Raw genomic sequence first — 57,671 nt, forward strand, 5'->3', positions numbered from 1 at the left:
GGCTTTAGGGGCAGTCGCAAGAAACATGGGGAACGCCTAAAAGCTGAGTTCGAGGCTGCCTGGGAATCCCCAGCAGATGAGCCGGAAACTACAGGGACATATATCACCTTCGCTTCGTTTCCCGGCCTCAACTTGATGTTCGACAGTTTAGAGTTGCGTCGCCCCGGCGCTCAGCCAGAGCTTGTTGCGGTTCAGACTGAGATGACGCCCGCTGGTGAGGTGGTAGTAAACGCGACGGTCTTTATCCCGGATGGGCAGAAGGAGTTCTTCCTCAAGAAACTTGAGAAGTACGTCAAGACTGCTGAAGTAGCGGAAAGGAAGCCGGAGCACGCGGCACTCATCGAAGGAATCGCATCTATTCGCCGCGCAACGATCCGAGAGTTATGGACGGACCCTGCCGACGAGTACCCAACCGACCCCAATCAGTCTCGATGGTGGGAACTATGGCTCAGAGCTGTTGACGGTAGAGAGTACGAGCGGCTGACAGGGTACGCCCGGCAGCACAGCCTCCCGGTGAGTGCTCACTACCTCGGATTCGGTGACCGAACGGTCGTACTCATACGAGCCACCATCGAGCAACTCGCCATGACCTTCCGGAGTCTCGATGACATCGCCGAATTGCGTCGCCCTCACGAAGTAGCATCTTTCCTTCCAAGTCTATCCGCATTCGAACAGAGTGAGTGGGTCAGTGAACTGCAGTCCCGAGTTGAGCACGCCGGAGCTCACGCGCCTGTGGTGTGCATTCTTGATCGGGGCGTTCAGGCCGGTCATCCGCTATTGGAGGATTCGCTTTCGGACGATGACCGGCACGCGGTTGAACCGAGCTGGAACAAAAATGTGGTGATCCATGAGCATGGCACCGAGATGGCAGGCCTCGCGCTCTACCGAGATTTGCAGGCTGCCATTAGCACGCAGCACAGCGTTCGTCTGAAGCACCGGCTCGAATCCGTCAAGTTGCTTCCTGACACAGGTAGTAATGATCCTGATGTGTACGGGGCGGTGACCGCACGCGCGGTGGATCAGCCAGAGATTTCCGCGCCGGATCGCGCTCGGGTGTTCATGTTGGCCATCACCGCGCCAGCAGCGGTACCGAATCCGGGGTACGCCGTCACTAACCATCCAATGAAGGAGCGAGGGCGCCCGACCGCATGGTCGGCCACGATCGATGCTCTGGCTTACGGTCGTGCTATCGACGATATCGCTCCCAGGTTCACCTATCTGAACCGAGATCAAGAACCGACCCCTCGACTGTTCGTGGTGTCAGCTGGAAACATCCGTGATGTGCGGCCCGAAGACAATCACCTCGACCGCAGCGACGCCGAGGGCGTCGAAGACCCCGCGCAAGCGTGGAATGCGCTCGTCGTTGGAGCTTACGCCGAACACGACGCAATGGACCATGCCCCAGATGTCTTCGCAGGGTACGTGCCAATCGCCGTCCGTGGTGAGCTCTCGCCGACCAGCCGGACTTCGGTGTCCTTTGACCAGAAACGATGGCCATTCAAACCCGATGTCGTCGCACCTGGAGGAAACCTCGCTCGTACCCCAGACTGCACCGATGTGGATACTCCGGAGAACCTCGCGATCCTCACCACTCGCCTGCAATATCCAGGTAAAGGCTCCTTCACGACCACCCGAGACACCTCCGCGGCAACGGCCCACGTTGCGGCTGTCGCGGCCGACATTCGTGCGGCTTACCCTCACTTGAGACCGGAAACAATCCGTGCCTTGATCGTTCACTCCGCAGAGTGGACCGACGTGATGAAGGCACACATCGACGCCGCCACCACGAAGGGGGCTGCGGTCAATCTGCTGCGCCGCTATGGCATGGGAGTGCCCAGTCTGGAACGTGCCACGCGTAGCGCCAGCAACGCATTGACGCTGGTGGATCAAGCTGTGATCCACCCTTACGAGCGTAAAGGTAACTCCAGCAGCGGCAAATCCCGCGAAATGAACTTGCACCGCCTGCCGTGGCCTACGGAGACGTTGTCTGAACTCGGAGAGACCGAGGTTCAACTGCGCGTCACGCTTTCTTACTTCGTGGAGCCGAACCCATCAAGTCGCGGGTGGACCGGGCGATACGTCTATCCCTCTCACGGTCTGCGTTTTGCTATGAAGCGGCCCGAAGACAACCTTGACGCGTTCCGCCAACGTGTCAACAAGCAGGCCCGTGAGGAAGGGGAGAAACCGATGAGTCTTAATACCGAGAATGGCTGGTTGTTCGGAAGTGACCAGCAGAAGTCGTCTGGCTCACTCCACACCGATATCTGGAAGGGGGCAGCCGCTGATCTAGCCGCCAAGGGGGTTGTTGCTGTATACCCAGTCGCGGGGTGGTGGAAGAACCGACCAAAGATGGATCAGAGCGACAAGGGCGTGAATTATTCACTCGTTGTCAGCATTGAGGCTCCTGAGATCGAAGTTGACTTATGGACACCGGTGTACCAGCAGGTAGCCACAGTAATCGAGGTCTAGTCAATGTGCGTTGGCACAGTGGGGCCCTGTTAACCTAGAGATCACGTCGGGCTTCACAGTCCAAGGGTGGACTACGACCTTGATGTAGCGAGTGTGCGCTCGTCCCCAGGATTGAGTGATTTTGTTTCCGAATTCCGGCTGAACCGGACTACGTCATCCACATAGGAAATGACTTCTGCAAACTGGCAGCACGAGATAGAACACCCTCCAGCAAACCTGAGGTTTGACACTCTGAAGAGGTCCACAAGAAGGAAAGCGGCCCCGCGTCTGGTGAAACCTGCGCGGGGCCGCTTCGCGTACACATCCCCCGCTGAGCTCCTGGGATTGTGCTCGGGAGATGTCAAGCTCGGGTAGTGCTCGCGCCTGCGTTCGTTGAGCGCTTGCGCTTGCGCTCGCTGAACGCTTGCGACGATCCCGCTTAGCGCTTCCACTATGTACACGGCTGAGCGGCGTGCATACTGGGGCTATGACCGCCGAACTGATTCGACGCCGCCTCCTCGCCCTCGCCGATGAGGGCAACGCAAGATTCGCCGCATCCCTGATCCCCGGACTGGAACCGACTCGGATCCTCGGATGTCGCAACCCCGCGCTGCGCGCCCTCGCGAAAGAACTTCGCAAGACCGAGCCCGAAGCCGTCGAAGCTTTTCTTGCCGAGCTTCCACACGAGCTCCATGACGAGGACATGCTTCACGCCTTCCTCCTCGGACTGGAGACAAAACCGGATCTCGCCTTTGCGAAAACACGGCGCTTCCTCCCGCACGTTAAGAACTGGGCGGTGTGTGACGCTCTATCTCCGAAAGGATTCACCAAAGACCTCGGAAGGCTCGAAGCCGAAGCCAAACGCTGGCTCGCATCCGAACACACTTATACGCGCCGCTTCGGAATCTGCATGCACATGACGCATTTCCTCGGGGAGGCGTTTCGTCCCGAGTTCCTCGCGCTCATCGGCTCACTCGACTCTGAGGAGTACTACGTCCACATGGCGCAGGGCTGGTATTTTGCGACCGCTCTGGCCAAACAACCTGAGGCGACTCTGCCCTGGCTGGTGGAGGATCGCCTGCCCACTCTCGTTCGCCGTAAGGCCATCCAAAAGTCGATTGAGTCCTTCCGTGTGCCTGATGAGACGAAGACAGTGCTGCGTCGGGTGCGCGAGAGCCTTCCGCGCCGCGGGGCAGGGAGCTGAACCTGGCGGTGAGTGTGAAGCCGCTCGTCGAGTTCTCCGCCGTGGGAGAGGGGGCCGGAGCTTTGCGGGGAGCGTGAGGCCAGTCCTGAGCTCGGCGCAATAGGGGAGGGGCCTGAACTCGCGGTGAGCGTGAGGTCACTCCGGGGAGGAGCGGGAAGCAAGTGAAGCTGAGCGGCAAAGGGCTTTGAGCCGCTGAGGCATCGGCTTTGTGTATTGAGTGACCCCGAGTGTGTTTTCGGCGTAGTTGGGTGAGGGCGAGGGGTGTCGAGATCGTGTTTGGGGTTGTGGGGGTTGGGGTTTTGGAGTGTGTGGGGACCCTGATTGTGATTTCGGTGTAGTTGGGTGAGGGTGTGGGGTGTCGAGTTCGTGTGTGGGGTTGTGGGGGTTGGGGTTTTGGAGTGTGTGGGGACCCTGATTGTGTTTTCGGCGTAGTTGGGTGAGGGCGTAGAGCACCGAGATCGTGTGTGGGGTTGTGGGGGTTGGGGTTTTGGAGTGTGTGGGGACCCTGATTGTGATTTCGGTGTAGTTGGGTGAGGGTGTGGGGTGTCGAGTTCGTGTGTGGGGTTGTGGGGCGCGGGCTGGCATTATCGAAGACCCCCGTGAGCCCCCTCTGTTCGCAACTTGAAGCCTCGCCCGATAGTCTTAACCTGCCCCAATAGCTCAGTCGGTCAGAGCAGCGGACTCATAATCCGTCGGTCGTCGGTTCAAGCCCGACTTGGGGCACGAATCCGCGCGACTTGGGGCACTGATCCGCTCAGTACAACTAGGCTTCCCTACCGCTCACTATGTTTCTCGAGGGTGCGGCTTCCCTGAGGCAAGGCTCTGCCATCCTGTGACAATCACGAGGCGACGCCGCAAGATGCCGCTTCCCAGAGGCAATGCCAGCTCCCACGGGCAATCGCCTCGCAATCTCCCATGGCCTACTGCCTCGCCATCTCCGGAGGCTATCGCTTCAGTTCCAGGCTTGGAGTTCGTCTTGCCGCAGCGGGCGCTCGCCATCTCCAGGGGCTATCGCTTCAGATTCACGGGCTATCGCTTCACTCTCGACGGCGTCACCCCCAAAACCGCCAAGAGGCGAATGAAATCCGGGCAGCATACCGTCGCCTCCGCGTGAATCCGCACACAAAGGCCCAGGCGTGTTGAACCACCGAGCCAATGAGCCTAGCATGGCTATTTGCGCCTTATTGTGCCCGAGGTGAACCGTACCCACCCGCTGGAAAGGCGCTGAGCGGGTCCGGACGGTGTCAGATAATGGGCGAAGGCGTGCGCGCGCACAGGAAAAGCAGGGAAGGATCCCCTTTGGCTGCCAGTAGCACTGCCAACCAGCCCAGGAACCGCATCTCATTCGCGAAGCTCCGCGAACCCCTCCAGGCCCCGAACCTCCTCGGCCTGCAGGTTGAGAGCTTCGATTGGCTGCTGGGTAATGACGCGTGGAAAGCGCGCGTCGAAGCCGCGAAAGCGGAAGGCCGCACCGACGTCCCCGACGTTTCCGGTCTTGAAGAGATCTTCGAAGAGATCTCGCCGATTGAGGACCTGGCTCAGACCATGTCCCTTTCGTTCCGCGATCACCGCCTCGAACGACCGAACTACTCGGTCGAAGAAGCGAAGACCAAGGATTACACCTACTCGGCCCCGATGTACGTGACCGCCGAGTTCATGAACTACGAGACCGGTGAGATTAAGGGCCAGACCGTGTTCATGGGCGACTTCCCGCTCATGACCCCGCGCGGCACTTTCATCATCAATGGCACGGAGCGTGTTGTCGTCTCGCAGCTCGTGCGTTCCCCCGGTGTCTATTTCGAGCGCGTTTCAGACCGCTCCTCCGACCGGGACATCTTCGGCGCGAAGATCATCCCCTCGCGCGGCGCCTGGCTTGAATTCGAGATCGACAAGCGTGATGCCGTGGGCGTGCGCATCGACCGCAAGCGCAAGCAGCCCGTCACCCACTTCCTCAAGGCGATCGGCCTGACGGAGGCGGAGATCCGCGAGAAGTTCGCCGACTACCCGGTTCTGCTCGAAACCCTCGAGAAGGACACGGTCCACACGCAGGAGGAAGCTCTCCTCGACGTGTACCGCAAGCTCCGCCCCGGCGAGCCCGCGAACGTCGATTCCGCGCAGACCCTGCTCAACAACTTCTACTTCGACGACAAGCGCTACGACCTCGCGAAGGTCGGTCGTTACAAGATCAATAAGAAGCTCGCGGTTGACGCGGATCCGAAGGCCTCGACCCTGTCAATCGAGGATGTTGTCGCCACCGTGAAGTATCTGCTCGCCCTCCACAAGGGTGAGAAGACCTTCGCCGGTTTCCGCAATGGAGAGCCCATTGAGGTTCGCGTCGAGTCTGACGACATCGACCACTTCGGTAACCGTCGCATCCGCGCGGTGGGCGAACTCATCCAGGCGCAGGTTCGTAACGGCCTGGCCCGTATGGAGCGCACCGTCCGTGAGCGCATGACGACCCAGGAGCGCGATTCGATCACGCCTCAGACGCTGATCAACATCCGTCCCGTCGTCGCCGCGATCAAGGAGTTCTTCGGAACCTCCCAGCTGTCGCAGTTCATGGATCAGAACAACCCTCTCGCGGGCCTGACCCACAAGCGCCGCCTTTCGGCTCTCGGCCCCGGTGGCCTCTCGCGCGACCGCGCCGGCATGGAAGTCCGTGACGTTCACCCCTCGCACTACGGCCGTATGTGCCCGATCGAATCCCCTGAAGGCCCGAACATTGGTCTGATCGGTTCGCTCGCGACTTTCGCGCGCATCAATCCTTTCGGTTTCATTGAGACCCCTTACCGTGTCGTGCGCAATGGTAAGGTCACCGACGAGGTCGAGTACCTGACCGCCGATGACGAGAACGGCCACTTCATCGCTCAGGCCTCTTCGGCTCTCAACGAGGACGGAACCTTCACCGAAGAGCACGTCCTGTGCCGTGTCGCCGGTGAGGACCCGACCCTCATCGCCCGCGATCGCGTGGACTACATGGACGTCTCCGCACGTCAGATGGTGTCTGTCGCAGCCGCGTTCATCCCCTTCCTCGAGCACGATGACGCGAACCGCGCGCTCATGGGTGCGAACATGCAGCGCCAGGCCGTGCCGCTCCTGACGACGGAAGCTCCGCTGGTCGGTACCGGCATGGAGCGTCGCGCCGCGAAGGACTCGGGCGAAATGGTCATCGCCACGAACCCCGGTGTCGTTACCGAGGTGTCCGCCGACCTGATCATCGTCTCAAAGGACGAGGGCGGCACCGACACCTACCGTCTGGAGAAGTTCGAACGCTCGAACCCGGGCAACTGCACGAACCAGCGCGTCATCGTTGATGAGGGAGACCGCGTCGAGGCCGGGATGGTCCTCGCCGACGGCCCCGCAACCGATAACGGCGAGGTCGCCCTCGGTAAGAACCTCCTCGTGGCGTACATGTCCTGGGAGGGCCTCAACTACGAGGATGCGATCATCTTGTCGCGTCGCGTCGTCGAAGAGGATGTCCTCACTTCGATCCACATCGAAGAGCACGAGGTCGACGCCCGAGAGACGAAGCTCGGCGAAGAAGAGATCACCCGCGACATCCCGAACGTGTCCGAGGAGACCCTCGCCGACCTCGACGAGCGCGGCATCATCCGTATCGGCGCCGAAGTCACCGCGGGCGACATCCTCGTCGGCAAGGTCACCCCTAAGGGCGAGACCGAACTGACCTCCGAGGAACGCCTCCTGCGTGCCATCTTCGGTGAGAAGGCCCGCGAGGTCCGCGACACCTCCCTGCGCGTCCCGCACGGCCAGGAAGGCATCGTCATCGGTGTGCGCGAGTTCAACGATGAAGAGGACGACCTCAACCCCGGTGTCCGCCAGACCGTCCGCGTCTACGTCGCGCAGCGTCGCAAGATCACGATCGGCGACAAGATGGCGGGCCGCCACGGCAACAAGGGTGTCGTGTCGAAGATCCTGCCGGTCGAGGACATGCCCTTCCTTGAGGACGGCACCCCGGTTGACATTATCCTCAACCCCCTGGGTGTTCCGGGCCGTATGAACGTCGGCCAGGTGCTCGAGTACCATCTCGGCTGGCTCGCCCACCAGGGCTGGGATGCTTCGAAGGCTGTTGAGGCCGGCGAGTCCTGGACCCGTGACCTGCCCGCTGAGGGCATCACCACGCAGCCGCAGACCCTGGTTGCGACCCCCGTGTTCGACGGCCTGGAAGCCGATGAGCTCGCTGGCCTGCTGCGCAACGTCAACCCGAACCGTGACGGCGAGCGTCTGACGAATGAGCAGGGCAAGGCTCGTCTCTTCGATGGTCGCTCCGGTGAGCCCTTCCCGTATCCGATCGCGGTCGGCTACACCTACATGCTCAAGCTCCACCACCTCGTCGACGATAAGATCCACGCTCGTTCGACGGGCCCTTACTCGATGATTACGCAGCAGCCGCTGGGCGGTAAAGCCCAGTTCGGCGGCCAGCGATTCGGCGAGATGGAGGTGTGGGCGCTCGAAGCCTATGGTGCCGCCTACGCCCTCCAGGAGCTCCTCACCATCAAGTCGGACGATACGACCGGCCGTGTGAAGGTGTACGAAGCGATCGTCAAGGGCGAGGACATTCCCGAGCCCGGCATCCCCGAGTCCTTCCGAGTGCTCATCCAGGAGATGCGCTCGCTGTGCCTGAACGTCGAGGCCCTCGACGCGGCCGGCAACGCCATCGACCTGCGTGACCAGGAAGAGGACTTCAACGCGCGCGAAGATCTGGGCATCACTCTTGAGGCTCGTCCGAACGCCGCTTCGACCATCGACGCGATCTGATAGGAAGTATGACTTTGCTGGATGCCAAGACCTTCGACAGTCTGAAGATCACCCTGGCCACGAGCGAGGACATCGCGACGTGGTCCTACGGTGAGGTGAAGAAGCCGGAGACCATCAACTACCGCACGCTCAAGCCCGAGCGCGACGGCCTGTTCGGTGAGCAGATCTTCGGTCCCACGCGCGATTGGGAGTGCGCGTGCGGAAAATACAAGCGTGTCCGTTACAAGGGCATCGTGTGTGAAAAGTGCGGAGTTGAGGTCACCCGCTCCAAGGTGCGCCGCGAACGCATGGGGCACATCGACCTGGCCGCGCCCGTTACGCACATCTGGTATTTCAAGGGCGTGCCCTCGCGCCTCGGCTACGTCCTCGACCTCGCTCCGAAGGACCTGGAAAAGGTCATCTACTTCGCCGCGTACATGGTCACGGAGATTGACGAGAAGGGCCGCGATGAGGATCTTGCTGATCTTCGTCAAGAGCTCGAAGTCCAAAAGAAGCAGATGGAGAACCAACGCGACTCCGCGATCAACGATTATGCGGAGAAAGCGGAGGCCGACCTGGCTGCCCTCGAAGCCGATGGTGCTTCCGCGGCTGAGCGTGAGAAGCTGCGCAAGAATGTCGACAAGGAGATGGCTCGCATCCGCAAGCGCTTCGACGGCGACATTGAGGGCCTCGAGGTCGTGTGGGAGAACTTCAAGAACCTGAAAGTCGGTGCCCTCATCGGCGACGAGCGTCTCTACCGTGCGATGCTCGCCCGCTACGGCACCTACTTCAAGGGCGACATGGGCGCTGCTGCGATCCAGAAGCGCCTGGAGACCTTCGACCTGCAGGCTGAGCTTGACAAGCTGCGCCAGACGATCGCTTCGGATTCGGGCCCGAGGAAGGCCCGCGCCATTAAGCGCTTGAAGGTCATCAACGCCTTCATTGTCACGGGTAATTCTCCGGCCTCGATGGTGCTGACGAAGATCCCCGTGATCCCGCCGGATCTGCGTCCCATGGTTCAGCTGGACGGTGGGCGCTTCGCGACCTCGGATCTCAACGACTTGTACCGTCGCGTGATCAACAGGAACACCCGCCTCAAGCGCCTGCTTGAGCTGGGTGCGCCCGAGATCATTGTGAACAACGAGAAGCGTATGCTCCAGGAGTCGGTGGACGCCCTCTTCGACAATGGTCGACGAGGCCGCCCGGTCGCGGGCCCCGGTAACCGTCCCCTCAAGTCCATTTCGGACATGCTCAAGGGCAAGCAGGGACGTTTCCGTCAAAACCTCCTCGGTAAGCGCGTCGACTATTCGGGCCGCTCCGTTATCGTCGTCGGCCCTCAGCTCAAGCTCCACCAGTGCGGCCTGCCCAAGCAGATGGCGCTCGAGCTGTTCAAGCCCTTCGTTATGAAGCGCCTCGTCGAGAAGAACTATGCGCAGAACGTGAAGGCCGCGAAGCGCAAGGTCGAGCGTCAGCGCCCCGAGGTGTGGGACGTCCTCGATGATGTCATCCGTGAGCACCCGGTTCTTCTTAACCGTGCGCCCACGCTTCACCGTCTCGGCATCCAGGCCTTCGAGCCGCAGCTCATTGAGGGCAAGGCGATTCAGCTCCACCCGCTCGCCTGCGGCGCGTTCAACGCCGACTTCGATGGCGACCAGATGGCTGTTCACCTGCCGCTGGGCGCTGAGGCGCAGGCTGAGGCTCGCATCCTCATGCTTTCGACGAACAACATTCTCAAGCCCTCCGATGGTCGCCCCGTGGCGATGCCGTCGCAGGACATGATCATTGGCCTCTTCCACCTCACATCGGATCCTGATCCGGCGGTCGAGGTCGAAAAGGATGCCGAGGGCAAGGAAATCCTGCCCGCGTTCTCTTCCGCCGCCGAAGCCCAGATGGCTTTCGACAATGGCAACCTGGATCTGAACGCGAAGGCTCTGATCCGTTTCGAGGGAATCGTGCCTCCGCTCGACTGGCAGGCCCCCGAGGGGTGGGAGCCGGGCGACGATGTTCTCCTGGAGACGACCCTGGGCCGCGCGATCTTCAACGAGCAGCTCCCCGTCGACTACCCCTACGTCAACGGCGTGGTCGGCAAGAAGCACCTCGGCCAGATCGTCAACAACTTGACCCAGCGTTACCCGAACGTCCTCGTCGCCGAGTGCCTTGATGCCCTCAAGTCCTCCGGTTTCCACTGGTCGACCTGGTCGGGCATCACGATCGCCTTCTCCGACATTCAGGCTTCGCCGCGCAAGGAGTCGATCCTCGCTGATTACGAGGCTCGTGCGGCTGCGATCCAGGATCAGTACGAGACGGGCATCATCACCGAGGACAACCGCTACGAAGAACTCGTGAAGCTGTGGCTCGAGTGCACGGAGAAGGTCGCTGAGGATATGCGCACCAACTTCGACGAGCGCAACACCGTGTACCGCATGGTGAACTCGGGTGCTCGTGGCAACTGGTCGCAGGTCCAGCAGATCGCCGGTATGCGCGGCCTCGTGTCCGACCCGAAGCAGAAGCTCATTGAGCGTCCGATCAAGGCGAACTACCGCGAGGGCCTGACCGTTCTCGAGTACTTCATCGCGACTCACGGCGCCCGTAAGGGCCTGGCGGATACGGCTTTGCGTACCGCCGAGTCCGGCTACCTGACGCGTCGACTCGTTGACGTCTCGCAGGATGTCATTGTTCGCGAGGCCGATTGCGCTACTCGCCAGGGCGTGAAGATCACGATCGCGCGCAAGAACGAGGCCGGTGAGTGGGAGGCGCTCGAGACCGTTGACACGACCGCTTACGCGCGGAACCTCGCTCGCGACGCCGTGAACGAGGCGGGCGAGGTCATCATGACCGCGGGTTCGGACCTGGGTGATGATGAGCTGGCGATGCTGGTGAAGGCCGGCGTTGAGCAGGTCGTGTGCCGTTCGGTCCTGACTTGTGAGTCTGCGGTCGGCACCTGCGCCGCCTGCTACGGACGCTCCCTTGCGACCGGTAAGCAGGTCGATATTGGCGAGGCCGTCGGCATCATTGCCGCCCAGTCGATCGGCGAGCCCGGCACTCAGCTCACGATGCGTACCTTCCACACGGGTGGTGCAGCTTCGGCTTCCGATATCACGCAGGGTCTTCCCCGCGTCCAGGAGCTCTTCGAGGCGCGCACCCCGAAGGCCGAGGCGAAGATGGCCGAGGCTGCGGGGCGTGTGCACATTGACGACGAGGACGCCTCCGTGCGCAGGATCGTCGTGACTCGTGATGACGCCAAGGAAGACGATGTGATTGAAGTGTCGCGCCGTCAAAAGCTCTTGGTTGTCGAGGACGAGCACGTCGAAGCGGGGCAGCAGCTCACCGAGGGTCAGCTCGACCCGAAGGAAGTTGTGCGCATCATGGGCCGCACCGTGGCCCAGAAACAGCTCGTTGACGAGGTCCAGAAGGTCTACCGAGACCAGGGTGTGGGTATTCACTCCAAGCACATCGAGGTGATCGTGCGGCAGATGCTTCGCCGCGTGACGATCCTCGAACCGGGGGATACGACCTTCATGCCTGGTGAGCTTGTCGACCGCATGGCGTATCTTGCTCAGAACCGTAAGGTTGCCGCCGAAGGTGGTCAGCCGGCCTCGGGTCGTCAGATGCTCATGGGCATCACGAAGGCGTCGCTTGCGACGGATTCGTGGCTTTCGGCTGCGTCCTTCCAGGAGACGACGAAGGTCTTGACTGAGGCTGCGATGAATGGCAAGTCTGATGCTTTGGTGGGTCTGAAGGAGAACGTCATCCTCGGTAAGCTCATCCCGGCTGGTACCGGCTTGTCGCGCTACAACCGTGTGAGTGTTGAGCCGACTGCGGAGGCTCTGGCCAATTCCAATTACTCGGAGATGGATTTCCAGGATGGCACCGTTTCGGATGATTTCCTCAACGCTCTTGGTTCGATCGACTTCGGTATGACTTTCCAGGAGTGATTGACTCTGAGGGGGCTCGTGGTTCGGGGGAGTTTGGCGCTTTATTTGGGCGATTCGCTTCTTAAAGCGATTCCCTTCCGTGGGGCTTTTCGCTCCCGTGGGGCGTTTTGCTCCTGTGGGGCGTTCTACTCCTGTGGGGTCTGTTGCTCCCCAGAGCTGTTGAAACGGCTACGAGCCTGTTGAACGTGGGTGGGCCCGGTGATTCTTCAATCACCGGGCCCACCCCTTGCGTTCTCTTTGACAGGGGGCATTCTTTTTTGGGAGGGAGCTCTTCTCTCGAGTGGGGCACTTTCTCAACTGGGGGGACTTCTCTGAGCGGGCTGCTATTCCGAGGGGGTGCTCTTCTTCAATGGGGGACTCTTCTAAGCACAATGCTCTTCTTGAGGAGGGGGCTTTTCCGAGCGGGGTGTTCTTCTTGAGGAGGGGCCTTTTCGAGCGGGGTGTTCTTCTTGAGCGGGGGACCTTTTCGAGCGGGGTGTTCTTCTTGAGCGGGGGACCTTTCCGAGTAGGCACTTCTCTTGAGAAGGGCGCTCGCTGAAGCAGGCAGTTGTGTTGGATGCGTATCTTTGCCGAGGCGCCCTGCAGTGTGGATAAGTTCTTTAATGGGGCACTCACTGGAGCAGACAGTCTTGTTGGGCAGTCGTTTAGGGGACGCTCATCGTACGAGCCGTGGTTTTGAGCATGCCTGAAACAGCATGGCTGAAACAATGAATCTGCTCTTCTTGATCCTTAGCGTCGAATGCCCGCTCGTGTGAGATCGTGGTGGTGTGCTCGTGCGAGGCCGCGCTCATCCAAAGCCCTATTCGATTGAGACTGTGTTCGTCCGAGATTGTGTTCATCCAAGACCGTGTTGGTCGGAGGCTGTGGTCGCGCGAAAGGGTGGTCGTGTGCTCGTTGAAGTTGTGGTCCGCGATTCCATTGCCCCGTATTCCCCAGCCACGCAGTATTTTCTGTAGCCGAACGCAGTGGCGCATCGCGTCGTCGTGCGAACACGAGAATGAAGGGGAAAGCCCCCGGAAGCTCTCCAAGCAAGCAACAGTGGCTACTCCTCACTTCGGATTCACCTCCCCTCATGCTGATACGCGGAGCGGTGATGCGAATCATGCCCTCTGTTGTAGCTCCGACGGTGCCTTTAACTCGCCCACCCGATGGTGGTTCTAGCCCCTCGTTATGTGTTCGGCACCCTCGGCACGAGGTCGGGGCGAGCGAGATTGTGTGTGGGGTTGTGTGAGGCCCGTGTGCGGGGGATAGGTGGTGCGTGTGGCGACCCTGCTTATGTTTTCGGCACCCTTGGGAGAAGCCGGAGTATTCGAAACTATGTGCAGGGTTGTATCGGGGGTGCGCGTGGTGCTTGTGGCGACCCTGCTTATGTTTTCGCCGCCTTCTTCACGAGGTTGGGGTGCTCGAGAGTATGTGCAGGGTTGTATGAGGCCTGTGTGCGGGGCTGGTGTTTACCCTCGTTATGTTTTCGGTGGCCTTGGGAGGAGGTTGGGGTGCTCGAGAGTATGTGCAGGGTTGTATGAGGCCTGTGTGCGGGGCCGATGTTTACCCTCGTTATGTGTTCGGCACCCCAGGCACGATGCCGGGGCATTCGAGATTGCGCGTGGGGTTGTGTGACGTCCGTCTGCGGGGGATGGGTGTCGCGTGTGGTCCCCCTCGTTATGTTTTCGGCACCCTTGGGAGAGGCCGGAGTGTTCGAAACTATGTGCAGGGTTGTATCGGGGGTGCGCGTGGCGCGTGTGGCGACCCTGCTTATGTTTTCGCCGCCTTCTTCACGATGCCGGGGCATTCGAGATTGCGCGTGGGGTTGTGTGACGCCCGTCTGCGGGGGATGGGTGTCGCGTGTAGTGACCCTCCTTATGTTTTCGGCACCCTTGGGACGAGGTCGGAGTGTTCGAGATTATGTGCAGGGTTATGTGAGGCCTGCGTGCGAGCTGTGGATGTCGCGTGTGGTGTCCCCTCGTTATGTTTTCGGCACCCTTGGGACGAAGACGGGGCGAGTGAGATTGCGCGTGGGGTTAAGTGAGGCCTGTGTGCGGGGTGCGCGTGGCGCGTGTGGCGACCCTTGTGATGTTTTCGGTGCCTTCGGGGCGAGGTCGGAACGAACGAGATTGTGTGCGGGGTTGTGCGCGGGCCGTGTGTGGGGGATAGGTGGTGCGTGTGGTGCCCCTCGTTATGTTTTCGGCGCCTTTGGGGCGAGGTCGGGGCGAGCGAGATTATGTGTGGGGTTGTGTGAGGCCTGTGTGCGGGGTGTGGGTGGCGCGTGTGGCGACCCTGCTTATGTTTTCGCCGCCTTCTTCACGAGGTTGGGGTGCTCGAGAGTATGTGCAGGGTTGTATGAGGCCTGTGTGCGGGGCCGATGTTTACCCTCGTTATGTGTTCGGCACCCCGGGCACGATGCCGGGGCATTCGAGATTGCGCGTGGGGTTGTGTGACGCCCGTCTGCGGGGTGTGGGTGGCGCGTGTAGTGACCCTCCTTATGTTTTCGGCACCCCAGGCACGATGCCGGGGCATTCGAGATTGCGCGTGGGGTTGTGTGAGGCCTGCGTGCGAGGTGTAGGCGCGCGTGTGGGGACCCTCGTTGTGCTTCTGCATGACTTGAGAGCTTGTCACAGTGCTTATGCCAGTGGGCTGGTGAGTCAGAGGGTTGGGGAGAGACGGCCCCGTACCTCAACTTTCAGGCGCCAAATTGCCACTTCCCTGCGCACCCCTGGTCAGCTGTGCCTTTGGAGTAGTGTTTGGGTCCTCTTTGCCTACTATTTACCTACTCCGCCCCTATGAAACGCCACCTCGAACAGGGTACTTCGCGGAGTACTTCAGCTTTCCTCTGAAGTGGCAGGCTGCTTCTTCTATCTGTTGAATGATTGATTCTGGTTTAAACAAGTCTGCCCAGCTGAAACGGATGACGTACCATCCACGAACTTCGAGTTGCTTCTGCCTTTGAATCTGCTCTCGGAGGACATTGAGCTGTTCTTCGGAATCTTTGCCGTACTTCAAACGTCCATCGAACTCGAGGGCGATCTTCAAGTGCGGTATTGCAAGATCAATGAAGTAGTGGACAAACGAGTCCTCGACCTCGAATTGGGGGACGATTCCTGCAAGGCCACGCGATTGCAGAATCCACAGAAGGCGGGCCTCCCCGATTGATTCACAGCCCGCGCTTGCATGGCGGATGATCCATTCTGCTCGGCGAAGGTTGCGAGTGCCCGAAGGTAGCGTGAATAGCTTCCTCAGGAGGTGACGACGAATTGAAGCCTCCTGCTGCTCCCATCCGCTCAGACGCCGAGTGGAAGAGGGCGTGAGCATCCTTAACGCTTGGCAGGTGAAGACGAAGGCTTCTTCGCCCGGGTCGATGAGCGTCCACTGAATGACGAGGCCGATCACTTCTTCAGCTGAGGGCGACAGTGCTTGTGGTGAGGCTCGGTCAGGTGACAGAGCAGAGGATGAGGGGCTCGGCGTGAGAACTCTGGACGAGAACTCCGTATCCTGCGCAGACAAGGTGGCTTCGTGCAGATGCACGTGGCAGCGCGCCTCCCCGAGGATGGGGACGCCGTCAAGGGTGACTGCGGGGAGCGCTGAATCCGTTGTGCTTTTGCATTCGACTTGAGGAATATGGATATGGATACTCGGGTTGGTGTCAAAGATGTCATATCCGCAAAGCAAGGCGGCGCTTCTTGCGACTGGTTGGGCATGCTGCCTTCGATGCAGCACAGCGAGTGTCCGGGCGATTGAAATGGCTCGCCGTTGCTCCCACGGTGTTTTCAGGTCGTGGAGGAAAGTCGAAGGGAGATGGACTCCCCGATGAATCTTCACGGTGTCGCGCTCACCGAGTGGCATGCGCCGTTTTCTGGTCGTGATAATGAGCGCCTTGTGAACCTGGTTGACGAATTCCGTGTTCATTCCACATCCTCGCTTGGTAGTCCCCCTCTTGGTGTGGGAACACGCATGTCCGTGCCCTGGTCGAAGCGGTTGCCCGGAGTCCCCCTCTTGGTGTGGGAACACGATCGACCGGAGTTAAAGGAGGCAAAATCACCTCCTCCCTTGGTAATCGAGTCTCCTTGTGCAGGGCCCGTCAGTGAAGATGCGGCTCTTCGCTGTGGATAAGTCTGTTGAAAAGTGGGCGCTTTCGCTTGAGTTTTACTCATTTGAGGCTGTATTGCACATCGTTCCTTGTCGTTTCACCCTGCGGCCGTAGTCGTTGCTTCGCAGTCGCCGCGCCTGAGAGGCATGCGGTCGACAAGACTAGGAGTTGACTCCACAGTGAGCATTCGACGTGCGTGAGAATACTTGGACCCTTGAACTCGCAGATGAGGGGCTCTTTCCGAGTGGCATTGCTTCGAAGGGGTGCGGAAGGATCACGGTACGTCGCCGCTTCAGTCGAAAGTATGGCTTCGCCTGACATAACGCCTGAGACGGTATTTCGTCATCACACTGGATTCCGTCGATAACGTGGCTTCGCCCGGCGTGACACCTGAGGGCATTGTTGGTGCGGCGGTCCTCAATGCCGACTCAGGCCGAGCTTGAATCGGCTCGTAACTGGGAGGCCTCTGCCACCTTCCGCCTGCCATCGTTGAACTCGCGTATTCCTTGTTTGCGTTTTCGTCGGGTTGAGGACGAGGTCGGAGTGTTCGAGATTGTGTGCGGGGTTGTGTGAGGTCCGTGTGTGGGGGATAGGTGGCGCGTGTGGTGGCCCTCCTTATGTATTCGCCACCCTCGGCACGAGGTCGGGGCGAGCGAGATTATGTGCAGGGTTATGTGAGGCCTGCGTGCGGGGGATAGGTGGCGCCTGTGGCGACCCTCGTTATGTTTTCGGCACGTTCGGCGCGAGGTCGGAATGTTCGAGATTATGTGCAGGGTTATGTGAGGCCTCCGTGCCGGGGATAGGTGACGCTTGTGGTGACCCTCCTTAGGTACTCGCCACCCTCGGCACGAGGTCGGGGCGAGCGAGATTGCGTGCGGGGTTATGTGAGGTCCGTGTGTGGGGGATAGGTGGCGCGTGTGGTGACCCTCCTTATGTTTTCGGCGCCCTTGGGACGAGGTCGGGGCGTCCGAGATTATGTGCAGGGTTATGTGAGGCCTGTGTGCGGGGTGTGTGGTGCTCGTGGTGCCCCTCGTTATGTTTTCGGTGCCTTCGGGGCGAGGCCGGGGCGAGCGAGATTGTGTGCAGGGTTGTGTGAGGCCTGCGTGCGGGGTGTGGGTGGTGCTTGTGGCGACCCTCCTTATGTATTTGCCACCCTGGGCACAAGGCCGGGGCGAGCGAGATTGTGTGCAGGGTTGTGTGAGGCCTGTGTGCGGGGGATAGGTGGCGCCTGTGGTGGCCCTCCTTATGTATTCGCCACCCTCGGCATGAGGTCGGGGCGAGCGAGATTATGTGCAGGGTTGTGTGAGGCCTGTGTGCGGGGCCGGTGTTCACCCTCCTTATGCGTTCGGCACCCTCGGCATGAGGCCGGGGCGAGCGAGATTGTGTGTGGGGTTGTGGGAGGCCTGTGTGCGGGGTGTGGGTGGTGCTCGTGGTGCCCCTTGTGATGTTTTCTGTGCCCTCGGCATGAGGCAGGAGTGTTCGAGATTATGTGCAGGGTTATGTGAGGAGCGTGTGTGGGGGATAGGTGGCGCGTGTGGTGCCCCTCGTTATGTTTTCGGTGCCTTTGGGGCGAGGTCGGGGCGAGCGAGATTATGTGCAGGGTTGTGTGAGGCCTGTGTGCGGGGGATAGGTGGCGCCTGTGGCGACCCTCCTTATGTTTTCGGCACCCTCGGCACGAGGTCGGAGTGTTCGAGATTGCGTGCAGGGTTGTGTGAGGCCTCCGTGCCGGGGATGGGTGGCGCGTGTGGTGCCCCTCCTTATGTTTTCGGCACCCTCGGCACAAGGCCGGAGTGTCCGAGATTATGTGCAGGGTTATGTGAGGAGCGTGTGTGGGGGATAGGTGGCGCGTGTGGTGCCCCTCGTTATGTTTTCGGCGCCTTTGGGGCGAGGCCGGGGCGAGCGAGATTATGTGCAGGGTTGTGTGAGGCCTGTGTGCGGGGTTATGTGAGGCCTGCGTGCGGGGTGTGGGTGGTGCTTGTGGCGACCCTCCTTATGTACTCGCCACCCTCGGCATAATGTCGGAGTGCCCGAGATTGTATTTCGGGCTCGAAAAGCCTCAGTTCACCCGGTTGCCCAACTTCACGCCGAGATGGGGAAGAGACGACTGAGGTGGGGCAAAGGAACTCGGCGGCCCCCTTCACGCCGCCGGAAAAAGGAGCAAACGGTGGCGAAGGTATGGCAGCTTTTCCGGCCCAGCCGCACACTTAGAGGAAAGAAGAGCGCGCCTCATGCGCCGCACCTCACTGTCGGCCCCTTTGACCCTGAGTTGATCCGCCCCGTAGACTGGCTGGCGGTTCCCGTGTATTCGCGGGTCTCCTTCGCCGGTTCTTCCGGCACGTCGGACTTGTTCCGACAGCGGGCTCCCTCCGTCGGAGCTCCGGGCGCTATTCTCTGGCCCCGCCACTACCGGGCGAACACCTCGAAAGGGTGAATCTCCCGAAGCGCACCCCTCGGGTGTGCATAGTGGGGACATCATGGCGCACCGGCCCCTGACGGATCGCCCTGCGTCCGAAAGGGGATTCGTGAAGTCGCGGAAGACTCACCATAAGGGCCCTGCGCTTGAGGCAAAGGGCCGCCGACGGAAAGAAACTGGAGAACCAGTGCCTACCATTCAGCAGCTCGTCCGCAAGGGACGCAGCTCTAAGCGCAGCAAGGTGAAGACCCCTGCGCTCAAGGGCTCGCCCCAGCGTCGCGGCGTGTGCACCCGTGTGTACACCACCACCCCGAAGAAGCCGAACTCGGCTCTCCGTAAGGTCGCGCGTGTTCGTCTCTCCTCCGGCATTGAGGTTACGGCCTACATCCCCGGTGAGGGCCACAACCTGCAGGAGCACTCGATCGTGCTCGTTCGTGGCGGTCGTGTGAAGGACCTCCCGGGTGTCCGCTACCGCATCGTGCGCGGCTCCCTCGACACGCAGGGCGTCCGCAACCGCAAGCAGGCTCGTTCCCGCTACGGCGCTAAGAAGGAGAAGAAGTAATGCCTCGTAAGGGCCCCGCTCCCAAGCGTCCGCTCGTTGACGATCCGGTTTACGGTTCGAAGGTCGTCACCCAGCTCGTCAACCGTGTCCTCCTCGACGGCAAGAAGACCGTCGCCGAGCGAATCGTCTACGGCGCTCTGGAGACCGTGCGCGAGCGCACCGAGCAGGAACCGGTTTCGGTTCTCAAGCGTGCTCTTGACAATATTCGTCCGGCTCTTGAGGTTCGTTCCCGCCGTGTTGGCGGCGCGACCTACCAGGTTCCGGTCGAGGTCCGCCCGGCGCGCGCAACCACGCTCGCTCTGCGCTGGCTCGTTGACTTCTCCCGTCAGCGTCGTGAAAAGACGATGACCGAGCGTCTCGCCAACGAGATCCTCGATGCGTCGAACGGTCTTGGCGCCGCTGTCAAGCGTCGCGAGGACATGCACAAGATGGCCGAGTCGAACCGCGCGTTCGCTCACTACCGCTGGTGATTCACTCCCATTGACGAGGACGAGCCCCTCGCCCTCGTCGATGGAATCTGAACCCGCTCACTCCATAATCAATCCGAGCGAAGGAACCCACTCGTGGCACTTGAGGTGCTTACGGATCTCAACAAGGTCCGCAACATCGGCATCATGGCTCACATCGATGCCGGCAAGACGACCGTGACGGAACGAATCCTGTTCTACACGGGCATCAACTACAAGCTCGGCGAGACGCATGATGGCGCCTCGACGACCGACTGGATGGAACAGGAGAAGGAACGCGGCATTACGATCACCTCGGCCGCTGTCACCTCCTTCTGGAACGGCAACCAGATTAACGTCATCGACACCCCCGGCCACGTGGACTTCACGGTCGAGGTCGAGCGCTCGCTTCGCGTTCTCGACGGTGCCGTCGCAGTCTTCGACGGCAAGGAGGGCGTTGAGCCCCAGTCTGAGACCGTGTGGCGTCAGGCTGACAAGTACGAGGTCCCCCGTATTTGCTTCATCAACAAGATGGACAAGATGGGCGCGGACTTCTACTTCTCGGTTTCGACGATCAAGGATCGTCTGCACGCGACTCCGATCGTGATGCAGATCCCGATCGGCGCTGAGAATGATTTCGAGGGCCAGGTCGACCTCGTCACCATGGAGTCCTTGCGCTACCCGGCGAAGGACGAGAAGGGTGATCCCACTTTCGGCTCCGTCATCGTGCGCGGCCCGATCCCGGAGGAACTCCAGGAGCGTGCGGAAGAGTACCGCGAAGCCATGATGGAAGCGGCTGCCGAGGGCTCTGATGAGCTCACGGAAGCCTACCTGGAGAATGGCGAATTGACGGTCGAGCAGATCAAGGAGGGCATCCGCCTCCTGACGATCTCCGGGCGCGCCTTCCCGGTCTACTGCGGCACCGCTCTTCGTAACATGGGTGTCCAGCCCGTCCTCGATGCGGTTGTTGACTTCCTGCCCTCTCCCCTCGACATTGAGTCCGTTAAGGGCTTCAAGCCGAATTCGGATGACGAGGAGCGCACGGAGTCTCGTCTTCCCGATGAGAAGGAGCCTTTCGCTGCTCTTGCCTTCAAGGTTGCGGCGCACCCCTTCTACGGCAAGCTCACCTTCGTGCGCGTCTACTCGGGCAAGGTTGAGTCCGGCTCGCAGGTCCTCAACTCGACGAAGGGCAAGAAGGAGCGCATCGGTAAGATCTTCCAGATGCACTCCAACAAGGAGAACCCGGTCGATGAGGCTCATGCAGGCCACATCTACGCGGTGATCGGCCTGAAGGACACAACGACGGGTGACACGCTGTGCGCGATGGACAAGCCGATCGTCCTTGAGTCGATGACCTTCCCGAAGCCTGTTATCCAGGTTGCCGTCGAACCGAAGTCGAAGGCCGACCAGGAGAAGATGGGCGTCGCCATCCAGAAGCTGGCCGAAGAGGATCCGACCTTCACGGTTGAACTTGATCCGGAGACCGGCCAGACCATCATTGGTGGTATGGGCGAGCTTCACCTCGACATCATCGTCGACCGTATGCGTCGCGAGTTCAAGGTCGAGGCGAATGTTGGCGCTCCGATGGTCGCCTACCGTGAGACCATCCGCAAGACGGTCGAGAAGTACGAGTACACGCACAAGAAACAGACCGGTGGTTCGGGTCAGTTCGCGCGCGTCATCATCGCTCTCGAACCCCTCCCGGCTGATTCGGAAGAGGAATACGAGTTCGAGGACAAGGTCACTGGTGGCCGCGTTCCTCGCGAGTACATCCCCTCGGTCAGCGCGGGCATCCAGGACGCCATGCAGTCCGGTATTCTCGCCGGATACCCCATGGTCGACATCAAGGCGACCCTCCTCGATGGCGCCTACCACGAGGTCGACTCCTCTGAAATGGCCTTCAAGGTCGCGGGCTCTATGGCCCTCAAGGAGGCTGCGAAGAAGGCCAACCCGGTTCTTCTTGAGCCGATCATGGCTGTCGAGGTCCGTACTCCCGAGGAGTACATGGGCGATGTCATTGGCGACCTGAATTCTCGTCGTGGACAGATTTCGTCGATGGACGAGCAGCACGGCGTTCGCGTCGTGAAGGCCCAGGTGCCGCTCTCCGAGATGTTCGGCTACGTCGGTGATCTTCGTTCGAAGACTCAGGGCCGCGCCGTCTACTCGATGGAGTTCGACTCCTACGCGGAGGTTCCGCGCGCTGTTGCCGAGGAGATCATCGGCAAGTCGCGAGGCAACTGATCACTCCCACAACGATTCGCTGGGCCCCCGGGCGTTTGACGGGGGACCAGCGAGCCGTCTCACACCATTAAAAACCCTGTAGGTTTCAAGTCTGGCGGGTGTTAGAGTGACACCAGCCAAAGGCTAGAACAACTACCCGAGTCCAGGAGGACACAAGTGGCGAAGGCCAAGTTCGAGCGCAGCAAGCCGCACGTCAACATCGGCACCATTGGTCACGTTGACCACGGCAAGACCACGCTCACCGCAGCGATCACGAAGGTCCTGCATGACAAGTACCCGGATCTCAACGAGTTCCGCCCCTTCGATCAGGTCGACAACGCTCCTGAGGAGCGCGAGCGCGGCATCACGATCAACGTCTCCCACGTCGAGTACCAGACCGAGAAGCGTCACTACGCTCACGTTGACGCCCCTGGCCACGCCGACTACGTGAAGAACATGATCACCGGTGCGGCTCAGATGGACGGCGCGATCCTCGTCGTCGCCGCCACCGACGGCCCGATGGCTCAGACCCGTGAGCACGTCCTTCTCGCCCGCCAGGTGGGTGTTCCGACCATCCTCGTCGCGCTGAACAAGTCCGACATGGTCGATGACGAAGAGATGCTCGAGCTCGTCGAGGAAGAGTGCCGGGATCTTCTCGAGTCCCAGGACTTCGATCGCGATGCTCCGATCATCAAGGTTTCCGCCCTGAAGGCCCTTGAGGGCGATGAGGAGTGGGTCGAGAAGATCGTCGAGCTCATGGATGCCGTGGATGAGTTCATCCCGACCCCCGAGCGCGACATGGACAAGCCCTTCCTCATGCCGATCGAGGACGTCTTCACCATCACCGGTCGTGGCACTGTCGTCACCGGTCGTGTCGAGCGCGGCAAGCTCCCGATCAACTCCGAGGTCGAGATCCTCGGCATCCGCGATCCGCAGAAGACCACCGTCACCGGCATCGAGATGTTCCACAAGTCGATGGACGAGGCCTGGGCCGGCGAGAACTGTGGTCTGCTCCTGCGTGGCACCAAGCGCGATGAGGTTGAGCGCGGCCAGGTCGTCGCCGTCCCCGGTTCGATCACCCCGCACACTAACTTCACGGGCCAGGTCTACATCCTCAAGAAGGAAGAGGGCGGGCGCCACAACCCCTTCTTCTCGAACTACCGTCCGCAGTTCTACTTCCGCACCACGGACGTGACCGGCGTCATCACCCTCCCCGAGGGAACCGACATGGTCATGCCTGGTGACACCACCGAGATCACCGTTGAGCTCATCCAGCCGATCGCCATGGAGCCGGGCCTCGGCTTCGCGATCCGCGAGGGTGGCCGCACGGTTGGTTCCGGTCGTGTGACCGCGATCGAGAAGTGATCTTCTCCGGCCGAGTAATGCGCTGAGCGTTGCTCGGACCGGTGGATCGCCTGAGGGCCTGCTGGGGGCCGTCATCTCCGACAAGGAGCTGGCGGCCCCCAGTTTTTGTGTCCGTGCATCGTAGAGGCGTGCTCGTCTTTTCGGGTCGAAAGCGGGCCGCGCTAAGGGCGCCCTGCCTTTTGAGGCTGTGCTGGAAGGGGTGTTCCTGTCTGTGTCTTTGTTTGCCGAGGCCATGGCCGCTAGCCCGGATCCGGGGTGCGGGTTGCGAAAGAATAACGATTAGAGGACGCCTTGCGTCATATGTGGATTCTCGGTACCGTGCAAGGCGCAGTGCTTTCGCTGCGCCACGAGGCCACCTCATCTCGTGGTAGCGACGAAGAACCCGAGGAGACTTGAATGAGCCAATCGAGATTGTTGACGCGAACAACGCGGCGAGGCCCGAGATACCTGTGGAAACGACGTGTGATCGCCTCCCTCTCCATGCTCACTCTTGGAGTTTCGGGAATTGCGGGCGCTGCGTGGGCGGATCCTGCAGGCCCTCAAAGTGATGTGGAACCAGTGGTGGGAAGCTCTCCATTCGACAGTGGAGATGTGCCGAGCGCGGATAGCTCGTCAGCCTCGACTACCGAGCTTGATGCTGAGGGGGAGGATGCAGAGCCTGGGGATGACACCACTGCGACACCGGAAGCATCCTCTGAGTCCTCTGCCGACTCAGGTGCGGGCGATGCCTCAGCCCCAGATGAGTCCGCTGGGGATGCGAGTGGCGAGGAGTCCGCGATCGATCCGGGTGCGCCTCGCATGGCTCCCGCGGCGCTTCGCGGCACGATCCCTCTGCAGGTTCAGGCTCAGGCAGCGAATCATCATGGGATAAATGGCACTACGGGGGGAGATATTCGCTACGGCTCTGCGGCTGCAGGAACTGTGAGCGGCAAGATCCCCAATCCCGGGGGCGGAGCGGGCTCGACCGCTTTCGTGGGCCCAGGGAAAATGGTCTACTCCGCCCATGGCCGTGGACAAAAATGTGGAAATCCGAGCTGTACCTACTATGAGGGACAAGAGCCAGGAGAGCTGAACTTGAAGGTCAAGTCAGCTGTCGGCTTCGCTCCGCGTGAAGTTGGTAGCGTTGATGTCGGGAAAGAGTTCGCCCTCGGCTACTTCGTGCACGTGAACAACCCGATTGTGGGCTCGGGCGGAAGCGGGGGGCAGCATTATGCAGCCACGCTCAACATCAAACTCACACTCAGTGGTGTGGAGAAAACCCTGAGTTTCCCCTGGACGATCCACGAGACCCCGAACAATGGGCCTCATCCTAATGACATCCTGAACTTCACCTCGACGGTCGCGCCGGTCTCATTCGAATCAGGCAACCTCAACTACACGCTCACCATTCACGGTTTCACGCAGAACACCGGCGCCTCGTGCCCTGCGGAACTCACCGGAGGAACCCCGCTTTCCGAGCAGTTCATTACCGTGGAAGGCCAGAAGACCTACGGATGCCTCTGGGCTTCCATTGAACAGGTCCGCAAGGTGACGATCGAGAAGAAGATTGAAAAGGCGCCAGACATGGTCGGCGAGATGCCGACCACCGAGTTCGGCTTCACGACCACCGGTGAACTGATCAACCTATGGGGGGCGGGCGGGAAATTCAGCCTCAAGCCCAAAGAGGCGGCTCCCGCCACGGAAGTGAATGAGAATGGTTACAACACGGGCAAAGAACTCAAGATCACCGAGGATACGCTTGGCGCTAACTGGTCTTTGAAATCCCTCAGCTGTAAGGACGCGGATGGACAAGGTGCTCCTATTGGCTCCATTTCAGGAGGCACTCTGACCCTCGCGAAGGGGCTGTCGGAGGAGGATTCCGCGAAGGTCCCGATCCGATGCACCTATACGAACCTCTACACTCCACCGGCGACAATCACGCTCCTCAAAGAGGTGAGTTCAGGAACAGCAGCTGCCTCGAACTGGACGCTCAGTGCAACGCACGGCACTGAGAGCGTGAACGGAGACTCCGGTGCTTCCGCCAAGGTCACGCCGAACCAGGAGTATACGCTCAGCGAAAAACCCAAAGCAGATTTCAACGAAGCTGGCCAGTACGAGCTTGAGGCGTGGTCCTGCTCCGCAGATCAAGGGCAACTCACTTTCGACGCCAATGCGAAGACAGTGACGCCCAAACCCGGCCAGAAGGTAACCTGCACGGCGAAGAACAGGCTGAAGTCGGCGACCCTGACCCTGGTGAAGAAGATCAACGTTCCTGCGGACGCGCCCAACTGGGCGAAGAAAGCAACGGAGAAAGACTGGAACCTGAAGGCCAATGGACCAACGAGCATCGAGGGAACTTCCGGAGACCCTGGCGTCACGAACCAGAAGATTCAGCCCGGCAACTACGCGCTGAGCGAGACAGCGAACCCGGCAGGCATCACCGGCGGGCTCCCCGCCACGGCCTATGCCGAATCCTGGGAGTGCCTCGACGCTGCGGGTGCGAGGGTCGACAAGAACTCCACAGGCGCTTTCCCCTTCGCTGCAGGTGGGACTTACACCTGCACTGCCACGAACACCCTTCAAACAGGTGGAGCGAAGTGGAAGAAGACCGGTGAAGGACAACCTCTCACGGGCTCCGAATGGACTCTCACTCTGAACGGAGTACCCGGCGCAACAGTGGGGGCGAGCTCCGCTACCTCCGAGTTCGAAGTCCAGGATCTCCCGGTCGGCACCTACACGCTGCACGAGTCGAAGGTCCCCGCAGGCTACCTCGCACACGGTGATCTTGAGATCACGATCACCAAAGGGGCGACGAATGAGGAACACTACAGTACCCCGATCGACAACAAGAAGCGTCCTGTTCCAAGATTGCCTCTCACCGGCGGACTTGGTGAGGATTGGTTTGTGATCCTCGCAGGCGGCGCCGGAGGCATCGCGACTCTCCTCGCGGTTGCCGCTCGGCGACGCAAAAGGAGCGCTTCCTGATTCCAAAGCGCTGATGGTGTCGATCTGAGGACACCAAAGGAGTGCCGGGCTCTCTTCGGGGAGCCCGGCACTCCTCACCTTCTCACTCTTCACTGTCGAAGCTCAGGGAGAAAAAGCAACCTGGTGCCTCCCGGACACTTAACTATGAGTGCTGGGGACGCCACCTGAAGATGCCTGACCGGGGGATATCGAAGGGACCTGCGACCATGCGTGCTGGGCTGGACACCTGGATGTGCTTGAGCGGCTGATTTCGAATGGACCCGCGACCACGCGTGCTCGGTGGGCGGAGGTGTTCCGCCTGAACGTACCTCCGATTCTGCTCTTGACCACGCGCGCTGGGGTGGGCGGCGGTGTTCCGCCTGAACGTACCTGCGATTCTGCTTTTGACCACGCGCGCTGGGGTGAACATCTGGAGGTGCCTGATTGGCGGATTTCGGGGGATTCTCGACCATGCGCGCTGTGGTGGATACAAGGATCTGCGCCTGAGCGGCGGATTTCGAAAGGGCCCGCGACCACGCGCGCTGGGGCGGGCAAAGGTTTTAGGAAGTGTCTCCTCTCGTGTCACCCTGATGGGGCGCAGCCTCCCGGCCTGCGACTACGGCTACCACCTCGGGCACTCGGCGCGCCTTGCCAGTACTTTCGCGACGCGGCCGCAGAGCGATACTCTCTCCGCAGCTCTCATCGCAAGCTCGCGCTGCTTCCCACGTGCAAAGGCAGTAGGGGAGGACAAGCATCGGAGGTAGCCCCGAGCGAAGCACAGGGAGGAGGACGAGGAATAACAAGGATGGCCGAACACAGGGGAAGGAACAGGCGAAGGCACTTCCGTCTCCTCGAAGCTTGCTGTGCGTGTTGCAGCCGGTGGAGACTGTGACTCGTTAGTGTGATCGAAAGCCTGTACACGGTAGCCTCGTACAGCGCAGCTCAGTCACATGCAGGCTTCGGGGGACTCGACGAAAGCCGTCGAGAACTCCACGCAACACACGAGTGAAGTGGGGGAGAAGAGAGTGCGAAAGGCTCAGATGAGGCCACGTCCTCGGATGGTGTGGCGATTCCATGTCCTCCCTATGCTTGCGGCGCTACTCGCCCTCGTTGGTATTGCGATCGCGAGCTACCCGCCGATGGCGCAGTGGTTCAGTCAGTACAAGCAATCGAAGGTCGTGAACTCGTATTCAACGGCAGTTGCCACCGGCCTGGACCCGAGCTCTGAGGAACAGTTCACCGAAGCGAGAGAGTACAACGAAGCCCTATCGGTGGGGGCTCTACTCGAAGCGAATGCGAATGTCCCACGGGGAGTGGGGAATGAGGATCAGGGGGGCTTCGATTACGACTCGCTCCTCAACGTCGGCGACACTGGGCTCATGGGGCGCATCAAGATCCCCGCAATCAATGCAGACCTTCCCATCTACCACGGGACGAGTGATGAAACCCTTCTCAAAGGCATTGGGCATCTGAAAGGCACATCCTTGCCGGTCGGCGGCATCGGTACACGTGCGGTCCTGACCGGGCACCGAGGTTTGGCAGACGCTGAATTGTTCACCAAGCTCAACAAGGTCGTCGTGGGAGACGAAATCACCCTTGAAATCCTCGATCAAGCCCTGAGCTATCGAGTCACTGAAATCAAAGTCGTTGAACCCGAAGACACCGAGGAATTGCAGGCGGTGCCGGGCCGCGACCTTGTCACTTTGGTGACCTGCACACCCCTGGGTATTAACACCCAACGCATCCTTGTGACTGGAGAACGAGTCCTCCCGACGCCACCTGAGACGATTGAGGACCTCGGTGCGCAGGCGAAGAATCCGGGATTCCCATGGTGGGCGATTATTCAGGCAGCGGGGTTCCTTCTTGCCGCTGCGTATATCTGGCGCTCCGGACGTCAACCCGAAGAAGGGCCTCCAGCGGCCTGAACAGGGGGAGTGGCTCTGCTTGCACAAGCCGTGATGCAGTGTTGGGCTGTGGTGGTGAAGCGTAATCATACTGTGACCCGAAGGGTTGTGATCCGGCTAATGTGAGCTTTAGTCTGTACTCATCGGTTGCTGCTTGCTCATTGAGTGTTCGAGGCTCTTGGTGATGCTGGCGACCGTTTCGATCCTGTTTTGGCCGCTGAGCGGCCAATGCTTGAGGCACATGGTGGCGGGTGATCCGCCGAGTTCACGAAGGGAGTTCATCTCCATGAGCACGACTACGAGGGAACGCCGCATTGTTGCGGTTCTTGCTTCGCTCGTCCTGAGTCTTTTCACCCTCTTTGGTCTGTCGAGCGCTGCGATGGCGACGACAGGCAATCCGATGGGGGATATTACGAACACGCCGGGCACGATCAACGTGTACAAGCACGCCAACCCGGGTGGAACCCTCGAGTACGGCAACGGCAACGAGGTGTCGGCCGGGGGTGAAGCCCTTGGTGGAGTTCCCTTCACCCTGTACAAGGTGGAGGGCGTTGATCTAGTCAATGGCAACGCAGGCTGGGATGTCGTTGGGAAAATCACGGACCCTGCCAAGCCCGTCGAGCCTGCGCTTGATAACCAGAACTCGCCAACAAAGGTGACGATTGACGGTAAAAAATACACTCTGAAAAAGATTGACGAAAAAACGACTGCTGACGGGACGGGACTCGCTCAGTTCACCGACGTGTACCCGGGGCTCTACATTGTCGTTGAATCCAAAGCGTCTCTTCCCCCAGGTTCTGTGATCGTTGCCAAGGCGGCGCCCTTCTTCATTACCCTGCCGATCAAGGACGCTAAGGGCGCCTGGTCCTACACGGCGAATGTTTACCCGAAGAACACAGTGTCGCCTAAGCCCGAAAAGTCTGCGGAAGTGAAGAACGCTGCTGATGGTGTGATCACCTGGACCGTGAAGCAGACTCTGCCGACCTTCGATGACACCAACAAACTCACAAAGTTCAGGTTCGAGGACGATCTTTCCGGGGCCGGTGATACGAAAGGCACTCTTGCCTCGGTGAAGGTCACGGTGAACGGGAAGGACAAGACGGGTGACTTCAACAAAGAGCTTGCTGGCCTTGATGGCAAGCATCTTGTCATTACGGCAAAGAACTCGGGCGATCTTCCCTCAGGCGGAGAGATTGTCGCAACCTACACCACCAAGGCTTCCGGGAACGGTCAATTCCGCAACGGTGTCCTAAGCTTCATCAATGATGTTGAGGTTGGTCACGCCCTTGCATTCGCAGACCTCGGCAAGATCACAGTGGAAAAATTGGATGCGACGGATAAGACACTCTACCTCAGTGGTGCTGAGTTCAAAGTCTGCGTCGACGAAGATGGAGTGGAAGAGACCAAGGATTGTCCCGCTGTCGGAACGATCACCACGGAAAAATCCCTGGGGACGGGATCTCTCGACAAGCTGAAGATCCAGAAATACGTCCTCTTCGAGACCGCGGCCCCCGCTGGCTACACTTTCAACCCGGACACGCCTTACAAGGCAGATCTCACCACAGCTACCTACAACACCGTCACGTTAACGATCGAGAACACGAAGACGAACGTGCCGACCCTCCCGCTCACGGGTGCGGACGGCCAGCTCCTCATGACCATTGGAGGTGTTGCGCTCGTCCTCCTTGCCGGTGGAGTCTTCCTCGTCGCCCGCAAGAAGCGCTCTGAGAAGTGAACCCTCGAATGCGGCGCCTCGCTCACGTGAGGGCATGAACTCCTGAGCGGGCTGCATTCGACCACACCCTGTGGCGGGGAATCCCAAGAAGGATTCCCCGCCACAGCCATGCCCACGCCGCAACAGCCCCAACCCCCTGAAAAACACGACCAAGACCAGCCACAACGAACTCCTTCACAAAGACCCCGTTGCAAGCACCACTAGAACCTAGAAGCTGAACGTGCCACTGTCGTGCCCAAACTTGCACCCCTTGGGTGACAACCATGCTGTAGCTCCGCACTATCTGCCGTCTGGGGCGAAAGCGTGCCATAGTTTCAAGCTACCTGGAGTGTGGGCGAGACCATCCTGCTTCCAGGCCGTCCCCTGATTCCACCGGGCTAAGACCGGGCCATAGCAGCAAACCCGCTTTAGGCCCCGAACCTGCTGCTGGCGGTCCAAGCCCTCTCGACACGCAAACCTGCCCCTGATGTCTGTATCGGCACAACCTCGCAGTAGCCCACAAGGTGGAACACAACCAATCAGGCTCCAGACGACATCCAAAGCTGCGCCTGCCGAAACACGAATGCGCCCGAGCCGAAAGAGAACTGTGCTCCTGACGGCCCCGCCCTCGTCGCTTTGGCGACACGCCCGAGCGCGTATACACTGACACCTCGGAGTTGCCCCCTCATCCTCGGCGGGAATGCCCACCGGGCATCGTCCTCGTCAATCGGTCAAGGGACCAGCAACAACTATCCGATCAATGTCAGGGGATTCACACGACATCCCGCAGCTTCGAGCTTGCCGGGAAGAATATGAATCTGAAAGACTAATACGGTTGCCCCGCACATGTGGGGCGGTTCCGCGGGAACTCCGCGGACCGGGCATTCCGCCCGTGATCTTTGGACAAGACAACGGTCCACTCCCCACCCTGGGGAGAACCGCGCGCACGATGAACGCTCCAAAAGCGACACGCCCGAGTGCGGGGACCGGTGACGAATCTGTACGAGAAGAGGTAAGACGGCATGGCGGGACAGAAGATCCGCATCCGGCTCAAGTCGTATGACCACGAGGTCATCGACAGCTCCGCGCGCAAAATCGTGGACACCGTGCAGCGAGCAGGCGCCACCGTGGTGGGCCCCGTCCCGCTGCCGACCGAAAAGAACGTGTTCGTCGTCATTCGGTCGCCCCACAAGTACAAGGACAGCCGCGAGCACTTCGAAATGCGCACCCACAAGCGGCTCATCGACATCATCGACCCGACCCCGAAGGCCGTCGACTCGCTCATGCGTCTCGATCTGCCCGCGGACGTCAACATCGAGATCAAGCTCTGAGGACATCTGCAATGACTACTGACAACAAGCAGCACGCAGCTGCGCCGGTTCAGGCGCTGCTCGGCCGCAAGCTCGGCATGACCCAGGTCTGGGATGCCGACGGCCGTCTCGTGCCCCTCACTGTCGTGCAGGTCGGCACCAACGTCGTGACCCAGGTCCGCACCGAAGAGGTCGACGGGTACAGCGCCGTCCAGCTCGGATTCGGTGAAATCCCCGCTCGCAAGGTCACCAAGCCCATGGCCGGTCACTTCGCGAAGGCAGGCGTTGAACCGCGCCGTCACCTCGCCGAAGTCCGCACCTCCGCCGCCGACAACTATGAGCTCGGCCAGGAACTCCAAGCCACCGTGTTCGAAGCCGGTCAGGCTGTCGACGTCTCTGGCAACACCAAGGGCAAGGGCTTCGCGGGCGTCATGAAGCGCCACGGCTTCGCCGGCGTTTCCGCCAGCCACGGCGCGCACCGCAATCACCGCAAGCCCGGTTCGATCGGCGCCTGCGCAACCCCCGGACGCATCTTCAAGGGCCTGCGCATGGCCGGCCGCATGGGGAACGTCCGCCGTACCGTCCAGAACCTGAAGATTCAGGCCGTGGACGCCGAGAAGGGCCTGCTGCTCATCAGCGGCGCCATCCCGGGTCCCAAGAACGGCGTGGTCCTGGTTCGCTCCTCCGTGAAGGGTGCGTGAAATGTCTGAGGTCCAGACTCTCGACGTTCTCGATCTCCAGGGTAAGAAGGCCGCATCGGTCGAACTCCCTGCAGAGATCTTCGACGTCCCCACCAATATCCCGCTTATGCACCAGGTCGTCGTCGCACAGCTGGCCGCCGCCCGCCAGGGCACGCACGCCACGAAGACGCGCGGCATGGTTTCTGGCGGCGGCAAGAAGCCGTTCCGTCAGAAGGGCACCGGTAACGCCCGTCAGGGTTCGATCCGCGCCCCGCACTTCACCGGCGGCGGCATCGTCCACGGCCCGCAGCCGCGCGACTACGACCAGCGCACCCCCAAGAAGATGAAGCAGGGCGCCCTGCGCTCCGCTCTGTCCGACCGCGCGCGCAATGGCCGTATCCACGTCGTCACGGCTCTCATCGAAGGTGAGACCCCGAAGACGAAGATCGCTCTCGCAGCGCTGCGCGCCATCGTCGAGGACCGTCAGGCCCTCGTCGTCCTCGAGCGCAATGATGAGATCACCGCTCTCAGCCTGCGCAACGTCCCCGAGGTTCACGTTCTCTGGGTCGACCAGCTCAACACCTACGACGTCCTCGACGCCGATGACATTGTGTTCACGCAGGCCGCCCTCGAGTCCTTCCTCGGCACCAAGGAGGAGACCAAGTGAGCACCCTCGAAGCGGGCAAGAACCCCCGCGACATCATCCTGAAGCCGGTCGTCACCGAAAAGTCCTCCATCCTCATGGATGAAGGCAAGTACACCTTCGAGGTCGACCCGCGCGCCAACAAGACCGAGATCAAGATCGCCATCGAAGCGATCTTCGGAGTCAAGGTCGGCCAGGTTGCCACTCAGAACCGCAAGGGCAAGACCTACCGGACCCGCACGGGTCAGGGCAAGCGCAAGGACGTGAAGCGTGCGATCGTCACCCTGCGCGAGGGAGCCATCGACATCTTCGGCGATCAGGCCTGAGCCCGGAGAGGTAGAGGACAAGAATGGGAATCCGCAAGTACAAGCCCACGACCCCCGGTCGTCGCGGCGCGTCGGTCTCCGATTTCGTTGAGATCACCCGCTCCGAGCCCGAGAAGTCGCTACTCCGCCCGCTCCACAAGACAGGCGGTCGCAACTCGAACGGTCGTGTGACCGCCCGCCACCGCGGCGGCGGACACAAGCGCCAGTACCGAGTCATCGACTTCCGTCGTCACGACAAGGACGGCGTCCCCGCCGTCGTCGCGCACATCGAATACGACCCGAACCGTACCGCCCGCATCGCCCTTCTGCACTACGCGGACGGCGAGAAGCGCTACATCCTCGCTCCCGCGAAGCTCTCCCAAGGCGATCGCATCGAGGCCGGCGTCGGCGCGGACATCAAGCCGGGCAACAACCTGCCGCTGCGCAACATCCCCCTGGGTACCGTCGTGCACGCGGTCGAACTCAAGCCCGGTGGCGGCGCGAAGATCGCCCGCTCCGCAGGCTCCTCCGTCCAGCTCGTCGCCAAAGAAGGGCGCTTCGCGCAGCTGCGCATGCCCTCCGGCGAAATCCGCAACGTCGAAATCACCTGCCGTGCGACGGTGGGCGAGGTCGGCAACGCCGAGCAGTCGAACATCAACTGGGGCAAGGCCGGTCGCATGCGCTGGAAGGGCAAGCGCCCCCACGTCCGCGGCGTCGTCATGAACCCGGTCGACCACCCGCACGGCGGCGGCGAGGGCCGCACCTCCGGTGGCCGTCACCCGGTCAGCCCGTGGGGCAAGCCCGAGGGCCGTACCCGCCGTCCGAACAAGGACAGCGATCGCCTGATCGTTCGCCGTCGCAAGACCGGCAAGAACCGCTGAGTAGGAGTCGATTAGAATGCCGCGCAGTTTGAAGAAGGGTCCCTTCGTCGACGATCACCTCCTCAAGAAGGTTGACGCCGCGAACGAATCCGGTTCGAAGAACGTCATCAAGACCTGGTCGCGCCGCTCGGTCATCACCCCGGACTTCCTGGGCCTGACCTTTGCAGTGCACGACGGTCGCAAGCACGTCCCCGTCTTCGTCACCGAATCGATGGTGGGCCACAAGCTCGGTGAGTTCGCTCCCACGCGTACTTTCCGCAGCCACGACAAGGACGATCGAAAGGGACGCCGGCGCTGAGCCGGCCCTGGGAAGAAGAGGCAGATTCAATGGAAGCCAAGGCGCAGGCGCGTTATGTCCGCGTCACGCCCCAGAAGGCCCGCCGTGTCGTGAACGAGGTTCGTGGCAAGGCCGCCCTGGAGGCCGCCGACATCCTGCGGTTCGCACCGCAGGCCGTCGCCGTCGATGTCCGCAAGGTGCTCCTGAGCGCCGTCGCCAACGCGAAGGTCAAGGCCGAACAGGTCGGCGAAACCTTCAACGAGGCCGAACTCGAGATCCTCGAAGCGTACGTCGATGAAGGACCGACCATGAAGCGGTTCCGTCCGCGCGCTCAGGGGCGCGCAGGCCGCATCCTGAAGCGCACAAGCCACATCACCATCGTGGTCGGCACCAAGGAAGACAAGAAGAAGGGAGACCGCTGACATGGGCCAGAAGGTCAACCCCACCGGGTTCCGCCTGGGTATCACCACGGATCACCGCTCCCGCTGGTTCTCCGACTCGACGACCAAGGGTCAGCGCTACGCCGACTACGTCGCCGAGGACGTTGCGATCCGTAAGAACCTCACCGAAAACCTCGAGCGCGCAGGCATCTCGAAGGTCGACATTGAGCGCACGCGCGATCGCGTCCGTGTCGACCTGCACACCGCGCGTCCGGGCATCGTCATCGGCCGCCGCGGCGCCGAGGCGGATCGACTTCGCCAGGATCTGGAGAAGCTCACCGGCAAGCAGGTTCAGCTCAACATCCTCGAGGTGAAGAACCCCGATATGGATGCACAGCTCGTCGCGCAGGGCATCGCCGAACAGCTCGCTGCTCGCGTTTCTTTCCGTCGCGCCATGCGTAAGGGCATTCAGTCCGCGCAGCGCGCCGGAGCGAAGGGCATCCGTGTGCAGGTTTCGGGCCGTCTCGGCGGCGCTGAGATGTCGCGTTCCGAGTTCTACCGGGAGGGTCGCGTTCCGCTGCACACCCTCCGCGCGAACATCGACTTCGGATTCCACGAGGCGCGCACGACCTTCGGTCGCATTGGCGTCAAGGTGTGGATCTACAAGGGCGATATCACCGAGCGCGAGTTCGCTCGTCAGCAGGCCGAGCAGGCCAATCGCGGTGGACGCCGCGGCGATCGTCGCGGCCCGCGCCGCGGTGGCCGCCAAAACCAGGAGACCGCTCAGCAGCAGGCACCCGCAGCGGCGCCCGCAGCTACTGAAAACGGATCGGAGGCCTGAGTCGAATGCTCATTCCCCGTCGTACTAAGTGGCGCCGACAGCACCGTGCGCACCGCACCGGTAATGCTTCCGGCGGCACCGAGCTGGCCTTCGGCGATTACGGCATCCAGGCGCTGACTGGCGCGTACGTGACGAACCGCCAGATCGAGGCGGCCCGTATCGCGATGACGCGTCACATCAAGCGCGGTGGCAAGGTGTGGATCAACATCTTCCCGGACCGTCCGCTGACGAAGAAGCCCGCTGAAACCCGTATGGGTTCCGGTAAGGGCGCCGTGGAATGGTGGGTCGCCCCCGTCAAGCCCGGTCGAATCCTGTTCGAGCTGGGCGGTGTCGATGAGAACCTCGCCCGCGAGGCCATGCGCCGTGCCCAGCACAAGCTTCCGATGAAGACCCGTTTCGTGGTCCGAGAGGGTGGTGACATCTGATGGCGGAAAAGGCTCTGACCACCTCCGACCTTGATGCCATGGACGACGCCCAGCTGTCCAAGGAACTCGAGAAGGCCAAGGCCGAGCTCTTCAACCTGCGTTTCGCGCAGGCCGTGGGCTCTCTCGAGGATCACGGCCGCATGAAGACCGTGCGCCGCGACATCGCCCGTATCTACACGATCGCGCGTGAGCGGGAGCTCGGCTACCGCACCGCGCCGAGCACCGAGGAGTGAGTGGCATGGCAGAGAGCACCACTCGTAACGACCGCAAGGTCCGTCGTGGCTACGTCGTCAGCGACAAGATGGATAAGACCGTCGTCGTCCAGATTGAGGATCGTGTCAAGCACGCCCTCTACGGCAAGGTCATGCGCAAGAACAAGAAGGTCAAGGTCCACGACGAGCACAATGAGTGCGGCGTCGGCGATCTTGTCCTCATCATGGAGACTCGTCCGCTGTCGGCCACCAAGCGCTGGCGCGTCGTCGAGATCATCGAGAAGGCCAAGTGATCTGACTCAGCTCGCATGAGCTGAGCGAATCGAAGCCTCGGGCCCGGTTCCCCCAGTGGGAGCCGGGCCCGTTTCGTATTCGCTGGGGAAAGGGCGAGATGGTGGGGCGTGCCCTTGAGAAGAAAGCGATGATGCGGCGCGCCCTCGGAAAGACCTCGACCCACTTTGCGATTTCGGCGTTGGTTCGGGGGCGGGGTTGCGTCGAGATTGTGTTTCGGGTCTTTACGAGGGTGTCGGAGTCGGTGGAGGGAGTGGGTTTTCTCCCCTGGTTGTGATCTCGGCATCGGTTCGAGGGTGGGAGACAGCGCGAGATTGTGTTTCGGGTCGTTACGTGGGTGTTGGAGTTGGTGGAGGGGGTGGGTTTGTTCCCCTGCTTGTGATCTTGGCGTTGGTTTAGGGGTGGGGTCTGCGTCGAGATTGTGTTTCGGGTCTTTGCGAGGGTGTCGGAGTTGGTGGAGGGGAGGGGTTTTCGTCCCTGCTTGTGATTTCGGCGTTAGTGCGGGGGCGACCTCCTTCCTGAGATTGTGTCTGGGGTGTAGGAACGGGTGTTGGGGAGCGCGTTTTCTTCCCCTCTTGTGATCTCGGTGCTGTTTCGAGAGCGGGGCTTACGTCGAGATTGTGTTTCGGGTCTTTACGAGGGTGTTGGAGTCGGTGGAGGGGAGGGGTGTGTTTCCCTGCTTGTGATCTCGGTGCTGCTTCGAGAGCGGGGCTTACGTCGAGATTGTGTTTCGGGTCGTTACGTGGGTGTTGGAGTTGGTGGAGGGAAGGGGTTTGTTCCCCTGCTTGTGATTTCGGTGCTGTTTCGAGGGTGGGATCCGGCGTGAGATTGTGTTTCGGGTCTTTACGAGGGTGTCGGAGTCGGTGGAGGGGAGGGGTTTGTTCCCCTGCTTGTGATTTCGGCGCTGCTTCGAGGGCGGGGCTTGCGTCGAGATTGTGTTTCGGGTCTTTACGTGGGTGTTGGAGTCGGTGGAGGGGGTGTGTTTGCTCGCCTGCTTGTAATCTCGGTGCTGTTTCGAGGGCGGGGCTTACGTCGAGATTGTGTTTCGGGTCTTTACGAGGGTGTTGAAGTCGGTGTAGGGGGTGGCTTTGTTCCCCTGCTTGTGATCTCGGTGCTGCTTCGAGAGCGGGGCTTACGTCGAGATTGTGTTTCGGGTCTTTACGAGGGTGTTGGAGTCGGTGTAGGGGGTGTGTTTTCGCCCCAGCTTGCGATGTTGGCGTCGGTTCGAGGGCGGGGCTTGCACCGAGATCGTGTTCGGGGCTCAAAGTGCTCAGAAATGGAAAGCAGCGCGGCGCTTCACAACCCCGAACTCACCAATCCGCTTACACAAGCACCTTGACAAGCTCCCCTAACCCTCCAATCCACCCACACAAGACCCTCCAATCCACCCACACAAGAAACCTGAGAACTGTCCTAGGCTCATGCCGACGCGGGACGGCTCCAAGCCACCCACACAAGGACCCCGACAGGCTCACACAGCACTCCGACCTCGTGCTCGGGCCCAAAAACGCCCATTTTGCCCCGAATTCGTGTGTCAAATCATCCGAATCCGCATTTCCGTGCGGCTGAGTGAGGAGGTATTGTTGGAGGGTTGCATGACGCGGGTGCACTGTACCCGCGTCGATAGTGCGAGCGAGCAACATCATGACACCTGTCTGTGGTGCGTTCGCGCTGTTGTCGGAATCCGATGCGCAACAGTTCAATGCACGTTCGGCAAGGCTCGCGGGAAGTAATGCTCCCAAGAGAACCGGCTCGACGACAGGAGTCAATAGAAAATGATCCAGCAGGAGTCGCGACTGAAGGTCGCCGACAACACGGGGGCCAAGGAGATCCTGACCATCCGTGTGCTCGGTGGTTCTTCTCGCCGCTACGCGGGAATCGGCGACACCATCGTCGCCACTGTCAAGGACGCCATTCCCGGCGGTTCCGTCAAGAAGGGCGACGTCGTCAAGGCAGTCGTCGTCCGCGCCCGCAAGGAGACCCGTCGCGCAGACGGCTCCTACATCCGTTTCGACGAGAACGCGGCCGTCATCATCAACGCGAACGGTGAACCCCGTGGCACGCGCATCTTCGGCCCCGTGGGCCGCGAACTGCGCGACAAGAAGTTCATGCGAATCGTCTCGCTCGCCCCGGAGGTGATCTGATGGCAGCCAAGATCCGTAAGGGCGATCTCGTCGAGGTCGTGCGTGGCCGCTCGTCCGACGAGAAGAAGCTCGCCGAGCGTAATGCGCGTCGCGCCGCCGAGGGCCTCGAGCCCCTCAAGCCCGGCGATAAAGGCAAGCAGGGACGCGTCATCAAGGTATTCCCGGCTGAGGGCACCGTCCTCGTCGAGGGCGTCAACCTCAAGACCCGTCACGTTCGTCAGGGCCAGAACCAGGCCGGCGGCATCGAGACCGTTGAGGCCCCGATCTCGCTCGCCAAGGTCGCCCTCGTCGACCCCGACACCAAGCAGCGCGTGCGCGTCGGCTTCCGTGAGGATGTCGTCGAGCGCGATGGCCGCACCCGCAAGGTCCGCGTCCGCGTGACGCGCGGTGGCGTGGCCCGCGGCATCGAGCAGGGCAAGGAGATCTGAGCATGGCCCCGCGTCTCAAGGAAAAGTACCTCTCCGAAATCCGTGATGCTCTTCGTGCAGAGTTCAAGCACGAGAACATCATGCAGGTCGGTGGCCTCACCAAGATCGTCGTCAACATGGGCGTCGGCGAGGCCGCTCGCGATTCGAAGGCCCTCGAGGGCGCGATCCGCGACCTCACCGTGATCACCGGCCAGAAGCCCGTGACCACCAAGGCGAAGAAGTCCATCGCGCAGTTCAAGCTCCGCGAAGGCCAGCCCATTGGTGCGCACGTCACGCTTCGCGGCGACCGCATGTGGGAGTTCCTCGATCGTCTCCTCTCGACCGCTCTGCCCCGAATCCGTGACTTCCGCGGCCTCTCGGCCAAGCAGTTCGACGGCCACGGCAACTACACCTTCGGTCTCACGGAACAGTCCATGTTCCACGAGATCGATCAGGACTCCATCGACCGCGTTCGCGGCATGGACATCACGGTCGTGACTTCGGCCAACACGGACGAAGAGGGCCGCGCCCTTCTGCGTCACCTCGGCTTCCCCTTCAAGGAGGACTGATCTCATGGCGAAGACGTCCCTGAAGATCAAGGCCGCCCGCGCCCCGAAGTTCGGCGTTCGCGGCTACACCCGGTGCAACCGCTGCGGCCGTCCCCGCTCCGTGTACCGCAAGTTCGGCCTGTGCCGCGTGTGCCTGCGCGAGCTCGCCCTGCGTGGCGAACTCCCCGGCGTCACCAAGAGCAGCTGGTAAGAATCTGACGTCGCAGGTCCCGGACTCCGGAGAAACCGCGACGAGGAAGGGGTCAATCCCCAATGACAATGACCGATCCCATCGCAGACATGCTGACGCGTCTGCGCAATGCGAACCGCGCGCACCACGACACGGTCTCCATGCCGTACTCGAAGCTCAAGAACGCGATCGCGAACATGCTGGTCGAGGAGGGCTACCTCGCCTCGACCTCCGTCGAGGATGCCCGCGTGGGCAAGACCCTCACCCTGACCCTCAAGTACGGTTCGCACCGCGAATCGGCAATCAAGGGTCTGCAGCGCGTTTCTAAGCCCGGTCTGCGCGTGTATGCCAAGTCCACCAACCTGCCCAAGGTCCGCGGCGGCCTCGGCGTGGCGATCCTGTCCACGTCCTCTGGCCTGCTGACCGACCGCCAGGCAGCCGACAAGGGTGTGGGTGGGGAAGTCCTCGCCTACATCTGGTGAACAGGAGGCTGAACAATGTCGCGTATCGGTAAAACCCCCATCACCGTTCCGGCGGGCGTGGACGTCACCATTGACGGTCCTCTCGTCACAGTGAAGGGCAAGAAGGGCGAGCTGTCCCACACCATCCCCGCGCCGATTACGGTCGCACTCGAAGAGGGCCAAATCCTCGTGTCCCGCCCGGATGACGAACGCGCCTCGCGTTCCCTCCACGGCCTGACCCGAACCCTCATTGCGAACATGATCGTCGGCGTGACCGAGGGCTACAAGAAGTCCCTCGAGATCACGGGCACCGGTTACCGCGTGGTCGCCAAGGGTAAGAACCTCGAGTTCGCCCTCGGCTTCTCGCACCCCGTCATCATTGAGCCCGCTGAGGGCATCGAGTTCACCGTCGAATCACAGACCAAGTTCACGGTCCACGGCATCGACAAGCAGCTCGTCGGTGAAACGGCGGCTCGCATCCGCAAGCTGAAGAAGCCGGAGCCCTACAAGGGCAAGGGCATCCACTACGTGGGTGAAACGATCCGTCGCAAGGTCGGAAAGGCTGGTAAGTGATGGCGTACACAGTCAAGGGCAAGGGCAAGTTCGTCGCTCGCAAGCGTCGTCATCTTCGCCTGCGCAAGAAGGTCAACGGCACGCCTGCGCGTCCCCGCCTGGTCGTGACCCGTTCGAACCGCCACATCGTTGCCCAGGTGATCGACGACACCATCGGTCACACCCTGGTCTCCGCTTCGGACATCGAAGCCGCCCTCGTCAAGGAGGTAGGCACGAAGACCGAAAAGGCCCGCAAGGTCGGCGCCCTGGTTGCGGAGCGTGCGAAGGCTGCCGGCATCACCGCCGTCGTCTTCGACCGTGGTGGCAACAAGTACTTCGGCCGCGTCGCGGCCGTCGCCGAAGCCGCCCGTGAGGGCGGCCTCGAGCTGTGACCGGATCGAAGGAAAGAGAGATCAACTGATGGCTGCACCGCAGCGAAGCAGGAACGGTCAGGAAGGCTCTGAGCGTTCGGGCGACGGCGAGCGTCGCGACCGCCGCAACGGACGCGGCAACGACCGCGACAACCGTCGTGGCAATGACAAGAACGAATACATCGAGCGCGTTGTCACCATCAACCGCGTGTCCAAGGTCGTGAAGGGTGGACGCCGTTTCTCCTTCACCGCCCTGGTCGTCGTGGGCGATGGTGAAGGCACGGTCGGCGTCGGCTACGGAAAGGCCAAGGAAGTTCCCCAGGCCATTTCCAAGGGCGTCGAGGAAGCGAAGAAGAACTTCATTCGCGTCCCGATGGTCCGCCGCACCATCACCCACCTGGTCGAAGGTCGCGCCGCCGCAGGCGTCGTCCTCCTTCGTCCGGCCGCCCCGGGAACCGGCGTTATTGCCGGCGGTCCGGTGCGCGCGGTCCTTGAGGCCGCGGGCGTGCACGACGTGCTCACCAAGTCCCTCGGATCGGCGAATGCGATCAACATCGTCCACGCCACGGTCGATGCGCTCAAGCAGCTCGAGCAGCCCGAGGCCGTTGCGGCCCGTCGCGGCCTCTCGCTCGAGCGCGTCGCCCCGGCGTCAATGCTCCGCGCCCGCGCGGAGGGCGAAGCTGAAAAGCGCGCCGCCGCCGAGCAGGCCGAGGCTGAGAAGGCCTCCGCGGGGGTGAGTGAGTGATGGCGAAAATCAAGATCACGCAGACCAAGTCGACGATCGGCGCCAAGCAGAACATGAAGGACACCCTGCGCACCCTCGGGCTGCGCAAGATCGGCCAGAGCGTCGTCCGTGAGTCCACCGACACCGTCCTCGGTGCGGTGCGCACGGTGCGTCACCTGGTCACCGTTGAGGAGGTCGACTGACCATGGCGGACTCGAAGACCGCACAAGGCGAGAAGGTGCAGATCGTGAAGCTGCACCACCTCCGCCCGGCCCCCGGCGCCAAGACCGCTAAGACCCGTGTCGGTCGAGGCGAGGGCTCCAAGGGTAAGACCGCTGGACGTGGTACGAAGGGCACGAAGGCCCGCTACCAGGTTTCGGCCGGTTTCGAAGGCGGCCAGATGCCGATTCACATGCGCCTGCCCAAGCTCCGCGGGTTCAAGAACCCGTTCCGAGTGGAATACCAGGTCGTCAATGTGGCCAAGCTCGCGGAACTTTTCCCCGAGGGCGGCAAGGTGACGGTCGAGGACCTCATCGCCAAGCACGCGGTGCGTGACAACGCGCCGGTCAAGGTGCTCGGCTCCGGTGAACTCACCGTCAAGCTCGAGGTCGAGGTCGACGCCTGGTCGGCCTCAGCCGCCGAGAAGATTCAGGCGGCCGGCGGAACTATTTCCGCTCGCTGACAATGGATCGGGGGTGGTTCGGACATCGATCCGGACCACCCCCTTTCGTCATCTCCCCTCTGTTCCAAGCGGGGACCTTGTCCTCGCACATAAGAAACCATGCATGTGATGACCGAAAATTCCGGTAGTCTGGCACGGTTGCAAAGGCCGAATTGTCGGCCCATCAATCACCAGTAGGAGGAAAGCTGTGCTCAGTGCATTCGCACAGGCGTTCCGCACTCCCGATCTTCGCCGCAAGCTGCTGTTCACGCTGTTCATTATGGCGATGTTCCGCCTCGGCTCGTACATCCCGACACCCGGCGTTGACTCCAAGGCGATTCAAAGCTGCCTCTCGCAGGAGTCGGAAGCGAATCTGCTCGACCTCGTGAACCTGTTCTCCGGTGGGGCGCTCCTGCAGCTTTCAGTCTTCGCTCTGGGCATCATGCCCTACATCACAGCGTCGATCATCGTTCAGCTCCTGCGAGTGGTGATCCCCCGATTCGACGACCTTCACCACGAAGGACAGACCGGTCAGGCCAAGCTCACCCAATACACTCGCTACCTCACAATCTTCCTCGGCATCCTCCAAGCAACAACGACCCTGACACTCGCGCGCACGGGCCGCATGTTCTCTGGCTGCTCCGAGAAGGTAATCGCCGAAGACTCCTGGTGGATGTTCCTCATCATGGTGATCGTCATGATGGCCGGTACAGCCGTCGTCATGTGGCTCGGCGAACTCATCACCGAACGCGGCATTGGCAACGGCATGTCGCTCCTGATCTTCACCTCGATCATCGCGCGCCTGCCCTCGCAGATGCTCGCGATCGGACAATCCGGCAAGTGGGGCTCCGTCCTCGTGATCCTTCTACTCCTGCTGGCCGTGACCCTCGCGGTGGTGTACGTCGAGCAGGCTCAGCGTCGCATCCCGGTCCAGTACGCGAAGCGCATGATCGGTCGACGTCAATACGGCGGAACCACCACCTACATTCCGCTCAAGATCAACATGTCGGGCGTTATCCCCGTCATCTTTGCCTCTTCGATCCTTGCCCTTCCTGCGATGGTCGCCCAGTTCGGTGAGCCGACTGACGCCTGGGTCCAATGGATTTCTACGCACCTGCACCAGGGCGACTGGGTCTACCTCAGCGTCTATTCCCTTTTCATCCTCTTCTTCGCGTTCTTCTACACGTCGATCACTTTCAACCCTGAGGAAGTTGCCGACAATATGAAGCGCTACGGAGGGTTCATCCCCGGCTACCGTGCCGGACGTCCGACCGCGGAGTTCCTCTCCTACGTCATCAACAGGATCACGACCGCAGGCTCGCTCTACCTCGTGGTGATTGCCCTGCTGCCCTCGCTCCTGATCATCCCCCTGAAGCTGAGCGCCTCTCAGATGCCTTTCGGTGGAACGACCCTCCTCATTATCGTGGGAGTCGGCCTCCAAACGGTGAAGGAGATCAACACGCAGCTCCAACAGCACCACTACGAAGGATTCCTCCGATGAGCGCAGTCATTCTTCTCGGCCCCCCCGGAGCTGGTAAAGGAACTCAGGCCGTCCGCATTGGCGAGCGCCTTTCAATCCCCGTGATCTCTACCGGCGAGATTTTCCGTTCCAACATGGCTGAGGGCACGGAGATCGGCAAACAGGCCAAGTCGTACATGGATCGGGGAGAGTTCGTCCCCGATTCGGTGACGAACGCGATGGTGAAGGCACGCCTTTCGGCTCCTGACGCGACCCAGGGTTTCCTCCTTGACGGCTACCCGCGCAATGTTGAACAGGCTCGGGTCCTCGCTGACTTCTGTGAGGAACTGGGCACGCACATCGGGGTGGTTCTCGAAATCCAAGTTGACGAGGACGAGGTTGTCGCCCGCATGCTCAAGCGCGCCGAAGAGCAGCACCGGGCTGACGACAGCGAACCGGTGATGCGTCACCGCCTCGAGGTCTACCGTGAACAGACCGAGCCCGTCGCCTCCTTCTACGCTGATCTCGATCTGCTTGAGACGGTTGATGGTTCTGGTTCCATCGACGAAGTGAGCGAAAGGATCTTCACGGTCCTTGACGCGCGCTTGGGCCGCTGAAATGGGGCGCATCGAGCTTAAGAGCCTCGAACAGGTCAAGTGGATGCGTGAGGCCGGACTTGTCGTCGCCGATATTCACCGCAGCCTTCGCGAGGCGGCGCGCCCCGGGATCACGACTCGCGAGCTCGATGCGGTCTCTGCGCAGGCCATCAGGCGAGCAGGCGCGACATCGAACTTCTTGAACTACGCGGGATACCCGGCGACCGTGTGCATTTCCATCAACGACGTCGTTGTTCACGGTATCCCTGGGGATCGCACACTCGAAGAAGGCGATCTCGTGAGCTTCGACTGTGGCGCGTGGGTGTCGCGCAACGGGCGCGAGTGGCACGGGGATGCCGCCTTTTCCATGATCGTCGGCGATGAGTGGATCCCCGATGAGGAGTTCGCCCAAGGCAAGCGTGCTATGGGGGCTGCGCCTGGTGGTCTGAGCGATGAACGTATTCGGCGTCGCAGAGAACTCGATGCTGTGACCCGCGAATCCCTTTGGGCCGCACTTGCAAACCTTGAGGGTGCGAGGCGCGTCTCAGCGGTCGGCGCAGCCGTTGAGGACGTGGTTGCGCTCAACGCTGATGAGCTCGGCTGGGAGGCCGGCATCATTGAGGAGTACACGGGGCACGGCATTGGCACTGCGATGCATCAAGAGCCGGAGATCCTCAACTACAACGCACGTGGAATCTCAGCGAAACTCAAGCCTGGCATGGTGCTCGCCGTCGAGCCGATGCTCACTGCGGGTGGAATTGAGACGTTCACCGAGGATGATGAGTGGACTGTTCGTACCTGTGATGGTTCTGATGCCGCTCATTGGGAGCACACCGTCGCGATCCTCTCGGAGGGGATTTCGGTTCTCACCGCCCCAGATTTCGGCAAGGCGGGTCTCGCACCTTTTGGAGTTGTGCCGGTAGAACTGTGAGGTGACACCCTAGCGTGGGGTGGTAAGAGCGGAAGCGGTGGCCGACGAGACAGATGAGGCGTCCTTCGGGCTTCGCGAGTTTCAGGGGGGACACCCGAGGGCGGGGGATCGCCCGCAGGACATCACCACGAACCGACACGCTACCCGGTACAGCCGCAGGCGCGGGGGATCTCCAGCGGCGGTTTCAATAGCGGCGGCGGTTACGGTACAGGCGCAGGCGGGCTATCGCCGAGGGCGAGAAGCACGCCCGCGGGCGGGGTGTAGTCGAAGGCGAGGGGGAATAGCCGAGGGAGTCGGTGGCTTCACCGCCCGTCAACGCACTTTCGGCTCTCTCGCGTTCGGCCTCTCTTTTCTTCTGTCCTCGCGCTCTTTTGATCCCCGCTCTTTCGCGTTCTGGCATTTTGGGTCCGGCTGTTTCGCCTTTGGGATCGTCTGTTCGCGCTTTCTCGCGTTCAGGTTCCTTTTGGTCCCCGCTCTGTCGCCTTTCGCGTTCTTTTTCTCCCGCTCTTTCACGTTCGCGGGTTCTCAGGGCGCCCGGTCCTCAGGTCTCCCGAGCTCTGGTCTCGCGGCTCTTCTCGTGCGAGGTGAATCGGCCTCGTCAATGGACCGAGGGGCGCTGCCCGTCAGCGAAACAGGTGTCGAGCGTCGCGTGAGGCAGGCGTCGAGCGCCGAGTGAAAAGCCGTCCATTCCCGAGTGAAGCAGGCACGCATCCCGAGTGAGGCAGTCGACAGTGCCTCCAACTACCAGAATCAAGCGCTTTTGTCGTATTGTAGATCCTCGGGCGTGTCGCATGTTGGCCCTTGCCGTACATGCTGCACATGTCCCGCGGCCCTAGGGCTGTGATTCATCCGATGAACGTAGAGGACAGACGGAGGATATGGCGAAGAAAGACGGCGTCATCGAAATGGAAGGCACAGTCGTTGAGGCTCTGCCTAATGCGATGTTCCGCGTGGAGCTGGCAAACGGTCACGTTGTGCTCGGCCACATCGCGGGGAAGATGCGACAGCACTACATCCGAATCCTTCCTGAGGATCGGGTCGTCGTCGAGCTGAGCCCCTACGACCTCTCACGAGGCCGTATCGTCTACCGATACAAGTAAGAACCGACACTGACCGCCCTCGGGCGGTGGAGGAACCACCATGAAGGTCAAGCCGAGTGTCAAGAAGATCTGTGACAAGTGCAAGGTGATTCGTCGCCACGGCAACGTCATGGTCATCTGCGACAACCCCAGGCACAAGCAGCGCCAGGGCTGAGCCCAGCGCATCGCTGACCCCGGGCGAATTGCCCGACAGCATCGTTTCATCCGCCGAAAGGCGACCCCCGGTTCGGAGGCCGGGGCCGAATGGCTCATTCGGAAGAAGCGATGACGACCTCCGAGGAACAACTGGAGCACCAACAACATGGCACGTATTGCCGGTGTCGACCTCCCCCGCGAAAAGCGACTGGAGATCGCGCTTACCTACATCTACGGCGTGGGCCGCACCCGCGCCGCCGAGACCCTCGCAGCCACGGGCATCAGCCCCGACCTGCGCGTGAAGGACGCCACCGAAGAGGATCTCGTCAAGCTTCGCGAATACATCGACAACAACTTCAAGGTCGAGGGCGACCTGCGCCGCGAGGTTCAGGCCGATATTCGCCGCAAGATTGAAATCGGTTCCTACCAAGGACTTCGTCACCGTCGTGGCCTGCCGGTCCACGGACAGCGCACCAAGACCAATGCTCGCACCCGTAAGGGCCCGAAGCGCACCGTCGCAGGCAAGAAGAAGGCCAAGTAAGGCCTGAGGGCTCGTCGCACCTGCGCACGAGACCCCACACACGACTGAAGAAGGAACAGTAAAGCAACATGGCAGCTGCAAAGACCTCGCGCTCCGGTGCTTCTCGTAAGCCGCGCCGGAAGATCTCCAAGAACGTCACCCACGGGCACGCGTACATCAAGTCGACGTTCAACAACACCATCGTCTCCCTCACCGACACGACCGGTGCCGTCATCGCCTGGGCCTCCTCCGGCCAGGTCGGCTTCAAGGGCTCGCGCAAGTCCACCCCCTTCGCCGCCCAGCTCGCGGCCGAGGCTGCGGCCCGTCGCGCCCAAGAGCACGGCATGAAGAAGGTCGACGTCTTCGTCAAGGGTCCCGGCTCCGGCCGTGAGACCGCGATCCGCTCCCTGCAGGCCGCAGGCCTCGAAGTCGGTTCGATCCAGGACGTCACCCCCCAGGCCCACAATGGCGCTCGTCCTCCGAAGCGTCGCCGCGTCTGATCTGTCGCGCCGGGACGGAGCCTCGTCCTCGTCGATGAGGAACCATCCCCACGTCTGAGCGAGCCTCAGGCCGCTCACACTCCCTTGCCCGCTCCTGCGGGAACCACACTCCGGCGTCATATGGTGGGCGCCGGGAAGAAAGGACCAAGACGTGCTCATTGCAGAGCGACCAATCCTCACCGAGGACAAGGTCAGCGAATTCCGCTCGCGCTTCACGCTCGAACCCCTCGAGCCCGGTTTCGGCTACACGCTCGGTAACTCCCTGCGTCGCACCCTCCTCTCGTCGATTCCCGGCGCCGCGGTCACGTCCATCCGTATTGATGGCGTCGCCCACGAGTTCCGCACGATCGAGGGCGTGAAGGAGGATGTCGCCGAGATCATCCTCAACATCAAGCAGATCGTCCTCTCCTCCGAGAACGACGAGCCGGTCGTGATGTACCTGCGCAAGGCCGGCCCGGGTGCCGTCACCGCGGGCGACATCACCCCGCCGGCAGGGGTTGAGATCCACAATCCGGAACTCACCCTCGCGACCCTGAACGAGAAGGGCAAGCTCGAAATCGAGCTGACCGTCGAGCGCGGTCGCGGCTACGTGTCCGCCGCTCAGAACAAGGACCCGCAGGCTGAGATCTCGCGGATTCCGATCGATTCGATCTACTCGCCCGTCGTCAAGGTGACCTACAAGGTCGAGGCGACTCGTGTCGAGCAGCGCACCGACTTCGACCGCCTCGTCATCGACGTCGAAACGAAGCCCGCGATCACTCCGCGTGACGCCCTCGCATCCGCAGGCAAGACTCTCGTCGAGCTCTTCGGCCTCATGCGCGAGCTCAACGAGGAAGCCGAAGGCATCGAGGTCGGACCGTCGACCACCGACGCGACCCTCGCCGCCGACCTGGCCCTGCCGATCGAGAGCCTCAACCTGCAGTCGCGTTCGTACAATGCGCTGCGTCGTCGCGGAATCCTCACCGTCGGTGAGCTCGTCGCCCACTCCGAGGCCGACCTGCTCGACATCCGCAACTTCGGCACGAAGTCGATTGAGGAGATCAAGGAAGCGCTCGCCGGGCTCGGTATGACCCTGAAGGATTCGGTCATGCCTAACTTCGGTGACTCCGACTCCGGATCGATCCAGTTCAGCGACGAACAGTCCATCTGACCCACAGCATGCGTCCGATGGACGCGAATAATTCGTAGGAGACGAAATGCCCACTCCCAAGAAGGGCGCCCGCCTGGGCGGCAGCCCGGCGCACCAGAAGCTGATTCTCGCGAACCTCGCGACCCAGCTCATCGAACACCGCGCTCTGACCACCACTGAGGCGAAGGCCAAGGTCCTTCAGCCCTACTTCGAGAAGCTCGTGACGAAGGCCAAGCGCGGCGACCTGCACGCCCGCCGAACCGTCGCCAAGAAGATCACCTCGAAGGAAGCCGTGTACATGCTCTTCGACGAGATCGTTCCGGAACTCGACCCGGAGCGCAATGGCGGCTACACCCGTCTGATCCGCGTTGGTAACCGCAAGGGTGACAACGCTCCTCTCGTGCGCATCGAGATCGTCCTCGAGAAGGTCGAGAAGAAGGCTGTCGTGAAGGCTGCCGAGGCGACTGTCGCCAAGGCCGCTGAGAAGGCTGAAGAGCCCGCTAAGGACGAGGCCGCCAAGGTTGAGTCGACCGAGGCTGAGGCGCCTGAAGCTGAGTGACACTTGAGACGCATGCGCGTCACGAGTGCGGGGGCCGGTGATCCTTTGGATCACCGGCCCCCGTTTTTTTCCTCGATACTTCGCTTTGCCTCTGCCCGCGCTTTTCTCTGTGTTTTTGCGCGCTTTCCTCCGCTTTTGCCTGTGCCTGCCGCGCCTTGCTGGTGTGCCCCGCACCTTGTTGCCTTGCCCCGTGCGTCCCTGCTTCGCCTTCCGCGTCCCTCAGGCCTGTGCCTGAACCATTCTTCGCATCTTCCCGTGCGTCCTGCGCCTTCTTGCTTCTCCCGCTACGTCCTTTTGCATCTGCCTGCACTTTCCTCACCTTGCTGTCTTGCCTCGCGCATTCCTCCGCCTCCTCCAGGCGAGAAGCATCCGCTTGCTGCGAATAACAGGCCCCAATGAGCCGAAGCACCGTGTGCGGATAAAGTGAGAGTCATGTCCGAAGAGATGACCCTCGCGATCGACTGCGGTGGCGGAGGGATCAAGGCCTCCGTCCTCGACTCGCACGGCACCATGATCGCCCCGCCGCTGCGCACACCGACGCCCTATCCGCTCCCACCTGCGCTCCTCGTCCAGACCGCGGTTGATCTCGCGGCACGGCTGCCCCATGCAGACCGGGTCACAATGGGAATGCCCGGCATGATCCGCCACGGGGTTGTCGTCGCGACCCCCCACTACATCACGCGATCGGGTCCGCGATCGAAGATCCTTCCCGAACTCGTCGAGGAATGGCGATTCTTCGATATGGGCCGCGCCCTCGGCCGCGCCCTCGACCTGCCGACAAAAGTCCTCAACGACGCCGAAGTCGCCGGAGCCGGAGTCGTGACCGGCACCGGCCTCGAAATGATCATCACCCTGGGCACTGGCCTGGGCAACGCCGTATTCGACGGGGGCGTACTCGCGCCCCACATCGAAGTCTCCCAAGGCTTCGTGCGCTGGGGGCTGACCTACGACGACTACATCGGCGAGCATGAACGTCTGCGTCTGGGAGATACCCACTGGTCTCGACGCGTCCGCCGGATAGTCGACGGACTGCGGCCCATGTACATGTGGGACAGACTCTACCTCGGCGGCGGCAACTCGAAACGCATCACGGCAGGGCACCGGGCCAAACTCGGCGAGGATGTCATCATCGTTCCCAACGACGCGGGAATCATCGGGGGAGTACGAGCATGGGAACTGTGAACCTCCCTGAGAAAGCCGAAACAATCCGGGTGCGCGTCGACCTTGCCTACGATGGCACGGACTTTCATGGCTGGGCGGCCCAACCCGGACTTCGCACAGTGCAAGGAGAAATCGAAACTGCCCTCGCCCTCGTCGCCCGAATGCCCCTCGTGCTCACCGTCGCGGGACGCACCGATGCTGGGGTGCATGCACGCCGCCAGGTCGCGCACGTCGACATTCCGCTCGACGCCTGGCAGGCCTTCGCCCCTCGTGGCGCAGACCGAGAAGATGATGCGGCGATCGGCACAGCTCTGACGCGCAGACTCAACGCCCTGATTGCCCAAGCCCACGGCGAATGGGGGAGAAGACACGGGCTGCTCATCCCCCGTGGAAGCTCCGACATCGTCATCTCGAGAATCAGCAGGGTGAGTGCCGACTTCGACGCTCGCTTCAGCGCCCTCGGGCGGAGCTATTGCTACCGGATCTGCGAGGGCGCGCCCGATCCGCTGCGCAGGCGTGACGTGCTGAGCGTTTCCGGGCCCCTGAACCTTGAGGCGATGAACCGGGGGGCCGCTGCTCTGCTCGGCGAGCACGATTTCCTCTCCTACTGCCGCCCCCGCGAAGGGGCCACGACGATCCGCACTCTCAGGCGCCTCGAGTTCACGCGCCTCGGGGGGATCATCGAATGCCGAGTCGAGGCGGATGCTTTTTGTCATTCCATGGTTCGCTCTCTCGTCGGCGCTCACCTTCCGATCGGCCAGGGAAAAAAACCCGAGTCCTGGTCCGCGCAACTTCTTGAGAAGTGCAGCCGCGAAGGGGCGGCCCCGATCGCTCCGGCGCATGGCCTCACCCTCGAGGATGTGCACTACCCGGAAGAAGAACAGTGGGCGTCGAGGGCGAAGACGGCCAGGCGACGCAGGGACTGCTGCCAGGAGGACTGAAGAAGCGCACAAGCCTGGCGTGCACAACGGGGCTGATCGACGTGGAGCTGAGTGATCCGACACAGTGCGCCGACGGCTTTGACCGGCCCGATGCACGCGGATAAACTGACTAACGCTGTGCGTCAGCGGCTCCTTCGGTGCATTCCCACTCGCCGTCGAGCGGCCTTTGACGCCTCGCGCGAACCGTTTCATCGAGAGCCAGGCCCAGAAACCTGAGGCACACGCTCCATGACCGACAAGAATTGAAGGTTACGCCCGTGCGCACCTATTCACCCAAGCCCGGGGACGCGGACAAGAAGTGGTACGTCATTGACGCCACCGACGTCGTCCTCGGCCGTCTGGCGGCCAAGGTCGCCGACATTCTCCGTGGGAAGCACAAGCCGACGTTCGCCCCTCACATGGACATGGGCGACAATGTCATCATCATCAATGCGGACAAGGTCGTTCTGACCGGTAAGAAGCTCGAGCAGAAGATGGCGTACCGCCACTCCGGGCGTCCCGGTGGCCTCACCGCCGTCTCCTACCGTGACCTCATGGCGAACTCGCCTGAGCGCGCCGTTGAGAAGGCCGTCCGTGGCATGCTTCCCCACACCAGCCTCGGCCGCGCGCAGTTCAAGAAGCTGCACGTTTACGCCGGTGCTGAGCACCCTCACGCCGGCCAGTCGCCGGTTCCCTACGAGATCACCCAGGTGGCCCAGTGAGCGCCCCGCGCTCCTGAGCACCCCATTAAGAACTGAGGAGAACCGTGGCTGAGACCACTGAACTCGTCGAGCTGGACGAAGAGAACGTCCCCAGCTCGTACACGACCGAGACTGAGTCCGCGCCCGTCGGCGCCGGCCAGTCCATCACCGCGCCCGGCGCGGGCCTGGGCCGCCGCAAGGAGGCCGTTGCTCGCGTTCGCCTGGTTCCTGGAACCGGCGAGTGGAAGATCAACGGACGCACTCTCGAAGACTACTTCCCGAACAAGCTCCACCAGCAGCTCGTGAAGTCCCCCTTCGTGCTTCTCGACATTGACGGACGCTTCGACGTCATTGCCCGTATCAACGGTGGAGGCGTCTCCGGCCAGGCCGGCGCCCTGCGTCTGGGCATTTCGCGCGCCCTCAACGAGATCGACCGCGAAGCGAACCGCCCGGCGCTCAAGAAGGCAGGCTTCCTGACTCGTGACGCCCGTGCGATTGAGCGCAAGAAGGCCGGCCTCAAGAAGGCCCGCAAGGCCCCGCAGTACTCGAAGCGCTGATCTGTTCTTCACGCTGTGGCCCCGCCCTCGTTTCGACGAGGACGGGGCCTTCGGCTTTGAGGCGACGCGCTGAGCCGCACGAAGACCCAAGAACCCTATGAGTACACTGACGGAGGTACACGCTTTCCTTCCAGTAGCCCAAGGAGCCTCATCGTGACACGGATGTTTGGAACTGACGGAGTACGCGGACTGGCGAATGAACTCCTCACCCCCGAGCTCGCAGTCCAACTCGGTCAGGCCGCCGCACGAGTCCTCACGAAGGACATCCCCGCCTCGCAGCTCTCACGCACAGGTCGTCCTCGTGCCGTTGTCGGACGCGACACCCGCGCCTCGGGCGAATTCCTCGACCACGCGATCAGTGCGGGCCTCGCGTCCTCGGGCGTCGATGTCACTCGCGTGGGTGTCCTCCCGACCCCCGCGATTGCGCATCTCACCGCCACTCAAAACATTGACCTCGGCGTCGTCATCTCCGCATCCCACAATCCTTTCCAGGACAACGGCATCAAGTTCTTCGGCCGCGGGGGCTACAAGCTCGACGATGCACTCGAAGATCAGATCGAGGCTCTCCTTGGCAAAGTCGAACAGCTCCCCACGGGCGCTGCAGTGGGTCGCGTCATCAAAGGCGAGACTGTCGCAGATCAGAACTACATCAACCACCTCGTTGATTCGGTTGGGACCGACCTTTCGGGACTACGGATCGTCGTTGACGCCTCCAATGGAGCGGCGAGCCACGTCGGACCGGCCGCGCTGCGAGCCGCGGGCGCTGAGGTCATTGTCATCAACGCTTCACCCGACGGTCTCAACATCAACGCGTACTGCGGCTCGACCCATCCTGAGCAGCTCCAAAAGTATGTTGTCGCCGTTCATGCGGATATGGGCGTCGCTTATGACGGCGATGCGGATCGTTGTCTCGCGGTTGACGCTGAAGGAAAACTCGTTGACGGCGACCAGATCATGGGGCTCCTCGCAGTGGGGATGAAAGCCGATGGCACTCTTGGCTCCGACACCCTGGTCGTCACGGTCATGTCGAACCTGGGGCTGCTCTTGGCGATGAAGGAGCACGGCATCCGTATCGTCCAGACCGGCGTCGGTGACCGTTATGTCCTCGAGCGCATGCTTCAGGGCGGCTACACTCTCGGCGGTGAACAGTCGGGCCACGTCATTGACACGATCCACGCAACCACGGGAGATGGGGTCCTCACTTCGCTCCGCATCGCGGCGCGGATGAAGCGCACAGGCAAGTCCTTGGCGGAGCTCGCCTCCATTGTTCAGCGCCTTCCCCAGACTCTTGTGAATGTTAAGGGCGTTGACAAGGCCTGCGCAGGTACGAACGCTGCTGTGCAAAAAGCAGTGGAGGAGGCTGAGGCTGAACTCGGTAAGAGCGGAAGGGTCCTCCTGCGTCCCTCCGGCACTGAGCCCCTCGTTCGAGTCATGGTTGAGGCCGCGACCCAAGAGCAGGCCGATGAGGTTGCTGGGCGTCTCGCCGAGGTCGTGAAGGACAATCTCGCCCTCTAAGAGACAGGCTGGTGCTTTTGGGAACAGGTGGGCGCTCTGAGGGCAGCAAGGACGGGGCTCGCCCGCTCAGAAGGCAGTGTGTGAGCGTCCTGCTGTTGAAGTGGAGGGTTTGGCGCGCATCTTGGCTGGGGCTTGGTGCCTGAGTGGTGGGTTTGGCGCGCATGCCGTCCATGCCCGGTGTCTCAGTGGAGGGTTTGGCGACAGGTGGAGGGGCTATGACCCCTCCAGATGTCGTTATCCCCTCCATTTGTGAAAAGGGATGCGGCCTGGAGGACCTTGGAGGCGCGCTCGACCTCGTTATCCCCTCCACTTGTGAAGGGGGGCGCAGTACAGGCGCAGAGTTTAAGCCTTGCGCTCAATCCCTGCGCAGCAGAAGCGACTCGACGCGGTGCGAGGAGTCTTTCCTGAAGACCATCGTCGCCCGCTCGCGCGTCGCAGAAATGTTCTCACGAAGATTCGGCAGGTTGATTGCCGCCCAGATCATCCGGGCCGTCGCCTCGGCCTCTTCATTAGACAGATTCGCGTAGGTCTTGAAGAAAGAATCCGCCTTCGAGAACGCGGTCTTGCGCAGTTCGAGGAAACGATCCACATACCACTGCTCGATATTCTCCTCGGAAGCATCAACATAGATGGAGAAGTCGAAATAGTCCGAGACGGCCACGCTCACATAGCCCGGCACGACGCGGGGCGGCTGGAGGACGTTCAAGCCTTCAACGATGAGAATGTCGGGCTGTTGAATGCGCAGCTTCTCGCCCTCGACAATGTCGTACACGACGTGACTGTAAACGGGCACCTCAAGTTCGGGAGCCCCCGATTTCACTGCTGCGAGGAAGTCGATGAGGGCAGCTCGATCGTAAGACTCGGGGAATCCCTTGCGCGCGAGAATCCCCTTCTTGTCGAGGATCTTATTCGGGTAGAGGAAACCATCCGTGGTGACGAGGTCGACCCTGGGGGTGTGTGCCCAGCGTTGCAAGAGGAGCTGGAGAAGGCGAGCGACCGTGGACTTGCCAACCGCGACAGAGCCCGCAATACCGATGACAAAGGGCGTGTGAATCTCACCGGTCTCGCCCAGGAAAGCGCGTCGCTCCTTAGCTGTGCGGCGGCGCCCATCAACGTACAACTGGAGAAGAGCTGTGAGCGGACGGTAGATCGCATCGACTTCGCTCATATCGATCGGGTCGCCGAGGGAGGCGATGCGCGTAATGTCTTCTTGCGTGAGGGGAAGGGGTGTCCTTTCGACGAGACGATCCCATTCTTCGCGCTCGAAGCGGACGAAGGGGCTGAACTCGTGGGTGTCGGTGCAAGTCACGTAGGCATTGTCCCGCACCGACACCCGTCGCGCGTCATCTCCGGCGATTTACTCGCACGAATCCGATGGCGAGTGCACCGAGCGCAGCGAAGGCGAGTGCAAGAGTGCCGACAGAATCACTCGTGGCGCCCGTCCGAGCGATAGTGCCCGTCTTCGTGGGGGTCGGGGCCTGAGGCGGAGTCGTCACCGTCTCGTCAGGCGTTGGCGTGGGCTCTCCCGACTGTGGACCCGAGGGGACGCCGGATTGCGAGCCATCACCGGGCGTGGGTAAGGGCTCTCCGTCGAGGAGTTCGAGGACGCCGGGCTTGTCCTCGGGAATCTCAGGCTCAGGCTCGGGCTCGGGCGGGATAGTGACCGAAATAGGAGCCGAGCCTCGGCTCATTGCGCCGAGGGCATCTGTCACCGTGACGCTCGCCGTGCCAGTGAAGGGTGCGGCGAAGGCATGCTCGACCAGACCGCTCGTCGTCGTTTCGTCAATGACGCCGTCCGAGTCAAAGTCCCATTCATAGCTTGTCAAAACACTCCCGATTGCGTAGGAGCCACGGGCGTCGAACTCGAGCGTTTCTCCAACCTCCCCGATGATCGGACCCTGAAGCCACCCGAAGGGCTTACTCAGTGCCGTCGTCATGGCTTCTGTGATGAGCGTGGGGATATCGGAGCTCGAATCGAGGAGGAAAGTCGAACCGCCGGTTTCGTCAACAAGGTCCTGGACGTTGCTGAAGGAGGACGTGAGAGAGCCCGTGTCGATGGCGTAAACCTCGACGGGATCCACTTCGAGCGCGTGAACAGCTACCGAGTGAGCGTCATGGCCGGTGTGCGGCTCGGGTTCTTTTGCCGGCGCATCACCGAGGACGATCGCGATCTTTCGCACACCAGAGCGCCAGCTGAGATTGAGGGCCGAGGTGACGCCGGAGTACACGGTTTCCGGCCAGTCACCTCCACCGGTCACCTCAAGATTGCCGAGCGCAGAGCGCAGAGCATCCGCGTCCGTCGTGAAGTCGAGGTTGACCTGGGACGGATAATCACCGGGGTCACCCCCCGAATCGCTAAAGTCCTTGTATGTGACGAGTGCAACGCGGTAGCTGTCCGTGACGGACGCGAGTTTGGTCAAGATACCCGAGACATTCGAACGGACGGCATCAATGTCGTCCGTCATTGAGCCCGTTGCGTCCACAACGAAGACGACGTCAATGTCGCCGGAGCCCGGATTGATTGGCTCTGCGGAGAAGGAGACGCCGATGTTTTCCTGGATCTCGCGTGCCATCATCTGATGCCCTGTGATGTTCGGGTGGTAGAAGTGATTGCGATCGATCGTCCAACTTGATGTCGTCGAACCGCCCGATTCGATGCCCTCCGTTTCGAAGAACTCGTTGATCCAGCGCGCGGGGTTGCGGTGCAGGGCTGAAGGATCGGGTTCATGACCGGCGAAGGCGCTTGGTACGGAGTCGATGTAGGAGACCTTCATTGCGTGAGAGGCGTTCCACGAGTCGACGAGTTCCTTCTGCTTGTGTGTGGCGAGGTTGCCGAGTTCGCGGACGCGGCTGCCGATCTCGGTGCTCTCCCACCTCACGCACGTCGGGGTACCGAAGACGAGCCACCACTCCTCGCAGCTCGCGAGCGCATACTGCCGGGTCGTGGCGAGGAGCGGATAGGCGAGGAGGATCATGTGGCCGTCGTCGCCGATCTTCTCATTGACCTTGTCGAAGATCCTCCGAGTATTGCCGATCGCCGCATCGAGCCCCGCTTCGGCATTGTCGAGAGCCTCAACGCAAGCTCCCCGGCTGCGAATGCCTGCGGCGAAGCAGTCCGACACGATCCTCGAGAACTCGAGGTCGTTGCCCCCAATGGTGAGCATGACGAGATCCGTCTCTTTCGAGATCTGAGGGATCTGCTCATTGAGGACGTTCGCGGTCACCGAACCGGAGGCGGCGAGATTCGTCAGAGTCGTGTGGATGCCGTGTTCGTTGAGCCACGATGTGTACACGCGCGCCCAATTGCGGGTTGAGCGGTAACTCGTCTTCTCGGTTCCCGGCTCGTAGGCGCCCGCGCCGTTCCCGGCCGAGTAAGAGTCGCCGATCACGACCGCGTTGAGACGGAGATTGACCTCGTCTCCGAGGGCGGGAGGGGTGGCGAGCATGCCGATTGCGAGCCCGAGGATTCCAGATGCAGCGATGAGTGAACGTAATCTCATGGGGTCTCCTTCGTGTGATCGGTGTCTTGGTGCGTTCAGGAATGGAAGATTCGGACACTCACGCAGGGTTCGGTGATGCCGCCGGGAGCGTCGAG

The 57,671-nt window shown here is 61.6% G+C and carries 51 protein-coding genes and 1 tRNA gene (2 of these 52 only partly in view); 47 read left to right on the forward strand and 5 right to left on the reverse strand.

Annotation, left to right across the window (positions count from 1 at the left end; genetic code table 11):
- The 5 genes from FFA61_RS01385 to FFA61_RS01405 form a co-directional block, all read left to right on the forward strand.
- Nucleotides 1–2,469, forward strand: partial view of a S8 family peptidase gene (locus FFA61_RS01385; RefSeq protein WP_005962267.1) — the 3' portion only. It extends 96 nt beyond the left edge of the window; the window shows 2,469 of its 2,565 coding nt (coding positions 97–2,565); its start codon lies beyond the left edge, outside the window; its stop codon occupies nt 2,467–2,469.
- Nucleotides 2,470–2,935: 466 nt separating this feature from the next.
- A complete protein-coding gene (locus tag FFA61_RS01390) occupies nt 2,936–3,652 on the forward strand; it encodes a DNA alkylation repair protein (protein ID WP_005962266.1) in 717 nt (238 codons plus the stop codon).
- A gap of 649 nt (nt 3,653–4,301) precedes the next feature.
- Nucleotides 4,302–4,375 (forward strand) — tRNA-Ile (locus FFA61_RS01395).
- A 576-nt stretch (nt 4,376–4,951) separates the two neighbouring features.
- Entirely contained in the window at nt 4,952–8,428 is a 3,477-nt protein-coding gene (gene rpoB / locus FFA61_RS01400; RefSeq protein ID WP_040313755.1) for a DNA-directed RNA polymerase subunit beta, read from the forward strand.
- 14 nt (nt 8,429–8,442) lie between these two features.
- Nucleotides 8,443–12,342, forward strand: a complete 3,900-nt coding sequence (locus tag FFA61_RS01405) for a DNA-directed RNA polymerase subunit beta' (protein WP_040313754.1) — start codon at nt 8,443–8,445, stop codon at nt 12,340–12,342.
- 2,775 nt (nt 12,343–15,117) lie between these two features.
- Here FFA61_RS01405 and FFA61_RS01410 read toward each other — a convergent pair.
- Nucleotides 15,118–16,242 (reverse strand): endonuclease domain-containing protein, encoded by a 1,125-nt coding sequence (locus tag FFA61_RS01410; RefSeq protein ID WP_005962260.1) that lies wholly within the window; start codon nt 16,240–16,242, stop codon nt 15,118–15,120.
- 2,781 nt (nt 16,243–19,023) lie between these two features.
- Here FFA61_RS01410 and rpsL point away from each other — a divergent pair.
- From rpsL to FFA61_RS01440, 6 genes are all read left to right on the forward strand, one after another.
- A complete protein-coding gene (rpsL, locus tag FFA61_RS01415; protein WP_026460007.1) occupies nt 19,024–19,398 on the forward strand; it encodes a 30S ribosomal protein S12 in 375 nt (124 codons plus the stop codon).
- Nucleotides 19,398–19,868, forward strand: a complete 471-nt coding sequence (rpsG, locus tag FFA61_RS01420) for a 30S ribosomal protein S7 (protein ID WP_005962255.1) — start codon at nt 19,398–19,400, stop codon at nt 19,866–19,868. The genes rpsL and rpsG overlap by 1 nt, the downstream gene beginning before the upstream one ends.
- A gap of 93 nt (nt 19,869–19,961) precedes the next feature.
- Entirely contained in the window at nt 19,962–22,085 is a 2,124-nt protein-coding gene (gene fusA, locus FFA61_RS01425; RefSeq protein ID WP_005962254.1) for an elongation factor G, read from the forward strand.
- 156 nt (nt 22,086–22,241) lie between these two features.
- Entirely contained in the window at nt 22,242–23,429 is a 1,188-nt protein-coding gene (gene tuf, locus FFA61_RS01430) for an elongation factor Tu (protein ID WP_005962253.1), read from the forward strand.
- 396 nt (nt 23,430–23,825) lie between these two features.
- A complete protein-coding gene (locus FFA61_RS01435) occupies nt 23,826–26,393 on the forward strand; it encodes a choice-of-anchor K domain-containing protein (protein ID WP_131247168.1) in 2,568 nt (855 codons plus the stop codon).
- 1,019 nt (nt 26,394–27,412) lie between these two features.
- A complete protein-coding gene (locus FFA61_RS01440) occupies nt 27,413–28,297 on the forward strand; it encodes a class C sortase (protein WP_165544453.1) in 885 nt (294 codons plus the stop codon).
- Nucleotides 28,298–28,405: 108 nt separating this feature from the next.
- Here FFA61_RS01440 and FFA61_RS09165 read toward each other — a convergent pair whose 3' ends face one another.
- Nucleotides 28,406–28,558, reverse strand: coding sequence for a hypothetical protein (locus FFA61_RS09165; protein WP_165544452.1), 153 nt, complete (start codon nt 28,556–28,558; stop codon nt 28,406–28,408).
- Between the two features lie 4 nt (nt 28,559–28,562).
- On the opposite strand from FFA61_RS09165, the gene FFA61_RS01445 reads away from it, so the two are divergent.
- The 36 genes from FFA61_RS01445 to glmM all read left to right on the forward strand — a co-directional run bounded on the left by FFA61_RS01445 (nt 28,563) and on the right by glmM (nt 54,076).
- A complete protein-coding gene (locus tag FFA61_RS01445; RefSeq protein WP_005962249.1) occupies nt 28,563–30,011 on the forward strand; it encodes a SpaH/EbpB family LPXTG-anchored major pilin in 1,449 nt (482 codons plus the stop codon).
- A gap of 1,001 nt (nt 30,012–31,012) precedes the next feature.
- Nucleotides 31,013–31,321, forward strand: a complete 309-nt coding sequence (gene rpsJ, locus FFA61_RS01450) for a 30S ribosomal protein S10 (protein WP_003790631.1) — start codon at nt 31,013–31,015, stop codon at nt 31,319–31,321.
- 11 nt (nt 31,322–31,332) lie between these two features.
- Nucleotides 31,333–32,001 carry a 50S ribosomal protein L3 gene (gene rplC / locus FFA61_RS01455; protein ID WP_005962246.1) on the forward strand — a complete coding sequence of 223 codons (669 nt, stop codon included), beginning with the start codon at nt 31,333–31,335 and terminating at the stop codon, nt 31,999–32,001.
- A gap of 1 nt (nt 32,002) precedes the next feature.
- Nucleotides 32,003–32,647 carry a 50S ribosomal protein L4 gene (rplD, locus tag FFA61_RS01460; protein ID WP_005962245.1) on the forward strand — a complete coding sequence of 215 codons (645 nt, stop codon included), beginning with the start codon at nt 32,003–32,005 and terminating at the stop codon, nt 32,645–32,647.
- Complete coding sequence (rplW, locus tag FFA61_RS01465; RefSeq protein ID WP_005962244.1) at nt 32,644–32,949, forward strand: 50S ribosomal protein L23; 306 nt, start codon at nt 32,644–32,646, stop codon at nt 32,947–32,949. The genes rplD and rplW overlap by 4 nt, the downstream gene beginning before the upstream one ends.
- A 23-nt stretch (nt 32,950–32,972) precedes the next feature.
- Nucleotides 32,973–33,809, forward strand: coding sequence for a 50S ribosomal protein L2 (rplB, locus tag FFA61_RS01470; protein WP_005962243.1), 837 nt, complete (start codon nt 32,973–32,975; stop codon nt 33,807–33,809).
- Nucleotides 33,810–33,825: 16 nt separating this feature from the next.
- A complete protein-coding gene (gene rpsS / locus FFA61_RS01475) occupies nt 33,826–34,107 on the forward strand; it encodes a 30S ribosomal protein S19 (protein ID WP_005962242.1) in 282 nt (93 codons plus the stop codon).
- Between the two features lie 29 nt (nt 34,108–34,136).
- Nucleotides 34,137–34,508, forward strand: coding sequence for a 50S ribosomal protein L22 (rplV, locus tag FFA61_RS01480; RefSeq protein WP_005962241.1), 372 nt, complete (start codon nt 34,137–34,139; stop codon nt 34,506–34,508).
- Between the two features lies 1 nt (nt 34,509).
- Nucleotides 34,510–35,307 (forward strand): 30S ribosomal protein S3, encoded by a 798-nt coding sequence (gene rpsC, locus FFA61_RS01485; protein ID WP_005962240.1) that lies wholly within the window; start codon nt 34,510–34,512, stop codon nt 35,305–35,307.
- A gap of 5 nt (nt 35,308–35,312) precedes the next feature.
- Entirely contained in the window at nt 35,313–35,732 is a 420-nt protein-coding gene (gene rplP, locus FFA61_RS01490) for a 50S ribosomal protein L16 (protein WP_005962239.1), read from the forward strand.
- Entirely contained in the window at nt 35,732–35,965 is a 234-nt protein-coding gene (gene rpmC / locus FFA61_RS01495) for a 50S ribosomal protein L29 (protein ID WP_005962238.1), read from the forward strand. Before rplP ends, rpmC begins: the two co-directional genes overlap by 1 nt.
- Nucleotides 35,966–35,970: 5 nt before the next feature.
- A complete protein-coding gene (gene rpsQ, locus FFA61_RS01500; protein ID WP_005962237.1) occupies nt 35,971–36,237 on the forward strand; it encodes a 30S ribosomal protein S17 in 267 nt (88 codons plus the stop codon).
- Nucleotides 36,238–38,010: 1,773 nt separating this feature from the next.
- Nucleotides 38,011–38,379 (forward strand): 50S ribosomal protein L14, encoded by a 369-nt coding sequence (gene rplN / locus FFA61_RS01505; protein WP_005962234.1) that lies wholly within the window; start codon nt 38,011–38,013, stop codon nt 38,377–38,379.
- Nucleotides 38,379–38,807 carry a 50S ribosomal protein L24 gene (gene rplX, locus FFA61_RS01510; protein WP_005962233.1) on the forward strand — a complete coding sequence of 143 codons (429 nt, stop codon included), beginning with the start codon at nt 38,379–38,381 and terminating at the stop codon, nt 38,805–38,807. The genes rplN and rplX overlap by 1 nt, the downstream gene beginning before the upstream one ends.
- Before the next feature lie 2 nt (nt 38,808–38,809).
- Entirely contained in the window at nt 38,810–39,355 is a 546-nt protein-coding gene (gene rplE / locus FFA61_RS01515; protein ID WP_005962232.1) for a 50S ribosomal protein L5, read from the forward strand.
- A gap of 4 nt (nt 39,356–39,359) precedes the next feature.
- A complete protein-coding gene (locus FFA61_RS01520) occupies nt 39,360–39,545 on the forward strand; it encodes a type Z 30S ribosomal protein S14 (protein ID WP_005962231.1) in 186 nt (61 codons plus the stop codon).
- 62 nt (nt 39,546–39,607) lie between these two features.
- Nucleotides 39,608–40,006: a 30S ribosomal protein S8 gene (gene rpsH / locus FFA61_RS01525; RefSeq protein WP_005962230.1), complete on the forward strand. Its 399-nt coding sequence runs from the start codon at nt 39,608–39,610 to the stop codon at nt 40,004–40,006.
- A gap of 15 nt (nt 40,007–40,021) precedes the next feature.
- Entirely contained in the window at nt 40,022–40,558 is a 537-nt protein-coding gene (gene rplF, locus FFA61_RS01530) for a 50S ribosomal protein L6 (protein ID WP_005962229.1), read from the forward strand.
- Complete coding sequence (gene rplR, locus FFA61_RS01535) at nt 40,558–40,929, forward strand: 50S ribosomal protein L18 (RefSeq protein ID WP_005962228.1); 372 nt, start codon at nt 40,558–40,560, stop codon at nt 40,927–40,929. Before rplF ends, rplR begins: the two co-directional genes overlap by 1 nt.
- 28 nt (nt 40,930–40,957) lie before the next feature.
- Entirely contained in the window at nt 40,958–41,653 is a 696-nt protein-coding gene (gene rpsE, locus FFA61_RS01540; RefSeq protein WP_005962227.1) for a 30S ribosomal protein S5, read from the forward strand.
- Nucleotides 41,653–41,835, forward strand: coding sequence for a 50S ribosomal protein L30 (rpmD, locus tag FFA61_RS01545; RefSeq protein ID WP_040313533.1), 183 nt, complete (start codon nt 41,653–41,655; stop codon nt 41,833–41,835). The genes rpsE and rpmD overlap by 1 nt, the downstream gene beginning before the upstream one ends.
- Nucleotides 41,836–41,837: 2 nt before the next feature.
- A complete protein-coding gene (rplO, locus tag FFA61_RS01550; protein ID WP_005962225.1) occupies nt 41,838–42,314 on the forward strand; it encodes a 50S ribosomal protein L15 in 477 nt (158 codons plus the stop codon).
- A gap of 187 nt (nt 42,315–42,501) precedes the next feature.
- On the forward strand, nt 42,502–43,794 hold the full coding sequence (gene secY / locus FFA61_RS01555) for a preprotein translocase subunit SecY (RefSeq protein ID WP_005962224.1): 1,293 nt from the start codon (nt 42,502–42,504) through the stop codon (nt 43,792–43,794).
- Nucleotides 43,791–44,369, forward strand: coding sequence for an adenylate kinase (locus tag FFA61_RS01560; RefSeq protein WP_005962223.1), 579 nt, complete (start codon nt 43,791–43,793; stop codon nt 44,367–44,369). Before secY ends, FFA61_RS01560 begins: the two co-directional genes overlap by 4 nt.
- Before the next feature lies 1 nt (nt 44,370).
- Nucleotides 44,371–45,279, forward strand: coding sequence for a type I methionyl aminopeptidase (locus FFA61_RS01565; protein WP_040313751.1), 909 nt, complete (start codon nt 44,371–44,373; stop codon nt 45,277–45,279).
- A gap of 878 nt (nt 45,280–46,157) precedes the next feature.
- Nucleotides 46,158–46,379 carry a translation initiation factor IF-1 gene (infA, locus tag FFA61_RS01570; RefSeq protein ID WP_005962220.1) on the forward strand — a complete coding sequence of 74 codons (222 nt, stop codon included), beginning with the start codon at nt 46,158–46,160 and terminating at the stop codon, nt 46,377–46,379.
- 40 nt (nt 46,380–46,419) lie between these two features.
- Nucleotides 46,420–46,533 carry a 50S ribosomal protein L36 gene (rpmJ, locus tag FFA61_RS01575; RefSeq protein ID WP_003790577.1) on the forward strand — a complete coding sequence of 38 codons (114 nt, stop codon included), beginning with the start codon at nt 46,420–46,422 and terminating at the stop codon, nt 46,531–46,533.
- A 147-nt stretch (nt 46,534–46,680) separates the two neighbouring features.
- The gene (rpsM, locus tag FFA61_RS01580) at nt 46,681–47,055 is read left to right on the forward strand and encodes a 30S ribosomal protein S13 (protein WP_005962219.1); all 375 of its coding nucleotides are present in this window, start codon (nt 46,681–46,683) and stop codon (nt 47,053–47,055) included.
- A 68-nt stretch (nt 47,056–47,123) separates the two neighbouring features.
- The gene (gene rpsK, locus FFA61_RS01585) at nt 47,124–47,534 is read left to right on the forward strand and encodes a 30S ribosomal protein S11 (protein WP_005962218.1); all 411 of its coding nucleotides are present in this window, start codon (nt 47,124–47,126) and stop codon (nt 47,532–47,534) included.
- Nucleotides 47,535–47,685: 151 nt separating this feature from the next.
- Entirely contained in the window at nt 47,686–48,684 is a 999-nt protein-coding gene (locus FFA61_RS01590; RefSeq protein WP_005962216.1) for a DNA-directed RNA polymerase subunit alpha, read from the forward strand.
- Between the two features lie 46 nt (nt 48,685–48,730).
- Nucleotides 48,731–49,222 (forward strand): 50S ribosomal protein L17, encoded by a 492-nt coding sequence (rplQ, locus tag FFA61_RS01595; protein ID WP_005962215.1) that lies wholly within the window; start codon nt 48,731–48,733, stop codon nt 49,220–49,222.
- Between the two features lie 432 nt (nt 49,223–49,654).
- Nucleotides 49,655–50,404: an ROK family protein gene (locus tag FFA61_RS01600; protein WP_005962213.1), complete on the forward strand. Its 750-nt coding sequence runs from the start codon at nt 49,655–49,657 to the stop codon at nt 50,402–50,404.
- The gene (truA, locus tag FFA61_RS01605; RefSeq protein WP_005962212.1) at nt 50,392–51,324 is read left to right on the forward strand and encodes a tRNA pseudouridine(38-40) synthase TruA; all 933 of its coding nucleotides are present in this window, start codon (nt 50,392–50,394) and stop codon (nt 51,322–51,324) included. Before FFA61_RS01600 ends, truA begins: the two co-directional genes overlap by 13 nt.
- 257 nt (nt 51,325–51,581) lie before the next feature.
- Complete coding sequence (gene rplM, locus FFA61_RS01610) at nt 51,582–52,025, forward strand: 50S ribosomal protein L13 (RefSeq protein WP_040313531.1); 444 nt, start codon at nt 51,582–51,584, stop codon at nt 52,023–52,025.
- A gap of 44 nt (nt 52,026–52,069) precedes the next feature.
- Complete coding sequence (rpsI, locus tag FFA61_RS01615; protein ID WP_005962210.1) at nt 52,070–52,561, forward strand: 30S ribosomal protein S9; 492 nt, start codon at nt 52,070–52,072, stop codon at nt 52,559–52,561.
- Nucleotides 52,562–52,714: 153 nt separating this feature from the next.
- Nucleotides 52,715–54,076 (forward strand): phosphoglucosamine mutase, encoded by a 1,362-nt coding sequence (glmM, locus tag FFA61_RS01620; protein ID WP_005962208.1) that lies wholly within the window; start codon nt 52,715–52,717, stop codon nt 54,074–54,076.
- Between the two features lie 355 nt (nt 54,077–54,431).
- Here glmM and coaA read toward each other — a convergent pair whose 3' ends face one another.
- The 3 genes in view from coaA to FFA61_RS01635 are tightly spaced (at most 35 nt apart) and all read right to left on the reverse strand, a layout consistent with a single transcriptional unit that may run on beyond the window.
- Nucleotides 54,432–55,385 carry a type I pantothenate kinase gene (coaA, locus tag FFA61_RS01625; protein ID WP_040313748.1) on the reverse strand — a complete coding sequence of 318 codons (954 nt, stop codon included), beginning with the start codon at nt 55,383–55,385 and terminating at the stop codon, nt 54,432–54,434.
- 34 nt (nt 55,386–55,419) lie between these two features.
- Nucleotides 55,420–57,576: a GDSL-type esterase/lipase family protein gene (locus tag FFA61_RS01630; protein ID WP_005962206.1), complete on the reverse strand. Its 2,157-nt coding sequence runs from the start codon at nt 57,574–57,576 to the stop codon at nt 55,420–55,422.
- Between the two features lie 35 nt (nt 57,577–57,611).
- Nucleotides 57,612–57,671 carry the end of a hypothetical protein gene (locus FFA61_RS01635; RefSeq protein WP_005962205.1) on the reverse strand. The gene runs 438 nt beyond the window's last position, so the window shows 60 of its 498 coding nt (coding positions 439–498); the start codon falls outside the window, past its right edge; its stop codon occupies nt 57,612–57,614.

The organism is Schaalia cardiffensis F0333, assembly GCF_005886435.1.
GTDB lineage: Bacteria > Actinomycetota > Actinomycetes > Actinomycetales > Actinomycetaceae > Pauljensenia > Pauljensenia cardiffensis.

What these genes read in the sequence shown, in the direction of transcription:
- FFA61_RS01390 (WP_005962266.1), top strand. Translation starts at nt 2,936, where the DNA reads ATGACCGCCGAACTGATTCGACGCCGCCTCCTCGCCCTCGCCGATGAG.
- FFA61_RS01410 (WP_005962260.1), bottom strand. Translation starts at nt 16,242, where the DNA reads ATGAACACGGAATTCGTCAACCAGGTTCACAAGGCGCTCATTATCACG.
- rpsG (WP_005962255.1), top strand. Translation starts at nt 19,398, where the DNA reads ATGCCTCGTAAGGGCCCCGCTCCCAAGCGTCCGCTCGTTGACGATCCG.
- FFA61_RS01435 (WP_131247168.1), top strand. Translation starts at nt 23,826, where the DNA reads ATGAGCCAATCGAGATTGTTGACGCGAACAACGCGGCGAGGCCCGAGA.
- FFA61_RS01440 (WP_165544453.1), top strand. Translation starts at nt 27,413, where the DNA reads ATGAGGCCACGTCCTCGGATGGTGTGGCGATTCCATGTCCTCCCTATG.
- FFA61_RS09165 (WP_165544452.1), bottom strand. Translation starts at nt 28,558, where the DNA reads ATGAACTCCCTTCGTGAACTCGGCGGATCACCCGCCACCATGTGCCTC.
- FFA61_RS01445 (WP_005962249.1), top strand. Translation starts at nt 28,563, where the DNA reads ATGAGCACGACTACGAGGGAACGCCGCATTGTTGCGGTTCTTGCTTCG.
- rpsJ (WP_003790631.1), top strand. Translation starts at nt 31,013, where the DNA reads ATGGCGGGACAGAAGATCCGCATCCGGCTCAAGTCGTATGACCACGAG.
- rplC (WP_005962246.1), top strand. Translation starts at nt 31,333, where the DNA reads ATGACTACTGACAACAAGCAGCACGCAGCTGCGCCGGTTCAGGCGCTG.
- rplD (WP_005962245.1), top strand. Translation starts at nt 32,003, where the DNA reads ATGTCTGAGGTCCAGACTCTCGACGTTCTCGATCTCCAGGGTAAGAAG.
- rplB (WP_005962243.1), top strand. Translation starts at nt 32,973, where the DNA reads ATGGGAATCCGCAAGTACAAGCCCACGACCCCCGGTCGTCGCGGCGCG.
- rpsS (WP_005962242.1), top strand. Translation starts at nt 33,826, where the DNA reads ATGCCGCGCAGTTTGAAGAAGGGTCCCTTCGTCGACGATCACCTCCTC.
- rplV (WP_005962241.1), top strand. Translation starts at nt 34,137, where the DNA reads ATGGAAGCCAAGGCGCAGGCGCGTTATGTCCGCGTCACGCCCCAGAAG.
- rpsC (WP_005962240.1), top strand. Translation starts at nt 34,510, where the DNA reads ATGGGCCAGAAGGTCAACCCCACCGGGTTCCGCCTGGGTATCACCACG.
- rplP (WP_005962239.1), top strand. Translation starts at nt 35,313, where the DNA reads ATGCTCATTCCCCGTCGTACTAAGTGGCGCCGACAGCACCGTGCGCAC.
- rpmC (WP_005962238.1), top strand. Translation starts at nt 35,732, where the DNA reads ATGGCGGAAAAGGCTCTGACCACCTCCGACCTTGATGCCATGGACGAC.
- rpsQ (WP_005962237.1), top strand. Translation starts at nt 35,971, where the DNA reads ATGGCAGAGAGCACCACTCGTAACGACCGCAAGGTCCGTCGTGGCTAC.
- rplN (WP_005962234.1), top strand. Translation starts at nt 38,011, where the DNA reads ATGATCCAGCAGGAGTCGCGACTGAAGGTCGCCGACAACACGGGGGCC.
- rplX (WP_005962233.1), top strand. Translation starts at nt 38,379, where the DNA reads ATGGCAGCCAAGATCCGTAAGGGCGATCTCGTCGAGGTCGTGCGTGGC.
- rplE (WP_005962232.1), top strand. Translation starts at nt 38,810, where the DNA reads ATGGCCCCGCGTCTCAAGGAAAAGTACCTCTCCGAAATCCGTGATGCT.
- FFA61_RS01520 (WP_005962231.1), top strand. Translation starts at nt 39,360, where the DNA reads ATGGCGAAGACGTCCCTGAAGATCAAGGCCGCCCGCGCCCCGAAGTTC.
- rpsH (WP_005962230.1), top strand. Translation starts at nt 39,608, where the DNA reads ATGACAATGACCGATCCCATCGCAGACATGCTGACGCGTCTGCGCAAT.
- rplF (WP_005962229.1), top strand. Translation starts at nt 40,022, where the DNA reads ATGTCGCGTATCGGTAAAACCCCCATCACCGTTCCGGCGGGCGTGGAC.
- rplR (WP_005962228.1), top strand. Translation starts at nt 40,558, where the DNA reads ATGGCGTACACAGTCAAGGGCAAGGGCAAGTTCGTCGCTCGCAAGCGT.
- rpsE (WP_005962227.1), top strand. Translation starts at nt 40,958, where the DNA reads ATGGCTGCACCGCAGCGAAGCAGGAACGGTCAGGAAGGCTCTGAGCGT.
- rpmD (WP_040313533.1), top strand. Translation starts at nt 41,653, where the DNA reads ATGGCGAAAATCAAGATCACGCAGACCAAGTCGACGATCGGCGCCAAG.
- rplO (WP_005962225.1), top strand. Translation starts at nt 41,838, where the DNA reads ATGGCGGACTCGAAGACCGCACAAGGCGAGAAGGTGCAGATCGTGAAG.
- FFA61_RS01560 (WP_005962223.1), top strand. Translation starts at nt 43,791, where the DNA reads ATGAGCGCAGTCATTCTTCTCGGCCCCCCCGGAGCTGGTAAAGGAACT.
- FFA61_RS01565 (WP_040313751.1), top strand. Translation starts at nt 44,371, where the DNA reads ATGGGGCGCATCGAGCTTAAGAGCCTCGAACAGGTCAAGTGGATGCGT.
- infA (WP_005962220.1), top strand. Translation starts at nt 46,158, where the DNA reads ATGGCGAAGAAAGACGGCGTCATCGAAATGGAAGGCACAGTCGTTGAG.
- rpmJ (WP_003790577.1), top strand. Translation starts at nt 46,420, where the DNA reads ATGAAGGTCAAGCCGAGTGTCAAGAAGATCTGTGACAAGTGCAAGGTG.
- rpsM (WP_005962219.1), top strand. Translation starts at nt 46,681, where the DNA reads ATGGCACGTATTGCCGGTGTCGACCTCCCCCGCGAAAAGCGACTGGAG.
- rpsK (WP_005962218.1), top strand. Translation starts at nt 47,124, where the DNA reads ATGGCAGCTGCAAAGACCTCGCGCTCCGGTGCTTCTCGTAAGCCGCGC.
- rplQ (WP_005962215.1), top strand. Translation starts at nt 48,731, where the DNA reads ATGCCCACTCCCAAGAAGGGCGCCCGCCTGGGCGGCAGCCCGGCGCAC.
- FFA61_RS01600 (WP_005962213.1), top strand. Translation starts at nt 49,655, where the DNA reads ATGTCCGAAGAGATGACCCTCGCGATCGACTGCGGTGGCGGAGGGATC.
- truA (WP_005962212.1), top strand. Translation starts at nt 50,392, where the DNA reads ATGGGAACTGTGAACCTCCCTGAGAAAGCCGAAACAATCCGGGTGCGC.
- FFA61_RS01630 (WP_005962206.1), bottom strand. Translation starts at nt 57,576, where the DNA reads ATGAGATTACGTTCACTCATCGCTGCATCTGGAATCCTCGGGCTCGCA.